General features: G+C 72.2%; 55 protein-coding genes and 7 tRNA genes (2 of these 62 only partly in view). 40 read left to right on the plus strand and 22 right to left on the minus strand.

Features of this window, described 5'->3' with window-relative positions; translation table 11 throughout:
- Positions 1–489, minus strand: the beginning of a protein-coding gene (locus ACGFZF_RS22135; RefSeq protein WP_393556533.1) for a serine/threonine-protein kinase. Its footprint begins 672 nt before the window's first position; the window shows 489 of its 1,161 coding nt (coding positions 1–489); the start codon lies at positions 487–489; the stop codon falls past the left edge of the window.
- Between the two features lie 195 nt (positions 490–684).
- On the opposite strand from ACGFZF_RS22135, the gene ACGFZF_RS22140 reads away from it, so the two are divergent.
- The 4 genes from ACGFZF_RS22140 (at position 685) to ACGFZF_RS22155 (ending at position 2,834) form a co-directional block, all read left to right on the plus strand.
- Positions 685–918, plus strand: a complete 234-nt coding sequence (locus ACGFZF_RS22140; protein WP_137990476.1) for a hypothetical protein — start codon at positions 685–687, stop codon at positions 916–918.
- Between the two features lie 189 nt (positions 919–1,107).
- A complete protein-coding gene (locus tag ACGFZF_RS22145) occupies positions 1,108–1,275 on the plus strand; it encodes a hypothetical protein (protein WP_187282609.1) in 168 nt (55 codons plus the stop codon).
- Positions 1,276–1,536: 261 nt separating this feature from the next.
- Positions 1,537–2,505, plus strand: a complete 969-nt coding sequence (locus tag ACGFZF_RS22150) for a phosphotransferase family protein (RefSeq protein WP_393556536.1) — start codon at positions 1,537–1,539, stop codon at positions 2,503–2,505.
- A gap of 41 nt (positions 2,506–2,546) precedes the next feature.
- The gene (locus ACGFZF_RS22155; protein WP_356600940.1) at positions 2,547–2,834 is read left to right on the plus strand and encodes a zf-TFIIB domain-containing protein; all 288 of its coding nucleotides are present in this window, start codon (positions 2,547–2,549) and stop codon (positions 2,832–2,834) included.
- A 54-nt stretch (positions 2,835–2,888) separates the two neighbouring features.
- Here ACGFZF_RS22155 and ACGFZF_RS22160 read toward each other — a convergent pair.
- From ACGFZF_RS22160 to ACGFZF_RS22180, 5 genes are all read right to left on the minus strand, one after another.
- Positions 2,889–2,963: transfer RNA gene (locus ACGFZF_RS22160), tRNA-Val, on the minus strand.
- Positions 2,964–3,003: 40 nt separating this feature from the next.
- Positions 3,004–3,075, minus strand: a tRNA-Val gene (locus ACGFZF_RS22165).
- A 34-nt stretch (positions 3,076–3,109) separates the two neighbouring features.
- Positions 3,110–3,181: transfer RNA gene (locus ACGFZF_RS22170), tRNA-Val, on the minus strand.
- A 1-nt stretch (position 3,182) separates the two neighbouring features.
- A tRNA-Cys gene (locus ACGFZF_RS22175) sits at positions 3,183–3,256 on the minus strand.
- Between the two features lie 39 nt (positions 3,257–3,295).
- Positions 3,296–3,368 (minus strand) — tRNA-Gly (locus ACGFZF_RS22180).
- A gap of 234 nt (positions 3,369–3,602) precedes the next feature.
- On the opposite strand from ACGFZF_RS22180, the gene ACGFZF_RS22185 reads away from it, so the two are divergent.
- From ACGFZF_RS22185 to ACGFZF_RS22195, 3 genes are read left to right on the plus strand one after another with little or no spacing between them, the layout of a single operon-like run.
- Positions 3,603–4,655: a chorismate-binding protein gene (locus tag ACGFZF_RS22185; protein ID WP_393556539.1), complete on the plus strand. Its 1,053-nt coding sequence runs from the start codon at positions 3,603–3,605 to the stop codon at positions 4,653–4,655.
- Positions 4,652–5,482, plus strand: a complete 831-nt coding sequence (locus ACGFZF_RS22190; RefSeq protein ID WP_393556541.1) for an aminotransferase class IV — start codon at positions 4,652–4,654, stop codon at positions 5,480–5,482. Before ACGFZF_RS22185 ends, ACGFZF_RS22190 begins: the two co-directional genes overlap by 4 nt.
- Positions 5,483–5,524: 42 nt before the next feature.
- Positions 5,525–6,364, plus strand: coding sequence for a GNAT family N-acetyltransferase (locus ACGFZF_RS22195; protein WP_393556543.1), 840 nt, complete (start codon positions 5,525–5,527; stop codon positions 6,362–6,364).
- An 85-nt stretch (positions 6,365–6,449) separates the two neighbouring features.
- Here ACGFZF_RS22195 and ACGFZF_RS22200 read toward each other — a convergent pair whose 3' ends face one another.
- Positions 6,450–6,965 (minus strand): DsbA family protein, encoded by a 516-nt coding sequence (locus tag ACGFZF_RS22200; RefSeq protein ID WP_393556545.1) that lies wholly within the window; start codon positions 6,963–6,965, stop codon positions 6,450–6,452.
- Positions 6,966–7,134: 169 nt separating this feature from the next.
- Here ACGFZF_RS22200 and ACGFZF_RS22205 point away from each other — a divergent pair, with 169 nt between their 5' ends.
- Positions 7,135–7,560, plus strand: coding sequence for a hypothetical protein (locus ACGFZF_RS22205; RefSeq protein ID WP_393556547.1), 426 nt, complete (start codon positions 7,135–7,137; stop codon positions 7,558–7,560).
- A 331-nt stretch (positions 7,561–7,891) separates the two neighbouring features.
- Here ACGFZF_RS22205 and ACGFZF_RS22210 read toward each other — a convergent pair whose 3' ends face one another.
- Positions 7,892–8,449, minus strand: a complete 558-nt coding sequence (locus tag ACGFZF_RS22210) for a CGNR zinc finger domain-containing protein (protein ID WP_393556549.1) — start codon at positions 8,447–8,449, stop codon at positions 7,892–7,894.
- 275 nt (positions 8,450–8,724) lie between these two features.
- Positions 8,725–9,138 (minus strand): SsgA family sporulation/cell division regulator, encoded by a 414-nt coding sequence (locus ACGFZF_RS22215; RefSeq protein ID WP_015032345.1) that lies wholly within the window; start codon positions 9,136–9,138, stop codon positions 8,725–8,727.
- A 189-nt stretch (positions 9,139–9,327) separates the two neighbouring features.
- On the opposite strand from ACGFZF_RS22215, the gene ACGFZF_RS22220 reads away from it, so the two are divergent.
- Positions 9,328–9,750, plus strand: coding sequence for a TIGR02611 family protein (locus tag ACGFZF_RS22220; RefSeq protein ID WP_356600934.1), 423 nt, complete (start codon positions 9,328–9,330; stop codon positions 9,748–9,750).
- Between the two features lie 55 nt (positions 9,751–9,805).
- A tRNA-Val gene (locus ACGFZF_RS22225) sits at positions 9,806–9,880 on the plus strand.
- A 92-nt stretch (positions 9,881–9,972) separates the two neighbouring features.
- Here the strand turns inward: ACGFZF_RS22225 and ACGFZF_RS22230 are convergent.
- The gene (locus ACGFZF_RS22230) at positions 9,973–12,528 is read right to left on the minus strand and encodes an SCO7613 C-terminal domain-containing membrane protein (RefSeq protein ID WP_393556551.1); all 2,556 of its coding nucleotides are present in this window, start codon (positions 12,526–12,528) and stop codon (positions 9,973–9,975) included.
- 92 nt (positions 12,529–12,620) lie between these two features.
- Here ACGFZF_RS22230 and ACGFZF_RS22235 point away from each other — a divergent pair, with 92 nt between their 5' ends.
- Both ACGFZF_RS22235 and ACGFZF_RS22240 read left to right on the plus strand, forming a co-directional pair.
- Complete coding sequence (locus ACGFZF_RS22235; RefSeq protein ID WP_393556553.1) at positions 12,621–13,067, plus strand: SRPBCC family protein; 447 nt, start codon at positions 12,621–12,623, stop codon at positions 13,065–13,067.
- Positions 13,068–13,106: 39 nt separating this feature from the next.
- A tRNA-Val gene (locus tag ACGFZF_RS22240) sits at positions 13,107–13,178 on the plus strand.
- 135 nt (positions 13,179–13,313) lie between these two features.
- Here ACGFZF_RS22240 and ACGFZF_RS22245 read toward each other — a convergent pair.
- The gene (locus ACGFZF_RS22245; RefSeq protein ID WP_356600931.1) at positions 13,314–14,039 is read right to left on the minus strand and encodes a 3'-5' exonuclease; all 726 of its coding nucleotides are present in this window, start codon (positions 14,037–14,039) and stop codon (positions 13,314–13,316) included.
- Between the two features lie 120 nt (positions 14,040–14,159).
- Here ACGFZF_RS22245 and ACGFZF_RS22250 point away from each other — a divergent pair, with 120 nt between their 5' ends.
- The 3 genes from ACGFZF_RS22250 to thrS all read left to right on the plus strand — a co-directional run bounded on the left by ACGFZF_RS22250 (position 14,160) and on the right by thrS (position 18,140).
- Positions 14,160–14,735: a DUF4365 domain-containing protein gene (locus tag ACGFZF_RS22250; protein WP_356601129.1), complete on the plus strand. Its 576-nt coding sequence runs from the start codon at positions 14,160–14,162 to the stop codon at positions 14,733–14,735.
- Positions 14,735–16,033, plus strand: a complete 1,299-nt coding sequence (locus ACGFZF_RS22255) for a hypothetical protein (protein ID WP_393556555.1) — start codon at positions 14,735–14,737, stop codon at positions 16,031–16,033. Before ACGFZF_RS22250 ends, ACGFZF_RS22255 begins: the two co-directional genes overlap by 1 nt.
- A 130-nt stretch (positions 16,034–16,163) precedes the next feature.
- Positions 16,164–18,140, plus strand: coding sequence for a threonine--tRNA ligase (thrS, locus tag ACGFZF_RS22260; protein WP_393556557.1), 1,977 nt, complete (start codon positions 16,164–16,166; stop codon positions 18,138–18,140).
- Between the two features lie 12 nt (positions 18,141–18,152).
- Here the strand turns inward: thrS and ACGFZF_RS22265 are convergent, their stop codons facing one another.
- A complete protein-coding gene (locus tag ACGFZF_RS22265) occupies positions 18,153–18,830 on the minus strand; it encodes a potassium channel family protein (RefSeq protein WP_393556559.1) in 678 nt (225 codons plus the stop codon).
- A 66-nt stretch (positions 18,831–18,896) separates the two neighbouring features.
- On the opposite strand from ACGFZF_RS22265, the gene ACGFZF_RS22270 reads away from it, so the two are divergent.
- The gene (locus ACGFZF_RS22270) at positions 18,897–19,490 is read left to right on the plus strand and encodes an HIT domain-containing protein (protein ID WP_356600927.1); all 594 of its coding nucleotides are present in this window, start codon (positions 18,897–18,899) and stop codon (positions 19,488–19,490) included.
- Here ACGFZF_RS22270 and ACGFZF_RS22275 read toward each other — a convergent pair.
- Both ACGFZF_RS22275 and ACGFZF_RS22280 read right to left on the minus strand, forming a co-directional pair.
- A complete protein-coding gene (locus ACGFZF_RS22275; RefSeq protein ID WP_393556561.1) occupies positions 19,478–21,136 on the minus strand; it encodes a hypothetical protein in 1,659 nt (552 codons plus the stop codon). The genes ACGFZF_RS22270 and ACGFZF_RS22275 overlap by 13 nt on opposite strands.
- A 182-nt stretch (positions 21,137–21,318) precedes the next feature.
- Positions 21,319–23,526, minus strand: coding sequence for an elongation factor G-like protein EF-G2 (locus ACGFZF_RS22280; protein WP_393556563.1), 2,208 nt, complete (start codon positions 23,524–23,526; stop codon positions 21,319–21,321).
- A gap of 218 nt (positions 23,527–23,744) precedes the next feature.
- Here ACGFZF_RS22280 and pgsA point away from each other — a divergent pair, with 218 nt between their 5' ends.
- The 16 genes from pgsA to ACGFZF_RS22360 all read left to right on the plus strand — a co-directional run bounded on the left by pgsA (position 23,745) and on the right by ACGFZF_RS22360 (position 39,659).
- Positions 23,745–24,461: a phosphatidylinositol phosphate synthase gene (gene pgsA, locus ACGFZF_RS22285; RefSeq protein ID WP_384871810.1), complete on the plus strand. Its 717-nt coding sequence runs from the start codon at positions 23,745–23,747 to the stop codon at positions 24,459–24,461.
- Positions 24,458–25,375 carry a phosphatidylinositol mannoside acyltransferase gene (locus ACGFZF_RS22290; RefSeq protein WP_393556565.1) on the plus strand — a complete coding sequence of 306 codons (918 nt, stop codon included), beginning with the start codon at positions 24,458–24,460 and terminating at the stop codon, positions 25,373–25,375. Before pgsA ends, ACGFZF_RS22290 begins: the two co-directional genes overlap by 4 nt.
- On the plus strand, positions 25,372–26,532 hold the full coding sequence (locus tag ACGFZF_RS22295) for a glycosyltransferase family 4 protein (RefSeq protein WP_393556567.1): 1,161 nt from the start codon (positions 25,372–25,374) through the stop codon (positions 26,530–26,532). Before ACGFZF_RS22290 ends, ACGFZF_RS22295 begins: the two co-directional genes overlap by 4 nt.
- 100 nt (positions 26,533–26,632) lie before the next feature.
- Positions 26,633–27,274 (plus strand): MBL fold metallo-hydrolase, encoded by a 642-nt coding sequence (locus ACGFZF_RS22300; protein ID WP_393556569.1) that lies wholly within the window; start codon positions 26,633–26,635, stop codon positions 27,272–27,274.
- A gap of 11 nt (positions 27,275–27,285) precedes the next feature.
- Positions 27,286–27,828: a hypothetical protein gene (locus ACGFZF_RS22305; RefSeq protein ID WP_393556570.1), complete on the plus strand. Its 543-nt coding sequence runs from the start codon at positions 27,286–27,288 to the stop codon at positions 27,826–27,828.
- A gap of 116 nt (positions 27,829–27,944) precedes the next feature.
- Positions 27,945–28,868: a pyridoxal 5'-phosphate synthase lyase subunit PdxS gene (gene pdxS, locus ACGFZF_RS22310; RefSeq protein WP_393556572.1), complete on the plus strand. Its 924-nt coding sequence runs from the start codon at positions 27,945–27,947 to the stop codon at positions 28,866–28,868.
- Positions 28,868–29,458, plus strand: a complete 591-nt coding sequence (gene pdxT, locus ACGFZF_RS22315; RefSeq protein ID WP_393556575.1) for a pyridoxal 5'-phosphate synthase glutaminase subunit PdxT — start codon at positions 28,868–28,870, stop codon at positions 29,456–29,458. Before pdxS ends, pdxT begins: the two co-directional genes overlap by 1 nt.
- 62 nt (positions 29,459–29,520) lie before the next feature.
- Positions 29,521–30,273 (plus strand): YebC/PmpR family DNA-binding transcriptional regulator, encoded by a 753-nt coding sequence (locus tag ACGFZF_RS22320; protein ID WP_356600918.1) that lies wholly within the window; start codon positions 29,521–29,523, stop codon positions 30,271–30,273.
- A gap of 169 nt (positions 30,274–30,442) precedes the next feature.
- On the plus strand, positions 30,443–30,979 hold the full coding sequence (ruvC, locus tag ACGFZF_RS22325) for a crossover junction endodeoxyribonuclease RuvC (RefSeq protein WP_147977123.1): 537 nt from the start codon (positions 30,443–30,445) through the stop codon (positions 30,977–30,979).
- Complete coding sequence (gene ruvA / locus ACGFZF_RS22330) at positions 30,976–31,608, plus strand: Holliday junction branch migration protein RuvA (RefSeq protein ID WP_393556578.1); 633 nt, start codon at positions 30,976–30,978, stop codon at positions 31,606–31,608. The genes ruvC and ruvA overlap by 4 nt, the downstream gene beginning before the upstream one ends.
- Before the next feature lie 109 nt (positions 31,609–31,717).
- On the plus strand, positions 31,718–32,797 hold the full coding sequence (gene ruvB / locus ACGFZF_RS22335; protein ID WP_393556580.1) for a Holliday junction branch migration DNA helicase RuvB: 1,080 nt from the start codon (positions 31,718–31,720) through the stop codon (positions 32,795–32,797).
- Between the two features lie 165 nt (positions 32,798–32,962).
- Positions 32,963–33,439, plus strand: coding sequence for a preprotein translocase subunit YajC (yajC, locus tag ACGFZF_RS22340; protein WP_393556582.1), 477 nt, complete (start codon positions 32,963–32,965; stop codon positions 33,437–33,439).
- Between the two features lie 146 nt (positions 33,440–33,585).
- The gene (gene secD, locus ACGFZF_RS22345) at positions 33,586–35,355 is read left to right on the plus strand and encodes a protein translocase subunit SecD (RefSeq protein ID WP_393556584.1); all 1,770 of its coding nucleotides are present in this window, start codon (positions 33,586–33,588) and stop codon (positions 35,353–35,355) included.
- Between the two features lies 1 nt (position 35,356).
- Positions 35,357–36,436, plus strand: a complete 1,080-nt coding sequence (gene secF, locus ACGFZF_RS22350; protein WP_393556586.1) for a protein translocase subunit SecF — start codon at positions 35,357–35,359, stop codon at positions 36,434–36,436.
- A complete protein-coding gene (locus tag ACGFZF_RS22355; protein WP_393556588.1) occupies positions 36,433–36,984 on the plus strand; it encodes an adenine phosphoribosyltransferase in 552 nt (183 codons plus the stop codon). The genes secF and ACGFZF_RS22355 overlap by 4 nt, the downstream gene beginning before the upstream one ends.
- Positions 36,985–37,193: 209 nt before the next feature.
- Positions 37,194–39,659, plus strand: a complete 2,466-nt coding sequence (locus ACGFZF_RS22360; RefSeq protein WP_356778161.1) for a bifunctional (p)ppGpp synthetase/guanosine-3',5'-bis(diphosphate) 3'-pyrophosphohydrolase — start codon at positions 37,194–37,196, stop codon at positions 39,657–39,659.
- Positions 39,660–39,762: 103 nt separating this feature from the next.
- Here the strand turns inward: ACGFZF_RS22360 and ACGFZF_RS22365 are convergent, their stop codons facing one another.
- Positions 39,763–40,992, minus strand: coding sequence for a DUF349 domain-containing protein (locus tag ACGFZF_RS22365; protein WP_393556591.1), 1,230 nt, complete (start codon positions 40,990–40,992; stop codon positions 39,763–39,765).
- A 187-nt stretch (positions 40,993–41,179) separates the two neighbouring features.
- A complete protein-coding gene (locus ACGFZF_RS22370; RefSeq protein WP_393556593.1) occupies positions 41,180–41,968 on the minus strand; it encodes a peptidylprolyl isomerase in 789 nt (262 codons plus the stop codon).
- Positions 41,969–42,122: 154 nt separating this feature from the next.
- Between ACGFZF_RS22370 and ACGFZF_RS22375 the strand changes: the two genes are divergently transcribed.
- Together ACGFZF_RS22375 and hisS are read left to right on the plus strand one after the other, a co-directional pair.
- On the plus strand, positions 42,123–42,830 hold the full coding sequence (locus ACGFZF_RS22375) for an MBL fold metallo-hydrolase (protein WP_356600907.1): 708 nt from the start codon (positions 42,123–42,125) through the stop codon (positions 42,828–42,830).
- 11 nt (positions 42,831–42,841) lie between these two features.
- Positions 42,842–44,104, plus strand: coding sequence for a histidine--tRNA ligase (hisS, locus tag ACGFZF_RS22380; protein WP_393556596.1), 1,263 nt, complete (start codon positions 42,842–42,844; stop codon positions 44,102–44,104).
- 125 nt (positions 44,105–44,229) lie between these two features.
- Here the strand turns inward: hisS and ACGFZF_RS22385 are convergent, their stop codons facing one another.
- Genes ACGFZF_RS22385 through ACGFZF_RS22400 form a run of 4 tightly spaced genes read right to left on the minus strand, consistent with a single transcriptional unit; the run spans position 44,230 to position 47,805 of the window.
- A complete protein-coding gene (locus tag ACGFZF_RS22385; protein ID WP_393556598.1) occupies positions 44,230–44,874 on the minus strand; it encodes a response regulator in 645 nt (214 codons plus the stop codon).
- The gene (locus tag ACGFZF_RS22390) at positions 44,871–46,076 is read right to left on the minus strand and encodes a sensor histidine kinase (protein WP_393556600.1); all 1,206 of its coding nucleotides are present in this window, start codon (positions 46,074–46,076) and stop codon (positions 44,871–44,873) included. Before ACGFZF_RS22390 ends, ACGFZF_RS22385 begins: the two co-directional genes overlap by 4 nt.
- Positions 46,073–46,942, minus strand: a complete 870-nt coding sequence (locus tag ACGFZF_RS22395) for an ABC transporter permease (protein ID WP_393556602.1) — start codon at positions 46,940–46,942, stop codon at positions 46,073–46,075. Before ACGFZF_RS22395 ends, ACGFZF_RS22390 begins: the two co-directional genes overlap by 4 nt.
- Positions 46,939–47,805, minus strand: coding sequence for an ABC transporter ATP-binding protein (locus ACGFZF_RS22400; RefSeq protein ID WP_393556604.1), 867 nt, complete (start codon positions 47,803–47,805; stop codon positions 46,939–46,941). Before ACGFZF_RS22400 ends, ACGFZF_RS22395 begins: the two co-directional genes overlap by 4 nt.
- Before the next feature lie 138 nt (positions 47,806–47,943).
- Here ACGFZF_RS22400 and ACGFZF_RS22405 point away from each other — a divergent pair, with 138 nt between their 5' ends.
- Both ACGFZF_RS22405 and ACGFZF_RS22410 read left to right on the plus strand, forming a co-directional pair.
- Positions 47,944–48,567 (plus strand): vitamin K epoxide reductase family protein, encoded by a 624-nt coding sequence (locus ACGFZF_RS22405; protein WP_393556606.1) that lies wholly within the window; start codon positions 47,944–47,946, stop codon positions 48,565–48,567.
- A 124-nt stretch (positions 48,568–48,691) separates the two neighbouring features.
- On the plus strand, positions 48,692–50,044 hold the full coding sequence (locus ACGFZF_RS22410; protein WP_356600893.1) for a replication-associated recombination protein A: 1,353 nt from the start codon (positions 48,692–48,694) through the stop codon (positions 50,042–50,044).
- A 93-nt stretch (positions 50,045–50,137) separates the two neighbouring features.
- Here ACGFZF_RS22410 and ACGFZF_RS22415 read toward each other — a convergent pair whose 3' ends face one another.
- On the minus strand, positions 50,138–50,842 hold the full coding sequence (locus ACGFZF_RS22415; RefSeq protein WP_393556608.1) for a DUF2470 domain-containing protein: 705 nt from the start codon (positions 50,840–50,842) through the stop codon (positions 50,138–50,140).
- 194 nt (positions 50,843–51,036) lie between these two features.
- Here ACGFZF_RS22415 and rpsD point away from each other — a divergent pair, with 194 nt between their 5' ends.
- Positions 51,037–51,651, plus strand: a complete 615-nt coding sequence (gene rpsD, locus ACGFZF_RS22420; protein WP_147977107.1) for a 30S ribosomal protein S4 — start codon at positions 51,037–51,039, stop codon at positions 51,649–51,651.
- A 34-nt stretch (positions 51,652–51,685) separates the two neighbouring features.
- Here rpsD and ACGFZF_RS22425 read toward each other — a convergent pair whose 3' ends face one another.
- Positions 51,686–53,839: an ATP-binding protein gene (locus tag ACGFZF_RS22425; RefSeq protein WP_393556611.1), complete on the minus strand. Its 2,154-nt coding sequence runs from the start codon at positions 53,837–53,839 to the stop codon at positions 51,686–51,688.
- Between the two features lie 170 nt (positions 53,840–54,009).
- Between ACGFZF_RS22425 and ACGFZF_RS22430 the strand changes: the two genes are divergently transcribed.
- The 3 genes in view from ACGFZF_RS22430 to alaS are tightly spaced (at most 6 nt apart) and all read left to right on the plus strand, a layout consistent with a single transcriptional unit that may run on beyond the window.
- Entirely contained in the window at positions 54,010–54,441 is a 432-nt protein-coding gene (locus ACGFZF_RS22430) for a DUF948 domain-containing protein (protein WP_393556613.1), read from the plus strand.
- Positions 54,442–54,447: 6 nt separating this feature from the next.
- Positions 54,448–54,798 (plus strand): DUF6167 family protein, encoded by a 351-nt coding sequence (locus tag ACGFZF_RS22435; RefSeq protein WP_393556615.1) that lies wholly within the window; start codon positions 54,448–54,450, stop codon positions 54,796–54,798.
- Positions 54,798–55,164, plus strand: the 5' portion of a protein-coding gene (alaS, locus tag ACGFZF_RS22440; RefSeq protein WP_393556617.1) for an alanine--tRNA ligase. 2,303 nt of this gene lie beyond the right edge of the window; 367 of the gene's 2,670 nt are visible here — the first part of the coding sequence; it begins with the start codon at positions 54,798–54,800; its stop codon lies off the right edge, out of view. The genes ACGFZF_RS22435 and alaS overlap by 1 nt, the downstream gene beginning before the upstream one ends.

Genomic DNA, 55,164 nt, shown 5'->3' on the forward strand with positions numbered 1-55,164 from the left:
GGTGGCCCAGGCGATGCCGAAGTCGATGATCCGGGGGCCCTTGGGGGAGAGCAGGATGTTCGACGGCTTGAGGTCCCGGTGGACGACCCCGGCCTCGTGGACGGCGACCAGACCCTCCGAGAGCGCCGCCCCGATCGAGGCGACGTCGGCGGCGCGCAGCGGGCCCTCCTCGGCGACGCGGTCGTGCAGCGAGGGGCCGGGCACGTACTGCGTGGCGAACCAGGGGCGGTCGGCGTCCAGATCGGCGGCGACCAGCCGGGCCGTGCAGCCGCCCCGGATGCGCCGGGCCGCGGACACCTCGCGGGCGAACCGCGAACGGAACTCCTGGTCCTCGGCCAGATCGGGCCGGATCACCTTCAGCGCCACCCGCTGCCCGCGCCGGTCGGACCCCAGGTAGACGACCCCCATCCCGCCCGCGCCGAGTCGCCGGTGGAGCCGGAACGACCCGACGATCCGCGGATCCTCGCGCCGGAGCCGCATCATCGCCATGTCCGTCCCCTCGTCCGTTCGACGAGGCACAGCTTACGTATTGGCGCCTCGGCGCGCTCATAGGCCGCGCCCTCGCGAACCCATCGATTGTCAGTGCTGAGGAGGACACTTGAGGAGTGGTCAGGACGCCGCCGTCGCCGGGCGTCGAGACCGCGGGATTTCCCAATGTCCGGTCACAGAAGGGGGATTGGATCGATGAAGGGTGATCGCGTGGAGATTGTCGTGGATGCGGGGGACACGACACGGACGTACGAAGTGGTGGCAAGCCGGGCGGGTCGCAGGGTGGAGACGGCGGTCCGTCGCGGGGTGGTGGAAGTGAGCGAAGTCACGCGTACCGGAGTGGTCGTCCGGACCGCCCGCTTCATGGCGAGCCGGGTGCTGGCTCTGGTCGAGCAGCCGGTACCCCTCCGGGAAGACCCTCAGTCATAGACCGGCGCCTCCACCCTGGGGAGTACGCCATGAGGGCGGGGGTCATCCTCCGGGAGGCCCGGAAGTCGGTACGCGGGCATGACGTCCGGGCCGCTCCCGCTCCCTAATGTTGAACTCAAGCGGCGGGGGCAGCACTCGTCCCCCGAGGTCACGCACCCGCCGCCCCAGGATTCGAACGGGAGAGGGCCCATGGCGTACACGGCATCGCGGATGAACACCCGTCCTTCGGGCCGCCGTCACCCCCTGGTGGCGACCGCCATGGTTCTCCCGCTCGCGGCCCTGCTCGTGGTCGTCTTCGGCGGCTGGGACGCGGTGGTCACTCAGGCGTCGTCCGTGGGCGTGATGCTGGGGCGCTGAGCGGCGCCCTGGATCCGGGTGAGCGGCCCGGGTCGGGGACATCCGGCCAACAACCCCGTGGGGACGGGGGTGCGGCGGACGACAGCGTGTGGCCGGTCAGCTGGGGAGCTGACCGGCCATCGCGCATTCCCGCCGCTGCTCCGTCCCGCCCCGCCCGCGTGGGCCCGCCGCCGTGCTACCGGGCATCCGCGAGCGGCCGCCCCGGCCGCCGCCGCCGGGAAGCCCGCCACCTCGCCGTCGTCGGCGGCGTACGCTCCCCGGGTGCTGCCCGACGACCTCGACCTGCTCCACGCGCTCGCCCGCGACGCCGCCCACACCGGCCGCGGCGGCTGCTCGTGTGTCACCGGCGTCCTCGCCGACCGGGACGACGGGACCGTCGTGCGGCACGGCGCCGTCGTCGTCAAGGCCCACGCGCCGGACACGGACCCCGCGGAGCACCGGGCCCGGATGGAGGTCGCCGCCCACCCGTACACGGACGGCATCCTGCTGCGCCCCCTCCCGCTCCCGGACCGGGCCGTCTCCGAGCGCATCCCGACCGCCTGGTCCTACGGAAGCCCCGTGGACCCCGCGGACCCGGACGCGGCCCCCTGGGAGGAGGCCGCCCGGCTCCTCGCCCGGCTGCATCTGACCCCGCCGCCCCCGCGCCTCCCGGCCATGCGCGCGCCCGTCAAGGCCGCCCTCGCCGTGGACCGCATGCGCCGCTCCGGCGCCCCCGCCCCGGCCGTCGACGCCGTCCTGCGAGCCTGGCGCACCGTGCCGGGGACGATCGCGGACACCGGCCACCTCTGCCACGGCGACTTCCATCTCGGCCAGCTGGTCCGGGACGGGGCCGCCGGCGCCGGACGCTGGCTCCTGATCGACGTCGACGACCTCGGCCGGGGCGACCCCGCGTGGGACCTGGCCCGCCCCGCCGCCTGGTACGCCGCGGGCATCCTGCCGCCGGACGTCTGGTCCCGCTTCCTGGACGCCTACCGCGCGGCCGGCGGCCCCGCGGTCACCCCGGCCGGCCCCGGCCCGCTGCCGGTCGCCGCACCGGCGGCCGGGGCAGACGACCCCTGGGTCCGGCTCGACGTCCCCGCACGCGCCCTGACGGTGCAGACCGCGGCGCTCGCGCTGGCCAAGTCCACCGCCGAGGGCCGCCCCCTCGACGAGGTGGAGGAGGTGATGATCGACACCTGCTCCCGAATCGGCTCCCTCCGAACCGAGTTGGCCCCGCCCGCGTCCGCATAGGGTGAAGGCACCTTTTCGAACGGCAGGGAGTTGAGCCGAGCATGCAGTGTCCCAAGTGCCATGCAGCGATGCACACGTACAACCGCAACGGCGTCCAGATCGAGCAGTGCAGCGGCTGCCGCGGGATATTCCTGGACTACGGCGAGCTGGAGGCCCTGACCCGTCTGGAGTCCCAGTGGGTGCAGCAGGCCCCGCCCGCCCCGGCCCCGCCGGCCTACCCGGCGCAGGGTGCCCCCGCCGCCCCCGCCTGGGGCGCGCCGCACCACGGCGGCCACCACGGTGGTCACTACCGCCAGCGCGGCTTCGGGCGCATGCTCTTCTCCTCCTGACCGGAGCGGGCACGAAGAAGCCCCCGGCCGCTCGAGGCGGCCGGGGGCTTCGTGTGGTGCGCGATACTGGGATTGAACCAGTGACCTCTTCCGTGTCAGGGAAGCGCTCTCCCGCTGAGCTAATCGCGCGGGTCGGTCCCAAACCATACAGGACCATGTGGTTGCTGCGTGCGCGATACTGGGATTGAACCAGTGACCTCTTCCGTGTCAGGGAAGCGCTCTCCCGCTGAGCTAATCGCGCGGGGATCCTTGCGGACCAGATCCTTACGGATCAGTGGACGATACTGGGATTGAACCAGTGACCTCTTCCGTGTCAGGGAAGCGCTCTCCCGCTGAGCTAATCGTCCTTGGAGGTGGAGACGGGATTTGAACCCGTGTAGACGGCTTTGCAGGCCGTTGCCTCGCCTCTCGGCCACTCCACCAGGAGTGAATACGGGGGTTCGGGAAGATCCCCCACATCGAGCGGACGACGAGATTCGAACTCGCGACCCTCACCTTGGCAAGGTGATGCTCTACCAACTGAGCCACGTCCGCTTGTCGTTTCCGTTCCGCTTGCGCGTCCCGGCGACGTGTTGAACTCTAGCGGATTCCTGGGCCAGCACAAAAACGCGTTTCCGCAGCGTGCTGACGTGCGTGCGGAGGTGAGGGCCCGGCCCGTCGCGCGGGAGCGTCCGCACGACGTTCACTCCCCGTGTCCTCGGGGTGGCTCGCCGCCGCCCCCGGCCGCGGCCCCGGCACCCTCTTCCGGGGCGTCCTAGACTCACATCCGTGCACTCCCTCGCTCCCATGGCCCGCTTCGGCGGCCTCGTCGCCACCGATCTGCGGGACGTCACCCGCGACCCCGAGGCCCTGGACTCGCGGGGCTTCTGGGCCGTCTCCGCCGACTTCGAAGGCCGTCTGACCTGCGCACGCTTCGGCGAGGTGCGCAAGGACCCCGTCCCCGCGCCCGTCCCCGGAGCCTGGCGCGGCCCCGCCGCCGGCGACTGGACCTCCTCGCTCGACCGGGCCGCGTACACCGAGGGGGTGCGCCGGATCCGGGCCCACATCGCGCGCGGGGAGGTCTACCAGGCGAACCTCTGCCGCGTCCTGTCCGCGCCCCTTCCGGACCCGGACCGAGCCGACGTCGACGCCCTGACGGCACTCCTGGCACGCGGCAACCCGGCCCCCTACGCGGGGACGATCCGGCTGCCCGCGCACGGCGTGGAGATCGCCACCGCCTCTCCCGAGCTCTATCTGCGCCGCGACCGCGAGGTCGTCACCTCGGGCCCCATCAAGGGGACCGGCCGCACCGCGGGGGACCTCCTGGAGAAGGACCACGCCGAGAACGTGATGATCGTGGACCTCGTGCGCAACGATCTGGGCCGGGTCTGCGCCACCGGATCGGTCTCCGTCCCCGAGCTCTGCGCCGTCGAGGCGCACCCCGGTCTGGTCCACCTCGTCTCCACCGTCCGCGGCGAGCTCGCGGAGGGGGCCGGCTGGCGCGGTCTCCTCGACGCCACCTTCCCGCCCGGCTCCGTCACCGGCGCTCCGAAGTCCAGTGCCCTGAGGATCATCGAGGCGCTGGAGACCGCCCCGCGCGGCCCGTACTGCGGAGGTGTCGGCTGGGTCGACGCCGACCGGCGCACGGGGGAGCTGGCCGTCGGCATACGCACCTTCTGGATCGACCGCGCCGAGGGGGTGCTCCGCTTCGGCACCGGTGCCGGCATCACGTGGGGCTCCGACCCCGAGCGCGAATGGGCGGAGACCGAGCTCAAGGCCGAGCGGCTCCTCGCGGTAGCGTCTGGCACGTACGAGGCGAGCGGAAAGGCCATCTCTCGATGAAACTCTGGGTCAACGGCGGACTGTACGACGTGGAGGAAGCCCGGGTGTCCGTCCTGGACCACGGGCTGACCGTCGGCGACGGGATCTTCGAAACGGTCAAGGCGGAGCGAGGCGAAACCTTTGCTCTCACCCTCCACCTGGAGCGCCTGACCCGTTCCGCCCGCGGCCTGGGCCTGCCCGACCCCGACCTCGACGAGGTACGGCGGGCGTGCGCCGCCGTCCTGGAGGCCAACCCCATCGAGCTCGGCCGGCTCCGCATCACGTACACCGGCGGCGTCTCCCCGCTGGGCTCCGAGCGCGGCGACGCCGGGGCCGGGCTCGTCGTGGCGCTGGGCGAGACCGGCCGCCGCCCCGACTCCACGGCCGTGATCACCGTGCCGTGGACCCGCAACGAGCGCGGCGCGCTCACCGGCCTGAAGACCACCTCGTACGCCGAGAACGTCGTGGCCCTGGCCAGGGCGCGCGAACAGGGCGCCTCGGAGGCGCTGTTCGCGAACACCGTCGGCCAGCTCTGCGAGGGAACCGGCTCCAACGTCTTCGTCGTGATCGACGGCCGGATCCACACCCCGCCGGTCTCCTCCGGCTGCCTGGCGGGGATCACCCGCGCGCTCGCCGTCGAGTGGACCGGCGCGCAGGAGACCGACCTGCCCCTCGACGTCCTGGAGAGCGCCGAGGAGATCTTCCTGACCTCGACGCTGCGGGACGTCCAGGCCGTCCACCGGGTCGACGGCCGCGAGCCGGCCGGTGCCCCGGGGCCCGTGACGGCCAAGGCGATGCGGGTCTTCGACGAGCGCGCCGCCGCCGACCGGGACCCGCGCCTCGCGTAAAAGCGGATGACGGACGGCCGCCGGGTGGGTACAACACCGGTGATGACCACCACCCTGCGGCCGGTCGAGCCGCTTCAGCAGACGCCCGACGGCGGCCGTTCGCGCACCTACGACGTCTGTGTGAACAGCCGTCGCGTCGGCTCCGTCCACCTCGCCACCGCGCCGGGCTTCGGCCCCGGCGCCGGAGAGATCACCGCCCTCGGCATCGACGAGCCGGACCGCCGCCGGGGCCGCGGCACGGTCGCGGCACTGGCCGCCGAGGAGATCCTCCGGGGCTGGGGCTGCGGCCAGGTCCATGTCTCCGTCCCCGCCGGAGCCGATGCGGCGCTGCGGATGACCACCGCCCTCGGCTACACCGAACGCAGCCGGAACATGGTCAAGGAACTGCCGGCCGAGCCCCCGGCGCTGCCGGAGGGCGTCGGTATCCGCCCCCTGGCCGAGGCCGAGTACGCGGCCTGGGAGGCGCGGGCCAAGGAGGGCTACGCGCAGAGCTGGATCGACCGGGGCGTGCCGGAGGACCAGGCGCGGGCCAAGGCCGAGGACAGCCACCGGACCCATCTCCCGCAGGGTCTCGCCACCCCCGGCGTCCGGATCAGCGTCGTGGTGCGGGACGGGCAGGTCGTGGGTCACCTCTGGACCGGCCGGATCGCCCTCGAACCCGGGACCATGGGGGCGTACGTCTACGACATCGAGGTCGACGCGGCCCAGCGGGGCCGGGGCTACGGGCGCGCCCTCATGCTGCTCGCCGAACGGGTCGCGATCGAGGCCGGGGACAGCCTGCTCGGCCTGCACGTCTTCGCGGGCAACACCCCGGCCCTCCGGCTCTACGAGTCGCTCGGCTACCGCACGACCCACGTCAACGGCTTCAAGCGGCTGGTCTAGGTCCTGTCCGGGCGATCTCCGATCAGGCCGGGAGCGCCCGGCAGGATCGGCAGGACATCCCGGGTTCCGGGGCCCGGTGCCGGGTTCAGCCGGCGAGCAGGCGGTCCGCGATCTCCTCGATGCGGGCGCGGAGCCCCTCCTGGCTCTTGCCGCCGTCCAGGCGCTCGCCGTCGATCACGTAGGTCGGGGTGCCGGTGACCTTGATCGCCTTGCCCTCGGCCTGGTCGGCGTCGACCACCAGGAGGTGCCGGCCGTCGATCAGTGCGGTGTCGAACTCCTCGGCGTCCAGGCCGAGTTCTCCGGCCAGCTCGACCAGCACCGGCTCCCCGCGCCCGTCCAGCTCCGCGGTCCTGGCCAGCAGCGCCTCCGCGTACGGCCAGCCCTGGCCCTGCTCGGCCGCCTCCTCGGCGGCCTGGGCGGCGGCGTACGCGTGCTTGTGCTTCTCCAGCGGGAAGTGCCGCAGCCGTACGTCGATCCGGTCGCCGTACTTCTCGCGCAGCGCGCGGACGTCGTCGAGCGCCTGGAAGCAGTCCGGGCACTGGAGGTCGAACCAGGCCTCCAGGACGACGGGGGAGGCGGAGGCGGTGGTGGAGTCACTCATGGGAGCAGTCTCCCAGCCGCGCGCCGCCCGGCCCAACCGGGACCCCGGGAGGAGATCGCCCCTCGGCCGACCCGGAGATCTCCCTGAGGTCGGCCCCGCGCCATGGCCCCGGACGGCCTGCCCGGTGCAGGATGGAAGGGACGTATCGCCCCTGCGCCAGGAGGATCGCATGCTTGCCGAGACCATTTGTTCCGCGGTGGCCGCGGCGGGCCTGGGCATCGCCGCGATCACGGCGTACCGCAGGCGGTTCCGGACCGCGGCCCGGATCGCCGCCTACTCGCTGGTACCGCTCGGCCTGGTCATGACCGGTGCCGTGGAGTGGGCCTTCGACACCGCCTTCAGCCCGATGGCCTGGGCCGGGTTCGGTGTGCTGGGCGCGGCCTGGCTGCTCTTCCTGTCGACCCGCGCCGTCGACCGCCGCCGTGGTGGCCGGAAGGCCGCGGACCAGGGCGGCCGTCCGGACCCCGTCGCGCCCGCCGCGTCCGCGCCCTCCCTGGGGCAGGGGCAGCGCGGTGCCGCCCCGAAGCCCAAGACCGCCGCCCCCGCAGAGGACTTCAGTGACATCGAGGCGATTCTGAAGAAGCACGGAATCTGACGCCGCGCGGTCGGCGCGGCGGCGGAGTATCCACGGAATGGGATGAACTCCCGCGTTCGTGGGGCGTGTTGCGGAGGGCTGTGACGCTCACCTGCGTCATCATCCCCCCGAGATGCCGGATACCTCGCGGGAACGAGTCCCCGCCCCCATGAAGGAGCCGCGCGGCTGTCTGTTCGCGCTCTCCCAGCCGCCGTTGATGATCTTCCTCGCGGTGATCGGCTGCCTTCTTCTGATGGCCGCCGTACACGACCTCTTCCTGCTGTGAGGCGGGCACCCGCGACCGCGTCGGCGCCCCTGGCGCGGCGCGGCCCCGACCGGCACCGGCGGCCGATCAGCCCGCGGCCTCCTTGCGGCGCGCCCGGTAGGCGGCCACGTGCAGCCGGTTGCCGCAGGTGCGGCTGTCGCAGTAGCGGCGCGAACGGTTGCGCGACAGGTCGACGAAGGCGCGGCCGCAGTCCGGCGCCTCGCAGCGCCGCAGCCGCTCCTGCTCCCCGGCCACCACGATGAAGGCCAGGGCCATGCCGCAGTCGGCTCCGAGGTGGTCGGCGACCGAGGCGCCCGGCGCGAAGTAGTGCACGTGCCAGTCGTAGCCGTCGTGGTCCGTGAGCTGCGGGGTGGTGCCCGCGGCGGCGACCAGCTGGTTGATCAGCGTCGCCGCGATCCGGGCGTCCGGCGCTCCGAAGACGGCGGTGAACCTGCCCCGTACGTCCCGCACGGCGCGCAGGTCGCGCTCGTCGAGCACGCCCACGTCGCTGATGTCGTGGGCGCGCACGAAGGTCCGCAGCGCATCGAGGTCCGCGAGTTCGTCGTCACGGTCGCCCTGCGGCGCGGTGTTCATCAGATCGACGACGGTGTCGAGGGCGATCCGGGTGTCGTGGGGGATCAGCACGATTCGCTCCCTGGCAGGCCGCGGGCGGGCGCCCGCGGAATTGCGCTGACTCTAGCGGCTCCGCCGCCGCCTGCCCGGAGCGGTCCGGAACCGGACGGGCTCGGCGCGGGGGCGTGGCCCGGACCGGCCCCGGCCCGCGCACGGCCCGGAAAACGGGCAACGGCGCCCCCGGCCGCGCCGGCTGCGCGGTGAGGACGCCGATGTCTGCCGTATGTGGTTGTCCGCGCGGCGCCGTCTCCCCGAGTCGGACGGCGCCGTGCGGCTCTCGGCCTGGCTCAGCTGTCGGCCAGGATGTGGGAGAGCTCCGTGTCGAGGTCGAAGTGACGGTGCTCGGTGCCCGGTGGCACGGCGGCGTCGGTCCGCTTCAGGAACGACTCCAGGGCCCTCGCCGGGGCCTCGAGCAGGGCTTCGCCCTCGGGAGAACTCAACGCGATGCAGACGACGCCCTGACCGTGGCTGCGCGACGGCCAGACTCTGACGTCGCCGGTGCCGGTGGGCCGATGCAGCCCCTCGGCGAGAAGGTCGCGGGCGAAGACCCACTCGACCGTCTCCTCGGCTCCGGTGTGGAAGGTGGCGTGCACGGCATAGGGATCGGCCGTGTCATACCGCAGGCCCGCGGGTACAGGCAGTGAGGACTCGCTCGACACAACGAGGCGCAGGTGCAGCTCGCAGCTGACCGTGGTGTTCATAAGCGCCAGGGCCTTTCGCTCAGTGTGCGCTCGGGGATTCGCACGTCGGCGAAATCGACATGCCACCTACGGTGCCGTTGTAAACCCCTCTGTCTGTTTTGTGATCGTTCAGGTAGCTCGTATGGGGGTGCGTGACCTCGGGTAATACCCCCATTCCGGTGACCGTCCGGAATCCGGTAAGTTGGGGTCATGAATGCGGAGAGTGACGAGCGGTCCGGGGAGCCCACGGCCGACGGTGAGGCCGAGCTCGGCTCCCGGGCCCCGGCCTTCATCAAGGCCCGACGGAGCCTGCACCTGAGCTGGCAGGTCGGCGTCTTCATCGTGGGGCTCGCGGTCGTCGGCGGCGGCATCGTGATGCTGCCCCTGCCCGGCCCCGGCTGGCTGGTCATCTTCGGCGGCATGGCGATCTGGGCGACCGAGTTCGTCTGGGCCCAGCTCGTGCTGCGGTGGACGAAGCGAAAGGTCACCGAGGCCGCCCAGCGCGCCCTCGACCCGAAGGTCCGCCGGCGCAACATCATCCTCACCACGATCGGCCTGGTGATCATCGCCGTGCTCGTCGGGATCTACCTCTGGAAGTACGGCTTCGTCATGCCGTGGAAGATCGACCGGTGACCCGGACACTGGTCCGGGGGACCCGCTGACATGGGGTAATGTTTGCGGTGCGCCCGGGCGATTAGCTCAGTGGGAGAGCGCTTCGTTCACACCGAAGAGGTCACTGGTTCGAACCCAGTATCGCCCACCACCCGGACCGAAGGCCCGGAGACGGAATCACGTCTCCGGGCCTTCGGCGTTCCCCGGCCGCGGTGTCCCGCGGCCGGGGAGTGACCGGTTCGGCTACCGCATGCGGCCCAGGCGCTCCCGAAGCCGGCGGGCGTCCCGCAGCCGCTGCTCGTACGTGGCCCCGACCCCCAGGAGCAGCAGGCCGGCCAGCGCCGGCGGCAGCCAGCGGGGCAGAGCCCCCACGGCCTGCACCACGTACGGGGCCAGCTCGTGCAGCCCGTCGAGGGCCAGGACCGTGCCGCCGAGCACCAGCAGTGCCTGGAGCCGGAAGCGGGCTCCGAGCAGGGTCACCGCCAGCGAGGCCACCCCGAGGATCAGCGGACGCGCCCAGTCGGGATCCGTCCAGGCGGCGAAGAGGCTCGGTACCAGCGTGACCGCCAGGCCCGGGGCGTACGCCGCCCAGGAGGACGCCTCCGGGTCGCGTCGCCGCCGGAGCACGCCGACCGCCAGGGCGGGGACGGTGACCGGAAGCGTGTACGCCTCCGGGGTCGTCACGTCCCACACCGCGAGGCGCACCCAGGTGGCGAGCAGGAACAGCGCCGCCGCCGCCCACGAGGCCGCCGGGCGCCGCTCGGGCCGGACCGCCGTCGCCGCCGCGATCACCCCGGCGAGCGCGAGCACGAGGGCGAGCACCGCCGGCCGGGAGACCGCGAGGCCGACCGCGAGCAGCCCCGCGACGGCGCCGGTCAGCTCCACCGGCAGCGCCACCGGATGCCGCCGGAGCCGCGCGCCGACGGCGGCGGTGACAGCCGGGACCACGAGCAGCGCCAGGGCCGCCAGGTGGGCCGGCAGCTCCGCGGCGGCGGTTCCCGCCATCACGAGCCCGGTCGCCGTGACGACCGCCGCGCAGGCGGCCACGGTCCGCCGGCCGCCCTCGGCCAGGAACCCGGTGACCGCGAAGAGCGCGGTCAGGAGCCCCAGCGCGGCGAAGGTCGCGGCGCGGGTGTCCAGCGCCGCCGCCGTCGCGCTCAGCGCGGACGCGAGACCGCAGGCGAACGCGGACCACGCGAGGACCTCGCGCGGCGGGGCCGGCGCGGTGGCCGTCGGAACGGGGCGGGGCCCCCAGCCCGGCCGGGACGCCTCCGGGCCGCCGTCCGCGCCGGCACCGCCGGCACCGGCCGTGCCCGGGGAGCGGGAAGGACCGGCCGCCGTGCCGGGGGTGTCCGCCGCGGCGGCACCGTCCACGGGGGGCCCGCCCGCCGACGGCCCCGCGGTGCCCGGCCCCCGGACCGGTGCGCGGAGCCCCCGGGTCGTCGGGTCCGGGCGGACCGCGACGAGCAGGGCCGCCGCGGTGGTCACGAGCTGGAGCGTCAGCGTCGCGCCGTAGGGGAGCCCCGGTGAGACGGGCAGCGAGGTCAGCAGGGCCCACGCCAGGAAGAGGGCGCCGCAGCGGGCCCACAGCCGCGGCACCGCCGCCAGGGCGGCCGTGCCCACGAGCAGGACCAGCGGGGCCGTCGCCGGGTACGAGGCGAGCACCGGCTCGGCGTGCGCGCCCGACCACACCTCCGTCGACCGCGCCGCCGGTGACAGCAGCCCCGCCACCACCGGGGGCAGCGCCCAGGCCACGCCCAGCGCGAGGACACCCGCCCCCGCGCCCGCCAGACCCCGCCGCACCGCGCGGGGCGCCGCCGACCGCAGCACCGCCGCCAGGGCGACCGCGCACAGCACGTACCCCGGCACCGTCCAGCCCTCGGGGGCGACCGCGCGCAGCACGCCGCCGGCCGCGGCGATCACCGCCAGTCCGGCCACCACGGCCGCCGCCTCCGCGAGCGGGGCCACCCGCCACGCCACGTACAGCGCCACCGCCGCGCCGGCGAGCAGCAGCGCGCCCGCCGGGATCGGCGACGTCAGCGACAGCCGGCCGCCCGTCAGCAGCGCCCAGCCGCCCAGGGCCAGGCCTCCGGCGCCCGCCGTGATCCGCACCGCCGCCGAGGTCGCCCGCAGTGCCACCGCCACATCCGCCGCGGCCGTCGCCAGCGCAGCCCAGGCCAGCGCCGACGGGCCGCCGTCCGCCGCCACCACACCCAGCAGCAGGGGGAGTTGGGTCGTCGCCACCGCCACTGGCAGGGGACCCCGCAGCCGTCCCCGGCCGTACGCCGCCCACGCCCCCGCGAGCACGGCCGACGCCACCGCCGCGTAGCCCACGGCGTCCGTGTCCGCCAGCGCCACCCGGTGCAGCGCGTACGCGTCGAGCACCATCAGCGCCATGCCCAGTGCCGCCACCGCCTCCGCCGTGGAGGCCAGGCCGCGGCGCAGCAGCGCCACCGGCGCGGCCAGCGCCGCCGAGGTCACCACGACGAGCACGGCCGCACGGCCGCCGATCCCCATCGAGCCCCAGCTCACCAGGGTGAAGGCGACCGCCGCGATCGTCAGCAGGGCGCCGCCCAGCGTCAGCAGGACGTTCTGCGCACTGCGCGGCGTCGAGTCCGCGAGCGGGCGGGAAGGGGCGGGCGGGCCGGCCGGTTGCGCGGCGGCCCGCGCCGCGGGTGCGGCGAGGACCTGCAGCAGCCAGGCCCGGCGGGCCAGCAACTGGGACCGTCGGGTGTCGAGTTGGACCAGCTCGCGGTCGACGAGCACCAGCTCGTCCGCGGGTGGCAGGGCGTTCTCCATATGCGGAGTGTGTCCCCGGACACACCGCGAGGCATGCGCGCGGATACTCATCTCCGGCCCTGAGTACCCCCACATGGGGGCACACTGGGGGCATGGACTGGTGCCGCTACCGCTTCCGCAGCGTCTGGCAGTTGGCCGCTCCGCCCGACGCCGTCTACGCCGTGCTCGAGGACGCCGGTGGCTACCCGCGATGGTGGCCCCAGGTCCGCGAGGTCGTGCCCGTCGACGAGGTCACCGGCACCGCCCGGTTCCGCTCCGTCCTCCCGTACGACCTCGTCGTCACCCTCGCGGCCCGGCGCCGTGAACCCGCGGCCCGCGTCCTGGAGGTCGACCTGGGCGGCGACCTGGAGGGCTGGGTGCGCTGGACCCTGACCGGCCACGGGGCCGGCACGCGGGCCGTCTACGAGCAGGAGGTCGAGGTCCGCAACCCGCTGATGCGCCGGTTCGCCGTCCCGGGGAGGCCGCTCTTCCTGGCCAACCACGCCCTGATGATGCGCGGCGGACGGCGCGGTCTCGCGGCACGGCTTCGCGCGGTTTGAACGAAACCCGCCGGGACCTGTATGGTTCAACCCGTTCCCGGGCGATTAGCTCAGCGGGAGAGCACTTCGTTCACACCGAAGGGGTCACTGGTTCGATCCCAGTATCGCCCACCGGGAGAGGCCGGTCCGTCAGAAGACGGACCGGCCTTCCGCATGCCGGGGCCCTGTCGCGGGATCCCGCGACAGGCGGGCGCCCCGGGGAGCGTCTCGTCGATCCTGCCGGGCCGGACGATCGACACGGCACCCCTACGCCGCCGTCCGCAGCTCCGGACGGAGCGGCCAGGCGGGATCCACCGCCTCCGGCGTCCCGTTGCGCGCGAACCACGCCTGCAGCCCGCGCGCCTGCGCCGCGTGCCACACGGCCTGCAGGGTGTGCAGCTCGGCCGGCGACAGACGTTCCAGCCGGGACGCGAAACGCCGCGCCACCGCCCGTACGACGTCCAGTGCGGCGGTCGCGTCCGCCGCCGCGTCGTGCGCGCCGTCCAGCTCCACCCCGTACTGCTCGCACAGATCCGTCAGCGTCCGGCGGCCCTTGCGGTACCGGTCCAGATGCTTGTCGAGCACCCGCGGATCCAGCACGCACAGCGGGGCGTTCCGGAGGTACCCGCCCAGCGAGGAGGCGCGGTGGCGGCGCAGCTCGCGGTCCAGGATCGTCAGATCGAAGGGCGCGTTCATCACCACCAGCGGCCGCCCCGCCGCGCACTGCTCGGCCAGAGCCCGCGCCAGCTCCTCCATCACCGGAGCCGGCCAGCGTCCGTTCCGCTGCAGATGATCGTCCGTCAGCCCGTGTACGGCGGTGGCGCCTTCGGGCACGGGCACGCCCGGATTGACGAGCCAGCGCGTCACCCGCGGGCGCCCGCCCGCCGTGTCCTGGACGACGAGGGCGGCCGAGACGATCCGGTCCTCCTCGACGTCGACTCCTGTGGTTTCCGTGTCGAATGAGGCCAGGGGCCCCTCGTACCAGTGCGTCATCCCCGAACTCCTCGCACCTGTGCGGCAGATGGCGATCCCTCTGCCCGAATCGGTGATACCCGGGCTGTTTGCGCCGTACGCGGGCCGGTGACAACACACATGACGGGGAAGGAAATCGACATGGCGCTCGCCCAGCCCGAATCGGGAGGGCTGCCGACCCAGCGGACAGCACCGCTCCGTGGCTCGCTCGCCACCACCGCCTGTATGGAGACGCTTCAGGTGGGGTACCTGCACGCGGTCGCGGCGGCGGCGGGCTGCTCGCTGTCGCAGCCGTTTCCGGACAACGGCATCGACTGGCACGTGAGCCACGGCGCTGCCGACCACACCGTGGACGACGAAGTGACCATCAAGGTGCAGCTCAAGTGCACCTACCAGCTACCGCCGAGAGTGCCCGGACCCGCGTCCGCGACGTTCTCGTTCACCCTCGACAACGAGCACCTGGTGAAGCTCGCGCGGACCCCGGTCTCGGTACACAAGATCCTGGTCGTGATGCTCGTGCCGCGCTCCCGGGAGGACTGGCTGCGTGCCGGGCACGACGGGCTCGACCTGCGGCACTGCTGCTACTGGATCAACCTGGCCGGCCATCCGGTCACGGGACGGCGCAGGACCACCGTGCGCATCCCGACGGCACGGATCTTCGACGACCGGGCGCTGTGCGAGATCATGGCCCGGGTCGGCGTGGGAGGGAGACCTTGATGCACCGGCCGATCGACGAGCCGGAGGGCGGGGCGGGCCACGGCCCGGCGTCCCCGTCCTTCCGGCCCCACCCCACCTTCGCCGAACTCCCGGGCTCCTGGAGCGCCGGGGCGGCCCGCCCCACCGGCCCCTGGAGCGACGCCGGCGGTCCGCCCGACCCCGGGCGCGTCGACCCGCTCGTCCTCGGCGCGCTGCTGGCACGCCACGGATGGCGGCGGCGCGGCGGGGCCCCGGGCCGCTACAGCCGCTGGACGCCGCCGGGGCCGGCCACCGCCACCGGCAGCCTGCTCGTGCCCGAGAGCCGCGCCTTCCCCGACTGCGAGGACCTCCTCGGGGAGGCCCTCACCGCGCTCGCCCGCAGCGCCGCGCCCTCGGCCCGCGAGGTGCTGGTCGGGCTGACCGTGCCCAGCGACGAGATCCGCTGGTGGCGCGACGTGCCGCCGGGACCCTCGGGCACCGTCCCCTGGGCCGTGCAGGAACAGTTCCGGTCGGCCGCCCGCCAGCTCCTCCTCGCGGGCGCGCTCGCCGTGCGCGGCCGGGCCGGCTACTACGGGGCCCGGCACCGCCGGCAGGCCCAGGCGTCCCTCGGCGCGGTCGTCGTCGGCGCCGCCCCCGACGGCCGGGGCCTGACCGCGTTCGTCCCCGTGGAGACCGGCCGGTCGATCGCCGTACGGCTCTACCACGCGCTCTACGCGGCCCGGGAGGCCGCGGACTACCAGCGGGCCACCGGAGGCACGGAGGCCTTCGACGCCGCGGTGACGGCCGGCGTGAGCCGGGAGCTGACCGAGGCCCTCGTCGCGCTCGTCCGCGGCAGCGAAGGGGCCCGGATCGCCTTGGAATGGGCGCCCGCCGCGGGGACCCCCGCGGGGTGCGCGGCACGGCCCGAGCCCGTCGAGTTCTCGGCCGGCGACCTGCCCGCCCTGCGCGAGGCCGGCGCCCGCTATCTGACCGACGAGCCGTCCGTCCCGGTACGGATCACCGGAGCGGTCGTCCGGATGCGCCGGTCCGGCCCGCGCGGCGAGGGCACCGTACGGCTGCGGGTGCTCGCCGGGGCCGAGGTGCCGCACGTCCGGGTGAGCCTGGACGAGGAGTCGTACCGCACGGCCGGCCACGCCCATCTGGTGGGTCTGCCGATCCGGGTCGTGGGCCGGCTGGAGAGCCGGGGCGGCTTCCGGCGGCTCACCGACGCCTCCGCGGTCGTCCCGGTGCAGGTGGACGAGGCCGAGCGGGACCGGCTGATGAAGTCGCTGCACGAGAACCTCGACTACTTCGAGGAGGCGTGCGGGCCGGGGGACTGACCACGGGGACGTTTCGCGGGCGGCCCCCCGGGCTCGGTACGATCGACGGCGACGCGGCACCTCGTCTCTGCCGCGCACCGTCGACGCCGGCACTTCGTATCTGCCCGCGCCCCAATGGAGAAGAGCACCAGTGTCTGAAGTCCGTGTGACCGTCCAGTCCGCCTCAGGAGCCGAGGATCGGGCGGTGAGCGCGGGCACCACCGCCGGCGCGCTGTTCGCCGACGACCGGTCCGTCATCGCCGCCCGGGTCGGCGGTGAGCTGAAGGACCTCACCTACGTCGTCGCCGACGGCGAGGTCGTCGAGCCCGTCGAGATCTCCTCCCCGGTCGGTCTCGACATCCTGCGCCACTCCACCGCGCACGTGATGGCCCAGGCCGTGCAGGAGCTCTTCCCCGAGGCCAAGCTGGGCATCGGCCCGCCGGTCCGGGACGGTTTCTACTACGACTTCGACGTCGAGAAGCCGTTCACCCCCGAGGACCTCAAGGCCATCGAGAAGAAGATGCAGGAGATCCAGAAGCGGGGCCAGCGCTTCTCCCGCCGTGTGGTGACCGACGAGGCCGCCCGCGAGGAGCTCGCCGACGAGCCCTACAAGCTGGAACTGATCGGCATCAAGGGCTCCGCCTCCAGCGACGACGGCGCGGACGTCGAGGTGGGCGGCGCCGAGCTGACCATCTACGACAACCTGGACGCCAAGACCGGCGACCTGTGCTGGAAGGACCTCTGCCGCGGTCCGCACCTTCCCACCACCCGGAACATCCCGGCGTTCAAGCTGATGCGCAACGCCGCCGCCTACTGGCGCGGCAGCGAGAAGAACCCGATGCTCCAGCGCATCTACGGCACCGCGTGGCCGTCGAAGGAGGAGCTGAAGGCCCACCTCGACTTCCTCGCCGAGGCCGAGAAGCGCGACCACCGCAAGCTCGGCAACGAGCTCGACCTCTTCTCCGTGCCGGACGAGATCGGCTCCGGCCTCGCGGTCTTCCACCCCAAGGGCGGCATCATCCGCCGGACCATGGAGGACTACTCGCGCCGCCGGCACGAGGAGGAGGGCTACGAGTTCGTCTACTCCCCGCACGCCACCAAGGGCGCCCTCTTCGAGAAGAGCGGCCACCTGGACTGGTACGCGGAGGGCATGTACCCCCCCATGCAGCTCGACGGTGGTACCGACTACTACCTCAAGCCCATGAACTGCCCGATGCACAACCTGATCTTCGACGCGCGCGGCCGGTCCTACCGTGAACTGCCGCTGCGCCTGTTCGAGTTCGGCACCGTGTACCGGTACGAGAAGTCCGGCGTCGTGCACGGCCTGACCCGGGCCCGCGGCTTCACCCAGGACGACGCGCACATCTACTGCACCCGTGAGCAGATGGCCGAGGAGCTCGACCGCACCCTCACCTTCGTCCTGAACCTGCTGCGCGACTACGGTCTGACCGACTTCTACCTGGAGCTGTCCACCAAGGACCCGGAGAAGTTCGTCGGCTCGGACGAGGTCTGGGAGGAGGCCACCGCGGTCCTCCAGCAGGTCGCCGAGAAGCAGGGCCTCCCGCTGACCCCCGACCCGGGTGGCGCGGCCTTCTACGGCCCGAAGATCTCGGTGCAGGCGCGGGACGCCATCGGCCGTACCTGGCAGATGTCGACCGTGCAGCTCGACTTCAACCTGCCGGAGCGCTTCGACCTGGAGTACACCGGCCCGGACGGCACCAAGCAGCGCCCGGTCATGATCCACCGCGCCCTGTTCGGTTCCATCGAGCGCTTCTTCGCCGTGCTCCTGGAGCACTACGCGGGCGCCATGCCGCCGTGGCTGGCCCCGGTCCAGGCGGTCGGCATCCCGATCGGCGACGCGCACGTCGAGTACCTGCAGGAGTTCGCCGCCGAGGCGAAGAAGAAGGGCCTGCGGGTCGAGGTGGACGCCTCCTCCGACCGCATGCAGAAGAAGATCCGCAACCAGCAGAAGCAGAAGGTCCCGTTCATGATCATCGTCGGTGACGAGGACATGGCCGCGGGCACGGTCTCCTTCCGCTACCGCGACGGCTCGCAGGAGAACGGCATCGCCCGCGACGAGGCGCTCGCGAAGCTGGCCGACGTGGTGGAGCGCCGCGTCCAGGTCTGACGCCCCCTAGGCTCAGCGGGCCCCCGGGTTCTCACCCGGGGGCCCTTCCTCGTCCTCCCGCCGGAACGTCTGGATCAGCCAGGACGAGAACGAACCGGTCACCGCTCCGAGCAGCGCCAGGCCGCAGGCCATCAGCCCGACCGCGGTGACCCGGCCCATCGGGGTCACCGGGGTCACGTCGCCGTACCCGACCGTCGAGAGCGTCGAGCACGCCCACCAGACCGAGTCGCCGAAGGTGACGATCGTGGCGCCCGGGGCGTCGCGCTCGAAGCGGTACACGGTGAGCGAGCCCGCGAAGCCCAGCAGGATCGACGTGAGACCGGCGTACGCCATGACGCGGGCGTAGAGCGTGAGCCGGGGCTTGTCCTGGCGGCGCTGGATGGTGTCGTAGGCCTTGACCACCCGCAGCGGGCGCAGCAGGGGCAGGATCAGGACCACGGTGTCCAGCAGGTGGGTGCGGACGAAGCGCAGCGGCCGCCGGCCGCTCAGCCACAGGCGGACGACGTAGTCCACGGCGAAGAGGACCCAGGCGGCGAGGATGAGCGCCAGGCAGAGGTCCCGCCAGCCCTGGGGGAGGCCGTGTCCCAGGATCAGGGTCGCGTACCCGGCGAGGAAGAGCGCGGACGCGACGGCGAGCGGCACCTCCATCCGTTCGTCCCAGCGGTCCATCCCCGGCGGCTTCTCGTCCATCGGATCAGCATCGCCGGAGCGATGAGATCCGCGCCCCGGCGACACGATCCGAACGGGCTAAGCAATATGCTGCACAGCATGACGATTGAGCCGGAGCAGCAGATCGGAGTGGGGACGCAGGACGCGTTCCAGCGCCTGTGGACGCCTCACCGGATGGCGTACATCCAGGGCGAGAACAAGCCCACCGGGCCGGGGGCCGAGGACGGCTGTCCGTTCTGCTCGATTCCGTCGATGTCGGACGAGGACGGTCTGGTGATCGCGCGCGGTGAGCGCGTGTACGCCGTACTGAACCTCTACCCGTACAACGGCGGGCACCTGATGGTGGTGCCCTACCGTCACGTCGCCGACTACACGGAGCTGGACGAGACGGAGACGGCCGAGCTCGGCGCGTTCACCAAGCGCGCCATGATCGCGCTGCGGGCCGCCTCCGGAGCGCACGGCTTCAACATCGGCATGAACCAGGGAACGGTCGCGGGCGCCGGCATCGCCGCCCACCTGCACCAGCACGTCGTGCCCCGCTGGGGCGGCGACACCAACTTCATGCCCGTCGTCGGTCACACCAAGGTGCTGCCGCAGCTGCTGGCCGACACCCGCAAGATGCTCGCCGACGCCTGGCCGGCGTCGGAGGGCACCGGCCGGGCGGCCGCTCAGGCGTCGTAGACGTCCGCCTTCTTGGGGCCCGGCTCCTGGACGGAGCCGCTCAGGATCAGCGAGCGGTTGGTGAAGCGCTCCGTGTCCACGCCGTGCTCGTCGAGCACCTTGATGGTGGCGGCGTGGACCGCGCGCATCACCGGGGTGGCCGCGCGGATCGCGTCGTCCGCCATGAAGCGGTGACGCCAGGGCTGCGCCGCCCAGGCGTGCCGCAGACCGAAGGGCTCGGGCAGGCTGAGCTTGCCGCCGAGGAAGTCCAGGACCGGCGGGAACCACGTGAGCGGCGCGCGCAGCGCCTTGCGGACGACCTCGTCGTCCTCCAGGAGCGGCAGGGTGATCTCCCGCGTCTCCCAGAAGCGCACGGTCTTGGAGACCTCCCTGGTCTTCGCCTTCGGCTTCGTGGTGAAGAGCGAGTGCACCGGACCCAGGGCGTGACCGGTGACCTCGACCCGCAGCGTGTGCAGCAGCGAGGTGACCGTGATCATCATGGTGAGGACGAGCTGGCCGTCCCAGAGGGTGAACTGGACGCCCAGGTAGTGGCGGTTGCCGCTGCCGAACTGCTGGTCGTTGCAGATGCGCTGTATCTCGTGCGGCTTCACCTGGAAGGCGACGATGTTCTCGCCCTCCGGGCGGGCGACCTCGTCGGCGCCCTCGCCGACGGGGGAGACGATCCAGTGCTTGACCGTCGGCTTCGGGAAGCCGGTCTTCAGCGAGCCGCGCTCGATCAGCTTGAGCTGGTCGTGGATCTGCCGGACGACGTCCCAGGCACGGAAGTCGTGGATCTCCCGGCCCTCCTTCGGGACGAGCTCCTCGGCCATGGTCCAGCTGCCCCAGCGGGTGCCCATGCCGAGTATGCCCTTGGGGCCGGCGTAGAAGACGACGTTGGACTGCTGCTCGGCGCTGAGCTTCTCCAGGGACTGCCGCAGCTCCTCGGCGGCCGTCTGGCCCGGGTCCTGCGGGACCGCCTCGGGGATCTTGGCGCCGATGCCGCCGCCGCTGAGCAGGGAGTCCCAGCGGGTGCGCAGGTCGCGGGCGGTGGACTCGCAGACGCGCTTGGCCAGCAGCCAGCCCACCACCGGGGCGACGATCATGGCGCGGAGGTAGACCGACAGGAAGCCGCCGAACGGCAGCTTGAGCAGGACGAGCACGGCGAGGAGGCCCACACCGACGAGGAGTGCCGTGCCCAGCAGGCTCGTGCGCCTGTTGTCGGTGCCGGCGAGGACGCGGCGCAGCTTGATGACGGCGAGCCACAGGAGCAGGCCGGGCAGGAAGAGCAGGCCGAAGACCAGCGTGATCAGGGTGAGCCGGACGTCGCGCTGCTTGCGGATCCGGGTGGCGGCCAGGCAGTGCTCCACCACGGGCTGCGGCTCGGTGCCGAAGGACTGGATCAGCGCCTTGCGGGCGCCGCCGAGCATCCGCACCTGCACGGCCCGGGAGAAGGCCTCACCGAGGTCGGGCTTGAAGAGCGAGAACCACTTGCCCTCCTTGACGCTCGACCGGTGCCAGTCGTTGTTCGCCTTGAGGATCTCCTCGACCGGGCTGTCGCGGTACGCGGCGGAGGCCAGGGCATGGGTCGCCGCCGTCTGTCCGTCCGAGCCCTGGAGGGGGATCTGCGCCCCGGGTCCAAAACTGCCGATGCTCACTGCCGCCCCCATCGCCGCCTGCCCGCGGGGTCACCGGGTGTCCCTCTGCGGGCTGTTCCCCACGATCGCGCCCCGCACACCTTCCGAACTGGGCACCACAGCGTAACCGGGTACAGGTGGATGCGTCACGGTACGACCGAATGCCGCCCCGGTGAACCGGAGTCGAGGGGCGGCATTCGCTGTCGGTCCGTCAACTACGAGCCTTTTTCGGCCTTTTCGCGGATCCGGTCCGCCAGCTGCGGCGGCATGGCCTCGTGCCGGGCGTAGGCGCGGTCGAACCGACCGGTCCCGTGCGACACGGACCGCAGGTCGACCGCGTACCGGCCGATCTCGATCTCGGGCACCTCCGCGCGGACCACCGTGCGTCCCGGCCCGGCCTGCTCGGTGCCGACGACCCGGCCCCGCCGGCCGGACAGGTCGCTCATCACCGGCCCCACGTACTCGTCCGGCACCAGCACCTGCACCTCGGCCACCGGTTCGAGGAGCTGGATGCTCGCCTCGGCCGCCGCCTCGCGCAGGGCCAGCGCGCCCGCCGTCTGGAAGGCCGCGTCGGAGGAGTCGACCGAGTGGGCCTTGCCGTCGCGCAGCGTGACCCGCACGTCGACGAGCGGGTACCCGGCGGCGACCCCGCGCGCCGCCTGCGCCCGTACGCCCTTCTCGACGGACTGGATGAACTGGCGCGGCACGGCACCGCCCACCACCTTGTCGACGAACTCGATGCCGCTGCCCGCCGGGAGCGGTTCGACGTCGATCTCGCAGATGGCGTACTGGCCGTGGCCGCCGGACTGCTTGACGTGCCGGCCGCGCCCGGCCGACGCGCCGCCGAAGGTCTCGCGGAGCGCCACCTTGTGCGGCACGGCGTCGACCTGGACGCCGTAGCGGTTGCGCAGCCGTTCCAGGGCGACCTCCCGGTGGGCCTCGCCCAGGCACCACAGGACGACCTGGTGGGTGTCCGGGTTCTGTTCGAGACGCATGGTCGGGTCCTCGGCGACCAGCCGGGCCAGGCCCTGCGACAGCTTGTCCTCGTCCGCCTTGCTGTGCGCCTCGATGGCGAGCGGCAGCAGCGGGTCGGGCATCGGCCACGGCTCCATGAGCAGCGGATCGTCCTTGGCGGAGATCGTGTCCCCGGTCTCCGCGTGACCGAGCTTGCCGACACAGGCGAGGTCGCCGGCGATGCAGTGGCCGAGCGAGCGCTGCTGCTTGCCGAAGGGGGAGGTCAGCGCGCCGACCCGTTCGTCGACGTCGTGGTCCTCGTGGCCCCGGTCGGTGAGGCCGTGCCCGGACACGTGGACGGTCTCGTCCGGGCGCAGGGTGCCGGAGAAGACCCTGACCAGCGAGATCCGGCCGACGTAGGGGTCCGAGGCGGTCTTGACGACCTCGGCCACGAGCGGGCCGTCCGGGTCGCAGGTGAGCGGGGGACGGGGCGTGCCGTCCGGGGTGGTGACGGCGGGGGCCGGGCGTTCCAGGGGCGTGGGGAAGCCGCCGGTGATCAGTTCCAGGAGTTCCACGGTGCCCAGGCCCTGCTTCCCGCCGTCGGCGGCCGGGGCCGCGGCCAGGACGGGATGGAAGGTTCCCCGGGCGACGGCCTTCTCCAGATCGTCGACGAGCGTCTTGACGTCGATCTGCTCGCCGCCGAGATAGCGGTCCATCAGGGACTCGTCCTCGCTCTCGGCGATGATCCCCTCGATGAGCCGGGCGCGGGCCTCCGCGATGAGCGGGCGCTGCGTCTCGTCCGGGGGGTTCTCCAGCCGGGTGCCCGTGGAGTAGTCGAAGATCCGCTCCGAGAGCAGCCCCACGAGGCCGGTGGTGTGCGTGTGCCCGTCGGGCGCCTCGGGGCCGTGCACGGGCAGATAGAGGGGGAGCACGGCGTCGGGGTCGTCGCCCCCGAAGATCCGGCCGCAGACGGCCGTGAGCTCGGCGAAGTCGGTCCGGGCGGTGTCCAGGTGGGTCACCACGATCGCGCGGGGCATGCCGACGGCCGCGCACTCCTCCCAGACCATGCGGGTCGCGCCGGCGACGGCGTCCGCCTCCTGCGCGGCCGAGACGACGAAGAGGGCCGCGTCCGCGGCGCGCAGACCGGCCCTCAGCTCCCCGACGAAGTCGGCGTATCCGGGTGTGTCGAGGAGATTGATCTTGCATCCGCCCCATTCGACCGGGACGAGGGAGAGCTGTACGGAACGTTGCTGGCGGTGCTCGATCTCGTCGTAGTCGGAGAGCGTCCCGCCGTCCTCGACGCGGCCGGCCCGGTTGACCGCTCCCGCGGTCAGCGCGAGTGCCTCGACGAGCGTCGTCTTGCCCGATCCGCTGTGGCCGACCAGTACCACGTTCCGTACGTCCGAGGGCCGGTCGGCCGTCGGGGCCCTGCCGGCGGCTCCGGGGTGGGTGTTCGCCTTGTCGCCCATGATGTTCCTCCCGATCGCTTGCACGGTGAGGTGGGGGGCGCGGGCGCGGGGGAGTGGCGGCGGCGTGTCGCGGAGGGCTCCGGCGATGCCCGCGGTGGTCCTTCGAGCTTTGCACCGTCGTCACGGTGCGTCCATACGTCGTACGTGCGAGGGCGTCCGGCGGGGTCGCGACGCGGCGGGGCGGGTGCCGACGGTGTGGCGGGGTGGTCCTGGCTACGATGGGTGAGCCGGTGGTCATAGGGGCCGCGCGGCCACCGAACCTCGGGAAGGCCATGCTGAACAAGTACGCGCGTGCATTCTTCACGCGTGTCCTCACACCGTTCGCCGCGTTTCTGCTCCGCCGGGGCGTCAGCCCCGACGCGGTCACGCTCGTGGGCACGGCCGGAGTGATGGCGGGGGCACTGGTCTTCTTCCCCAGGGGCGAGTTCTTCTGGGGCACGATCGTCATCACCCTCTTCGTCTTCTCCGACCTCGTCGACGGCAACATGGCCCGGCAGGCCGGGATCTCCAGCCGCTGGGGCGCGTTCCTCGACTCGACGCTCGACCGGGTCGCCGACGGCGCCATCTTCGGCGGCTTCGCGCTCTGGTATGCGGGAACGGGTGACGACAACATCCTGTGCGCGGTCTCCATCTTCTGTCTGGCCAGCGGTCAGGTCGTCTCGTACACGAAGGCGCGTGGCGAATCGATTGGCCTGCCCGTCGCGGTCAACGGCCTCGTCGAGCGGGCCGAGCGGCTCGTGATCTCGCTGGTGGCGGCCGGACTCGCCGGACTGCACGCGTTCGGCGTGCCCGGGATCCAGATCCTGCTGCCGATCGCCCTGTGGATCGTGGCGGTGGGCTCCGCGGTGACGCTGGGGCAGCGAGTGGTGACGGTACGGCGTGAGGCCGCGGAGGCCGACGCGGCCGCCGCCCGGGGGAGCGAGGCGACGTCATGAGCGGGATCAGGGACCGGTTGACCGACGGCCTGTACGGGCTGGGCTGGGCGACCGTCAAGAAACTGCCGGAGCCGGTCGCGGCCGGCCTCGGGCGGCGGATCGCCGACATCGCCTGGAAGCGGCGCGGCAAGAGCGTGCTGCGTCTGGAGTCCAACCTCGCGCGCGTGGTGCCGGACGCCACGCCCGAGCGGCTGGCCGAGCTGTCCCAGGCCGGCATGCGCTCGTACATGCGCTACTGGATGGAGTCCTTCCGGCTGCCCACCTGGAGCAAGGAGCGCGTCGAGGACGGCTTCGACATCAAGGGCGTCCACTACCTCGAGGAGGGCCTCGCCTCCGGCCGGGGCGTCATCCTCGCGCTGCCGCACCTGGCCAACTGGGACCTGGCGGGCGTGTGGGTGACCCGCTCGCTCGGCGTGCCCTTCACCACCGTCGCCGAGCGCCTCAAGCCGGAGACGCTCTACGACCGGTTCGTCGCCTACCGCGAGTCCCTGGGCATGGAGGTCCTGCCGCACACCGGGGGCTCCGCCTTCGGCACCCTGGCGCGGCGGCTGCGGGCCGGCGGTCTGATCTGCCTGGTCGCCGACCGCGACCTGTCGGCGAACGGCACGGAGGTCACCTTCTTCGGCGACACGGCGCGCATGCCGGCGGGACCGGCGATGCTCGCCCAGCAGACCGGCGCGCTGCTGCTGCCCGTGACGCTCTGGTACGACGACTCCCCGGTCATGAAGGGCCGGATCCACGCGCCCGTCGACGTCCCCGAGGCGGGGACGCGGGACGAGAGGACGTCCGTGATGACACAGTCGCTGGCCGACGTCTTCGCCGCCGGCATCGCCGACCACCCGGAGGACTGGCACATGCTGCAACGACTGTGGCTCGCGGACCTGGAGCCGCGCGGGGAGGACGGACCGGCGTGAGGATCGGCATCGTCTGCCCCTACTCCTGGGACGTGCCGGGCGGCGTCCAGTTCCACATCCGCGACCTGGCCGAGCACCTGATCCGGCTGGGGCACGAGGTCTCCGTCCTCGCTCCCGCCGACGACGAGACGCCGCTCCCGCCGTACGTCGTCTCGGCCGGCCGTGCCGTGCCGGTGCCGTACAACGGCTCCGTGGCGCGGCTCAACTTCGGCTTCCTGTCGGCCGCCCGGGTACGGCGCTGGCTGCACGACGGCACCTTCGACGTCATCCACATCCACGAACCGGCCTCCCCCTCGCTCGGCCTGCTGAGCTGCTGGGCGGCGCAGGGGCCGATCGTGGCCACCTTCCACACCTCGAACCCGCGCTCCCGGGCGATGATCGCCGCGTACCCGATCCTCCAGCCGGCGCTGGAGAAGATCAGCGCGCGGATCGCGGTCAGCGAGTACGCGCGGCGCACGCTCGTCGAGCACCTGGGCGGCGACGCCGTCGTCATCCCCAACGGCGTCGACGTCGACTTCTTCGCGCGGGCCGAACCGAAGAAGGAGTGGCAGGGCGGGACGCTCGGCTTCATCGGGCGCATCGACGAGCCCCGCAAGGGCCTGCCGGTGCTGATGCGCGCCCTTCCGAAGATCTTCAGGGAGCGGCCGGAGTCCCGGCTCCTCATCGCCGGCCGGGGTGACGAGGAGGAGGCCGTCGCCTCGCTCCCGCCCGAGATGCGGGACCGGGTCGAGTTCCTCGGGATGGTCAGCGACGAGGACAAGGCACGGCTGCTGCGCAGCGTCGACGTGTACGTGGCGCCCAACACGGGCGGCGAGAGCTTCGGAATCATCCTGGTCGAGGCGATGTCGGCGGGCGCACCCGTCCTCGCCTCCGACCTCGACGCGTTCGCCCAGGTGCTGGACCAGGGCGCGGCGGGCGAGCTGTTCGCCAACGAGGACGCCGACGCGCTGGCCCGCGCGGCGATCCGGCTGCTCGGCGACGAGGAGCGGCGCACGGAGCTGCGGACGCGGGGCAGCGCGCACGTCCGGCGGTTCGACTGGTCGACGGTGGGCGCGGACATCCTGGCGGTGTACGAGACGGTCACGGACGGCGCGGCCTCGGTGGCCGCGGACGAGCGCACCGGCCTGCGGGCGCGGTTCGGCCTGGCCCGCGACTGAGCCGGGCCGCGTCCGGCGGCGGCCGGGCGCCCCGGGGCCCCGCGAGGGACCGGCCCCGGGGCGTCTGGTTCGCGTGCCCCGGGCCTGGCAGGCTCGGGGCATGACCACGACGACCGTGCGGCTCCTCGACCTCGGCCACCTCACCCGGCCCGCGCACGAGTGGGGCGGCGACCACGGGCGCGTCGAGCCCGTGCTGGCCTATCTCGTGCGCCATGCCCGAGGGGTCCTTCTCTTCGACACCGGGATCGGGGCCGGGTCCCCGGAGACGGATGCGCACTACCGTCCCGTCCGCAGGCCGCTGCCCGTGCGCCCCGGCGACGTCGACCTGGTCGTCAACTGCCACCTGCACTTCGACCACATCGGAGGCAACCCCGCCCTCGCCGGCACGCCCGTCCTCGTCCAGCGCAAGGAGCTCGCGACCGCCCGGGCCGGCGGCCACACCATCGACGCGCTGCTGGACGGTGTGCAGCACGAGGAGATCGACGGCGAGCACGAGATCGCGCCCGGCGTCCGGATCGTGCCCACCCCCGGCCACACCGAGGGCCACCAGTCGCTCTTCGTCGACCAGGGCGACCGGGTGACCGTGCTCGCCGGCCAGGCGTACGACTTCGCCCACGAGTTCGGCGTCCCCCACCACCCCTGGCTCGACCGCCTCGCCGAGCTCGCCGACGGCCGGCCCGCTTCCGTCCTGTTCGCGCACGACCGTGCCCGCCGCGAAGGCGTGCTGCCACCGCCCCGGTAGCCTGTGCGCCCGTGACCGAAACCCTGATCTGGACCGTCGTCGCGCTCATCGCGATCGGCATGTACCTCAGCTGGACCGCAGGACGGCTCGACCGGCTGCACTCCCGCATCGACGCCGCCCGCGCCGCACTCGACGCCCAGCTGCTGCGACGGGCCTCGGTCGCCCAGGAACTGGCCACCTCCGGCGTGCTCGACCCCGCCGCCTCGATCGTGCTGTACGAGGCCGCGCACGCGGCCCGCCAGTCCGAGGAGGACCACCGCGAGGTGGCCGAGAGCGAGCTGAGCCAGGCGCTGCGAGCCGTCTTCGGGGAGCCCGAGCAGGTCGACGCCGTACGGCGGGCGCCCGGCGGCGAGGAGGCCGCCGGGGAACTGGCGGCGGCCGTCCGCCGCGTCCCCATGGCCCGCAGGTTCCACAACGACGCCGTGCGCGCCGCCCGGGCGCTGCGCCGCCACCGCAAGGTGCGCTGGTTCCGGCTCGCGGGACACGCGCCGTTCCCCCTGGCCTTCGAAATGGACGACGAACCGCCTGTCGCCCTTGCCGATCGTCCCGCCTGAGGCGCCCGGCCTGGGAAAACGATCCACCGGCTGAATATTGGCCCTTGCTGTGGCCTGGTGGTGCCCTGTTTCCTCTCTCTTGTCTCAACACCGCTTTCACGAGTGAGGTCGCAGTCGTGTCCACCACGCTTCCCAACACCCCCCAGTCCGCAGAGTCCTCGGCGATTGGCACCTCGCGCGTCAAGCGCGGCATGGCCGAGCAGCTCAAGGGCGGCGTGATCATGGACGTGGTCAACGCCGAGCAGGCGAAGATCGCCGAGGACGCCGGCGCCGTGGCCGTCATGGCCCTGGAGCGCGTCCCCGCCGACATCCGCAAGGACGGCGGCGTCGCCCGTATGTCCGACCCGAACATGATCGAAGAGATCATCGGCGCGGTGTCCATCCCGGTCATGGCCAAGTCCCGCATCGGCCACTTCGTCGAGGCCCAGGTCCTGCAGTCCCTCGGTGTCGACTACATCGACGAGTCCGAGGTCCTGACCCCGGCCGACGAGGTCAACCACTCCGACAAGTGGGCCTTCACGACCCCCTTCGTCTGTGGCGCCACCAACCTGGGCGAGGCCCTGCGCCGCATCGCCGAGGGCGCGGCCATGATCCGCTCCAAGGGCGAGGCCGGCACCGGCAACGTCGTCGAGGCCGTCCGCCACCTGCGCCAGATCAAGAACGAGATCGCCAAGCTGCGCGGCTTCGACAACAACGAGCTGTACGCCGCCGCCAAGGAGCTGCGCGCCCCGTACGAGCTCGTCAAGGAGGTCGCCGAGCTCGGCAAGCTGCCGGTCGTGCTGTTCTCCGCCGGTGGTGTCGCCACCCCCGCCGACGCCGCGCTGATGCGCCAGCTCGGTGCCGAGGGCGTCTTCGTCGGCTCCGGCATCTTCAAGTCGGGCGACCCGGCCAAGCGCGCCGCCGCCATCGTGAAGGCCACCACCTTCTACGACGACCCGAAGATCATCGCGGACGCCTCCCGCAACCTGGGCGAGGCCATGGTCGGCATCAACTGCGACACCCTCCCCGAGACCGAGCGCTACGCCAACCGGGGCTGGTGATGACCACTCCCGTGATCGGGGTCCTGGCACTCCAGGGCGACGTGCGGGAGCACCTGATCGCCCTGGCCGCGGCCGACGCCGTGGCCAGGCCGGTCCGGCGCCCCGAGGAGCTGGCCGAGGTCGACGGTCTCGTCCTGCCGGGCGGCGAGTCCACCACCATCTCCAAGCTGGCCGCGCTGTTCGGCCTCATGGGGCCGCTGCGTGAGCGCATCGCCGCCGGCATGCCGGTCTACGGCACCTGCGCGGGGCTGATCATGCTCGCCGACAAGATCCTCGACCCGCGCTCGGGTCAGGAGACCTTCGGCGGCATCGACATGATCGTCCGCCGCAACGCCTTCGGACGGCAGAACGAATCCTTCGAGGCCGGCGTCACCGTCGCCGGGATCGAGGACGGACCCGTCGAGGGCGTGTTCATCCGCGCCCCCTGGGTGGAGTCCGTCGGCGCCACCGTGGAGGTGCTCGCCGAGCACGGCGGCCACATCGTCGCCGTACGACAGGGCAACGCCCTGGCGACCTCGTTCCACCCCGAACTCACCGGCGATCACCGCATGCACGCACTTTTCGTCGACATGGTGCGCGCGGCGGGGTGACTCGGCCCCGGTAGGATCTCTGGGGTTCGTTCAGTAATGGGTTACGCGAAGGAGACAGGCAGATGTCCGGCCACTCTAAATGGGCTACGACGAAGCACAAGAAGGCCGTGATCGACGCCAAGCGCGGCAAGCTCTTCGCGAAGCTGATCAAGAACATCGAGGTCGCCGCGCGGACCGGCGGTGCCGACATCGACGGCAACCCCACCCTCTTCGACGCCATCCAGAAGGCGAAGAAGAGCTCCGTCCCCAACAAGAACATCGACTCCGCGGTCAAGCGCGGCGGTGGTCTCGAGGCGGGCGGCGTCGACTACGAGACGATCATGTACGAGGGCTACGGCCCGAACGGTGTCGCGGTCCTCATCGAGTGCCTCACCGACAACCGCAACCGCGCCGCCTCCGACGTCCGCGTCGCCATGACCCGCAACGGCGGCTCCATGGCCGACCCGGGCTCGGTCTCGTACCTGTTCAACCGCAAGGGCGTCATCGTGCTGCCCAAGGGTGAGCTGACCGAGGACGACGTCCTCGGCGCGGTGCTCGACGCGGGCGCCGAGGAGGTCAACGACCTGGGCGAGAGCTTCGAGGTCATCAGCGAGGCCACGGACATGGTCGCGGTCCGCACCGCCCTCCAGGAGGCCGGGATCGACTACGACTCCGCCGACTCCAACTTCGTCCCGACCATGCAGGTCGAGCTCGACGAAGAGGGCGCGCGCAAGATCTTCAAGCTGATCGACGCGCTGGAGGACAGCGACGACGTGCAGAACGTCTTCGCCAACTTCGACGTCAGCGACGAGGTCATGGAGAAGGTCGACGCCTGATCCGGGCATCGACACCGGATCCGGGCCTCGCCGCCCGATCCGGAGGCCGGCCACCACGGGCCGACGGGGACACACCCCCGTCGGCCCGTCGCCGTTCGTGCGGCATTGTCGGTGCGAGCCGATAGCCTGCACGAACAGATCAGCGAAGACGGGTCCAGGGAGGGGCAGCGTGCGCGTTCTCGGGGTGGACCCCGGCCTGACCCGGTGCGGTGTCGGCGTCGTCGAGGGCGTCGCCGGCCGGCCCCTGGCCATGCTCGGCGTCGGCGTGGTGCGGACCGCGGCGGACGCGGACATCGGCGTCCGGCTGGTGGGCATCGAGCGTGGCATCGAGGAGTGGCTCGACCGCTTCTCGCCCGAACTGGTGGCCGTGGAGCGGGTGTTCAGCCAGCACAACGTCCGTACGGTCATGGGCACGGCCCAGGCCAGCGCCGTCGCGATGCTCTGTGCCTCGCGGCGCGGCATCCCGGTCGCCCTGCACACCCCCAGCGAGGTCAAGGCCGCCGTCACCGGCAGCGGACGTGCCGACAAGGCCCAGGTCGGCGCCATGGTGACGCGCATCCTGCGGCTCTCGGCCCCGCCCAAGCCGGCCGACGCCGCCGACGCGCTCGCCCTGGCCATCTGTCACATCTGGCGGGCCCCCGCCCAGAACCGCCTGCAGCAGGCGGTCGCCCAGCACGCCTCCGCACTGAAAGGCCGCACCCGATGATCGCCTTTGTGAGCGGCCCGGTGGCCGCCCTCGCCCCCAGCACCGCCGTGATCGAGGTCGGCGGTGTGGGGATGGCCGTGCAGTGCACGCCGAACACCATCGCCGGGCTGAGGATCGGTCAGGAGGCGCGCCTCGCCACCTCGCTGGTCGTCCGCGAGGACTCCCTCACCCTCTACGGCTTCGCGGACGACGACGAGCGGCAGGTCTTCGAACTCCTCCAGACCGCCAGTGGCGTCGGCCCCCGCCTCGCCCAGGCCATGCTCGGCGTGCACAGCCCGGACGCCCTGCGTCTCGCCGTCGCCACCGGCGACGAGAAGGCGCTGACCACCGTCCCCGGTATCGGCAAGAAGGGCGCCCAGAAGCTGCTGCTGGAGCTCAAGGACAAGCTCGGCGCCCCGCTGGGCAGCAGCGGCCTGGTCGGCACCCAGCGGGCCGCCGCCGCCGGGCCGCCGCCGTGGACCGAGCAGCTGACCGCCGCGCTGATCGGGCTCGGGTACGCCTCCCGCGAGGCGGAGGAGGCGGTGACGGCCGTGACCCCGCAGGCCGAGGCCGCCCTCGCCGAGTCCGGGTCGGCCCCCGTCCCGCAGCTGCTGCGCGCTGCCCTGCAGACGCTCAACCGCGCCCGATAGCCGCGACGGCCCGCGCCACCCGCCGACCGGGCGGAACGCGGGGCGGGCGGCGCCGCCCGCCCCCACGACCGCCGAGAGACCACCGCACCACACCGAGAAGGCAGACACCGTGAACTGGGACGACGAGACGGCACCGGCAGCCGAGGACCGGATCGTCGGCGCCTCGGCCGAAGGCGACGACCAGGCCGTCGAGGCGGCTCTGCGCCCCAAGGACCTCAGCGAGTTCGTCGGCCAGGAGAAGGTCCGCCAGCAGCTCGACCTGGTCCTCAGGGCCGCCCGCCAGCGCGGCGCCACCGCCGACCACGTCCTGCTCTCCGGTGCCCCCGGCCTCGGCAAGACCACCCTGTCGATGATCATCGCGGCCGAGATGAACGCCCCGATCCGGATCACCTCCGGCCCCGCCATCCAGCACGCCGGCGACCTCGCCGCGATCCTCTCCTCCCTCCAGGAGGGCGAGATCCTCTTCCTGGACGAGATCCACCGCATGTCCCGGCCCGCCGAGGAGATGCTCTACATGGCGATGGAGGACTTCCGGGTCGACGTGATCGTCGGAAAGGGTCCCGGCGCCACCGCCATCCCCCTGGAGCTCCCGCCCTTCACGCTGGTCGGCGCCACCACCCGGGCCGGCCTCCTGCCGCCCCCGCTGCGCGACCGCTTCGGCTTCACCGGCCACATGGAGTTCTACGAGCCGGCCGAGCTCGAACGGGTCGTCCACCGCTCCGCCGGACTGCTCGACGTCGAGATCGACACGGCCGGCGCCGCCGAGATCGCCGGCCGGTCCCGGGGAACGCCCCGTATCGCCAACCGGCTCCTGCGCCGCGTCCGGGACTACGCCCAGGTCAAGGCGGACGGCGTGATCACCCGCGAGATCGCCGCCGCCGCCCTCGGTGTGTACGAGGTCGACGCCCGCGGACTCGACCGGCTCGACCGCGCCGTCCTGCAGGCGCTCCTCAAGCTCTTCGGTGGCGGACCGGTCGGTCTGTCCACCCTCGCGGTCGCGGTCGGGGAGGAGCGCGAGACGGTCGAGGAGGTCGCCGAACCCTTCCTCGTACGCGAGGGACTACTGGCGCGTACGCCCCGTGGCCGGGTCGCCACTCCCGCGGCATGGGCGCATCTCGGACTCGTTCCGCCGCAGGCCGGGGGCACGGGAGCGGCGGGAAGCGGACAACAGGGGCTCTTCGGGGCGTGACGGCGCGCATACTCGCCGGGGCAGGAACCACGGTGCGATCCTGGACGTTGTTCCATCGATGCGGACTCGCCTAGACTCCGCCGATGCCGCCCTTTCCGGTCGGCGCGCCCACCCCCGAAGATCAGGCCGCGGTTTCTCCGCGACCGTGCGAAGGAAACCCGTCCCGTGAGCATCGTGACCCTCCTCCCCTTCATCGTCCTCATCGGGGCCATGTTCCTGATGACCCGCTCTGCGAAGAAGAAGCAGCAGCAGGCGGCGCAGATGCGCAATGAGATGCAGCCCGGCACCGGCGTACGGACGATCGGGGGGATGTACGCCACCGTCAAGGAGATCGGCGACGAGACCGTCCTCCTCGAGATCGCGCCGGGCACGCACGCGGTCTACGCCAAGAACGCGATCGGCGCAGTGCTCGAGGACGCGGAGTACAACCGCATCGTCCACGGCGACGACGACACCGTCGTGCCGGACGACGCCTCCTCGCTGACCGAGGCCGACGAGGCGGCCGAGGCCGCCGGCACGGACGAGACCGCCAAGGCCGACCTGACCAAGAAGGTGGACGCGGCCGAGGCCGACACCGAGGTCAAGGCCGACACCGAGGTCAAGAAGGACGGCAAGGCCGACGGCGAGACCGACGCGAAGTAGTCGCGGCCGGGGATCGCGGTGAACGCCCACCGGCGTCCGCGATCCCCGGGACGGTTCCACGTCTGCGGGGGCAGGTCCCCACACATACTCAGTGGCCGCACCGCGCACACCCGGCGCGGTCCGGTTGGACAGGGAGAAACGACAAGGTGGCAGCACCGAAGAAGGGCCGAAGGCCGGCGGGGGGACAGGGCAGGCCGGGGCGTGCCCTGGCACTGATCCTGATCGCCATGGTCGCGCTCACCGGCGGGATGTTCTGGTCGGGTCACACCACGCCGCGTCTGGGCATCGACCTCGCGGGTGGTACCTCGATCACGCTCAAGGCGAAGGCGGACCCCGGCAAGGAAAGCGCCGTCAACGAGACCAACATGAACACCGCGGTCGGCATCATCGAGCGCCGTGTCAACGGTCTGGGCGTCTCCGAGGCCGAGGTCCAGACCCAGGGCCTCGAGAACATCATCGTCAACATCCCCAAGGGTGTCGACGAGAAGCAGGCCCGTGAGCAGGTCGGTACCACCGCCCAGCTGTACTTCCGGCCCGTCCTGACGTACGCGCCGTCCGAGCAGCCGGCGCCGAACGCGAGCTCCTCCGCGTCCCCGAAGCCCACGGCTTCCGGTGCGACCGCGGACAAGGGCAAGGACGACGGCAAGAAGGACGAGAAGTCCGCCACTCCCTCGTCGAGCGCCTCCACCCAGGGCCGCGCGGTCTCCGAGGCCCTCAAGGCCCCGAGCCCCACGCCGACGCCGAGCGGGTCCGCCTCGTCGAAGCCGAAGACCTCCGCGAGCCCCGAGGCCACGCCCTCGGTGGACCCCGCGACCGCGGCGCTCCAGAAGAAGTTCGAGACCCTGAACTGCCTCGACCCCAAGCAGCGCGCTGCCGCGGGTGAGGGCGTCCTGCCGACCGACACCACGGTCGCCTGCGGCAAGAACAGCGCCGGCCAGTGGGAGAAGTACATCCTCGGCCCGGCCGAGGTGGACGGCAAGGACGTCGACGACGCCAAGGGCGTCTTCGACCAGCAGCGCGGCATGTGGATCGTCAACATGGACTTCACGAGCAGCGGCTCGAAGAAGTTCCAGAAGATCACCGGCAAGCTCTCGCAGCAGCAGGAGCCGCAGAACCAGTTCGCGATCGTCCTGGACGGCGAGGTCGTCTCGGCGCCCTCGGTGCGCCAGACGCTGAGCGCCAGCGCCGAGATCTCCGGCAGCTTCACCCAGAAGTCCGCCCAGGACCTGGGCAACATCCTGTCGTACGGCGCCCTGCCGCTGTCCTTCGACACCCAGAGCGTCACGACCGTGACCGCCGCCCTCGGTGGCGAGCAGCTCGAGGCGGGTCTGATCGCCGGTGCGATCGGTCTGGCCCTGGTCGTCCTGTACCTGGTGGTCTACTACCGCGGCCTGTCGCTGATCGCCCTGCTCAGCCTCCTGGTCTCGGCGATCCTGACCTACGTGATCATGGCCCTGCTCGGCCCGGCCATCGGCTTCGCGCTGAACCTGCCGGCCGTCTGCGGCGCCATCGTGGCCATCGGTATCACCGCGGACTCGTTCATCGTCTACTTCGAACGCATCCGCGACGAGATCCGCGAGGGCCGCACGCTCCGCCCGGCCGTCGAGCGCGCCTGGCCGCGTGCCCGTCGCACGATCCTGGTCTCCGACTTCGTGTCGTTCCTCGCCGCCGCCGTGCTCTTCGTGGTCACCGTCGGCAAGGTCCAGGGCTTCGCGTTCACGCTCGGCCTGACCACCCTGCTCGACGTGGTCGTGGTGTTCCTCTTCACCAAGCCGGTCATGACGCTCCTGGCGCGGACCAAGTTCTTCGGCAACGGCCACGCGTGGTCCGGCCTGGACCCGAAGCGGCTCGGCGCCAAGCCGCCGCTGCGTCGCGCCCGCCGTGCCTCCGCCCCCATCGACCCGAAGGAGGCGTGAGATGTCGAAGCTCGGAAATCTCGGCGCCCGGCTCCACCGTGGTGAGGTCGGCTACGACTTCATCGGGAACCGCAAGATCTGGTACGGCCTGTCGATCCTGATCACCATCACGGCCATCCTCGGCCTGACGGTGCGCGGCCTGAACATGGGCATCGAGTTCCAGGGCGGCGCGGTCTTCACCACCCCGAAGACGTCCGTGTCGGTCTCCCAGGCCCAGGAGTACGCGGAAGAGGCCGCCGGCCACGACGCGATCGTCCAGGGACTCGGCAACGGCGGCCTGCGCATCCAGGTCGGCGGCCTGGACACCGCGAAGTCCGACCAGGTCCGCACGGAGCTGGCCAAGGACCTCGGCGTCACCGAGGACAAGATCGCCGCGGAGCTGGTCGGTCCCAGCTGGGGCGAGCAGATCGCCGCCAAGGCGTGGACGGGCCTCGCGGTCTTCATGATCCTCGTGGTGATCTACCTCGCCATCGCCTTCGAGTGGCGGATGGCGGTCGCGGCGCTCATCGCGCTGATCCACGACATCACCATCACCGTCGGCATCTACTCGCTCGTCGGGTTCGAGGTCACGGTCGGTACGGTGATCGGTCTGCTGACCATCCTCGGATACTCGCTCTACGACACGGTGGTCGTCTTCGACTCCCTCAAGGAGGGGACGAAGGGGATCACCAAGCAGACCCGCTGGACGTACAGCGAGATCGCGAACCGCTCGATCAACGGCACCCTGGTCCGTTCGATCAACACGACGGTCGTGGCCCTGCTGCCGGTCGCCGGCCTGCTGTTCATCGGTGGCGGCGTCCTGGGCGCCGGCATGCTGAACGACATCTCGCTGTCGCTGTTCGTCGGCCTCGCGGCCGGTGCCTACTCCTCGATCTTCATCGCCACCCCGCTCGTCGCCGACCTCAAGGAGCGCGAGCCGGCCATGAAGGCCCTCAGGAAGCGCGTGCTCGCCAAGCGCGCGAACGCGGCGGCCAAGGGCGAGCCCCTGGACGTCGACGAGCGCGACGACTTCGAGGACGAGGCCGCGGTCGTGGGCCAGCGCGCCCGTCGCGGCGGCCGTGCCCCGGAGCACCGCGGATGACCGCCGACATCCAGGACACCGCAGGACTGCTGCTCAGCCGGATCCGTGACGTCCCCGACTACCCGAAGCCCGGTGTGCTGTTCAAGGACATCACGCCGCTGCTCGCGGACCCGGAGGCGTTCGCGCTCCTGACCGACACCCTCGCCACGCTGTGCGCCACGCACGGCGCGACGAAGATCGTCGGCCTGGAGGCACGCGGCTTCATCCTCGCCGCGCCGGTCGCCGTCCGCGCGGGCCTGGGCTTCGTCCCGGTCCGCAAGGCCGGCAAGCTGCCCGGCGCGACGCTGAAGCAGGCGTACGAGCTGGAGTACGGCACCGCCGAGATCGAGGTGCACGCCGAGGACCTGGCGGCGGGCGACCGCGTCATGGTCATCGACGACGTCCTCGCCACCGGCGGCACGGCCGAGGCGTCCATCGAGCTCATCCGGCGGGCCGGCGCCGAGGTCGCGGGTGTCGCGGTCCTCATGGAGCTCGGCTTCCTGCCCGGCCGGGCCCGGCTGGAACCGGCCCTGCGCGGCGCCCCGCTCGAGGCGCTGATCACGGTCTGACACCGTGCGGCGGCGACGCCGTACGGAACGGGGCGCCCCGGGGATCTCCCGGGGCGCCCCGGTCGTTCGCCGGGTATGCCCCGGTACGCGGCCCTTCCCGTACGTGGCGGGCGTCTCACGCACCGCGCGCGTGAGCACTGCGGCTCCCGGGTCGATACCATGGGCTTTCCGGGCCTGACCGGGGACCCGGTACCGCACGAGGAGCGCTCTTGCCAGACGAGGCCCAGCCACTCTCCGCCGCGAAGCCCGAGCAGCAGGCCGAGAAGCCCGCGGCGGGACCCGCCACGCCCCAGGACAAGCCCGCGGAGAACAGGCCCGCCCCCGTGGCCTCCGCGCCGGCCCCCGCGCCCAAGCCCGCGCCGGCCCCGCCGACCCGTTCCGGCGGCTCCTCCAACCGCGTGCGCGCGCGCCTCGCCCGGCTGGGCGTCCAGCGGTCCTCCCCGTACAACCCGGTCCTCGAACCGCTGCTCCGGATCGTCCGCTCCAACGACCCGAAGATCGAGACGGCCACCCTGCGCCAGGTCGAGCGGGCCTACCAGGTCGCCGAGCGCTGGCACCGCGGCCAGAAGCGCAAGAGCGGCGACCCGTACATCACGCACCCGCTCGCCGTCACCACCATCCTGGCCGAGCTGGGCATGGACCCGGCGACGCTGATGGCCGGGCTGCTGCACGACACCGTCGAGGACACCGAGTACGGCCTCGACACCCTGCGCCGTGACTTCGGCGACCAGGTCGCCCTGCTCGTCGACGGCGTCACCAAGCTGGACAAGGTCAAGTTCGGCGAGGCCGCCCAGGCCGAGACCGTGCGCAAGATGGTCGTCGCCATGGCCAAGGACCCGCGCGTCCTGGTCATCAAGCTCGCCGACCGCCTGCACAACATGCGCACCATGCGGTACCTCAAGCGGGAGAAGCAGGAGAAGAAGGCCCGCGAGACCCTCGAGATCTACGCGCCCCTGGCCCACCGCCTGGGCATGAACACCATCAAGTGGGAGCTGGAGGACCTCGCCTTCGCGATCCTCTACCCCAAGATGTACGACGAGATCGTCCGGCTCGTCGCCGAGCGCGCGCCCAAGCGTGACGAGTACCTCGCCATAGTGACCGACGAGGTCCAGTCCGACCTGCGCGCCGCCCGCATCAAGGCCACCGTCACGGGCCGGCCCAAGCACTACTACAGCGTCTACCAGAAGATGATCGTCCGCGGCCGCGACTTCGCGGAGATCTACGACCTGGTCGGCATCCGCGTCCTCGTGGACACGGTCCGCGACTGCTACGCGGCCCTCGGCACCGTCCACGCGCGATGGAACCCGGTCCCCGGCCGGTTCAAGGACTACATCGCGATGCCGAAGTTCAACATGTACCAGTCGCTGCACACGACGGTCATCGGCCCCAACGGCAAGCCCGTCGAGCTGCAGATCCGCACCTTCGACATGCACCGCCGGGCCGAGTACGGCATCGCGGCGCACTGGAAGTACAAGCAGGAGGCCGTCGCCGGTGCCTCCAAGGTGCGCGCCGACGTGCCGAAGAAGACCGGCAAGGACGACCACCTCAACGACATGGCGTGGCTGCGCCAGCTGCTCGACTGGCAGAAGGAGACCGAGGACCCCGGCGAGTTCCTGGAGTCCCTGCGCTTCGACCTCTCGCGCAACGAGGTCTTCGTCTTCACCCCCAAGGGCGACGTCATAGCGCTGCCCGCCGGGGCGACCCCCGTCGACTTCTCGTACGCCGTCCACACCGAGGTCGGTCACCGCACCATAGGAGCCCGGGTCAACGGGCGGCTCGTGCCGCTCGAGTCGACCCTCGACAACGGCGACCTGGTCGAGGTCTTCACCTCCAAGGCGGCCGGCGCCGGACCCTCCCGCGACTGGCTCGGCTTCGTCAAGTCCCCCCGGGCCCGCAACAAGATCCGCGCGTGGTTCTCCAAGGAGCGCCGCGAGGAGGCCATCGAGCAGGGCAAGGACGCCATCGCGCGGGCCATGCGCAAGCAGAACCTGCCGATCCAGCGGATCCTCACCGGCGACTCGCTGGTCACCCTGGCCCACGAGATGCGCTACAGCGACATCTCCTCGCTCTACGCGGCGATCGGCGAGGGCCACGTCACGGCCCAGTCCATCGTCCAGAAGCTCGTCCAGGCCCTCGGCGGCGAGGAGGCCGCGAACGAGGACATCGCCGAGTCCGCACCGCCCTCGCGCAGCCGTGCCAAGCGCCGTTCCAGCGCCGACCCCGGCGTGGTCGTCAAGGGTGTCGAGGACGTCTGGGTCAAGCTGGCCCGCTGCTGCACCCCCGTGCCAGGAGACCCGATCATCGGATTCGTCACCCGCGGCAGCGGCGTATCGGTTCACCGCAGCGACTGCGTGAACGTCGACTCGCTCTCCCGCGAGCCGGAACGGATCCTCGAGGTCGAGTGGGCACCGACCCAGTCGTCGGTCTTCCTGGTCGCCATCCAGGTCGAGGCCCTGGACCGCTCCCGGCTCCTCTCGGACGTCACCCGCGTCCTGTCGGACCAGCACGTCAACATCCTGTCGGCGGCCGTCCAGACCTCCCGCGACCGCGTCGCCACCTCGCGCTTCACCTTCGAGATGGGCGACCCGAAGCACCTCGGGCACGTCCTGAAGGCGGTGCGCGGAGTGGAGGGCGTGTACGACGTCTACCGGGTCACCTCGGCCCGCAGGCCCTGACCCGGACCCGCACGACCCCGGCCCCGGCGACGGGCCACGGAAAGGGGCCCCGGTACCTCGCGGAGGTACCGGGGCCCCTTTCCGTGGAGCGGGCGGCGGAGGATCAGCCGCCGAACTCCTGCAGACCCTTCAGCGCCTGGTCGAGGAGCGCCTGGCGGCCCTCCAGCTCACGCGCCAGCTTGTCGGCCTTGGCGTCGTTGCCCGCCGCGCGGGCCGTGTCGATCTGCTTCTGCAGCTTGTCCACGGCGTCCTGCAGCTGGCCCGTCAGACCCGCGGCACGCGCGCGTGCCTCCGGGTTCGTCCGGCGCCACTCCGACTCCTCGGCCTCCTGGAGCGCGCGCTCCACCGCGTGCATCCGGCCCTCGACCTTCGGGCGGGCGTCGCGCGGCACGTGGCCGATGGCCTCCCAGCGCTCGTTGAGGGAGCGGAAGGCCGCCCGGGCCGCCTTCAGATCGGTCACCGGCACCAGCTTCTCGGCCTCGACCGCGAGTTCCTCCTTCAGCTTGAGGTTCTCGGTCTGCTCCGCGTCCCGCTCGGCGAAGACCTCGCCGCGTGCGGCGAAGAAGACGTCCTGGGCGCCGCGGAAGCGGTTCCACAGGTCGTCCTCGTGCTCGCGCTGCGCACGGCCCGCGGCCTTCCACTCCGTCATCAGCTCGCGGTAGCGGGCGGCCGTCCCACCCCAGTCGGTGGAGTTCGACAGCGACTCGGCCTCGGCGACCAGCCGCTCCTTGGCCTTGCGGGCGTCCTCGCGCTGCGCGTCCAGCGAGGCGAAGTGCGCCTTGCGCCGCTTGGAGAACGCCGAGCGGGCGTGCGAGAAGCGGTGCCACAGCTCGTCGTCGGACTTCCGGTCGAGCCGGGGCAGGCCCTTCCAGGTGTCCACGAGGGCGCGCAGACGCTCGCCGGCGGACCGCCACTGCTCGCTCTGCGCGAGCTCCTCGGCCTCCTTGACCAGCTCCTCCTTGGCGGCACGCGCCTCGTCGGTCTGCTTGGCCTTCTGGACCTTGCGCTCCTCGCGGCGCGACTCCACCGTCTCCACCAGCTTGTCGAGCCGGGTGGTGAGCGCGGCGAGGTCACCCACGACGTGGTGCTCGTCGACCTGGTGCCGGATGTGGTCGATCGCGGCGGTCGCGTCCTTGGCCGAGAGGTCGGTGGTCTTCACCCGCTTCTCGAGGAGGCCGATCTCGACAACCAAGCCCTCGTACTTGCGCTCGAAGTAGGCCAGAGCCTCCTCGGGACTGCCGGCCTGCCACGATCCGACGATCTTCTCGCCGTCGGCGGTACGCACGTACACGGTGCCCGTCTCGTCGACGCGGCCCCACGGGTCGCTGCTCACAGCGCCTCCTCCACATGATGCCGACGAGGGGGTTGTGCCCCCTGGGCATCGTCCACAGTTTCCTGACGGGCCTCGCCCGTCTTCCACAGCGCGAGACCCGGCCCGCACTGCACAACGCCAATCTAGGCGAACGGCCGCCCGGCTGTCCGCTCTCAGCGCGACCGAAATTGAACGGTCGCGCTGCGCGTCACTTCTTGACGACGGTGGCCTTCTCGACGGTGACGGCCTTCTTGGGCGCGCCGTCCTTGGCGCCGCCCTCCACGCCGCCCGCGGCCACGTCCTTCACGACCGCGAGGCCGACCGCGTCGATCGTGCCGAAGGGGGTGTAGCTCGGCGGCAGCTTGGTGTCCTTGTAGACGAGGAAGAACTGGCTGCCGCCGGTGCCGGGCTGGCCGGTGTTGGCCATCGCCACCGTGCCGGCCGGGTAGGTCACCGCGCCGTCGGCGCCCGCCTTGCCCAGCGCGCCCAGGTTCTCGTCCGGGATGGTGTAGCCCGGGCCGCCGGTGCCGTCGCCCTTCGGGTCACCGCACTGCAGGACGAAGATGCCCTCCGTGGTGAGCCGGTGGCACTTCGTCCCGTCGAAGTACTTCTTGTCCGCCAGGTGCTTGAACGAGTTCACCGTCCGCGGGGTCTTCGCCGCGTCCATGGCGAAGGAGATCTCGCCCAGGTTCGTCTTCAGGGCCATCGTGTACGTGGCCTTCTGATCGATGGACAGCTTGGGCTCGGGCGCCTTCGACTCGGTCTCCGTGGGCTCCGGGGTGTTGCTCGGCGCCGCGTTGTCCGCGCCCTTGTCCTTGTCGTCCGTCAGGGCCACCGAGGCGTACACCGCGCCGCCCGCGGCGATGACCACGGCCAGCGCGGCCGCGATGACGGTGTTGCGGCGCCGTGCCTTCTGGTGCGCCTCCTGCCGCCGCTGCTGCTGCCGCTGGTACTTCTCCCTGGCGAGCTGCCGCCGCCGCTGATCGCTGCTGACCACCGGGTCTGCTCCTTGTCGCTCGTATGTTCCTGCCCGGGCCGGGTGTGCCCGTACCGTATACGGGTTGGCTGTGGAATACGCAGCGCCGGTAGGCTCTGAGCTGTCGCCTTTCGACAAGGCGGCCTTCCCGTCGGACGACACACTGAGGACGATCGTGCTTATTGCCGGGTTCCCCGCCGGGGCCTGGGGGACCAACTGCTATCTGGTCGCCCCCGCCGCAGGCGAGGAGTGCGTGATCATCGACCCGGGCCACCAGGCCGCCCAGGGAGTCGAGGAGACGCTCAGGAAGCATCGGCTCAAGCCCGTCGCCGTCGTGCTCACCCACGGCCACATCGACCATGTCGCCTCGGTCGTCCCGGTGTGCGGAGCCCATGACGTGCCCGCGTGGATCCATCCCGCCGACCGCTACATGATGAGCGACCCGGAGAAGGCCCTCGGCCGCTCCATCGGGATGCCGCTCATGGGTGAGCTGACCGTGGGCGAGCCGGACGACGTGCACGAGCTCACCGACGGCGCGAAGCTGGACCTGGCCGGTCTGGAGTTCTCCGTCGCGCACGCGCCCGGTCATACCAAGGGGTCGGTGACCTTCCGGATGCCCGAGAGCACGGAGATCCCCTCCGTGTTCTTCTCCGGGGATCTGCTGTTCGCCGGCTCCATCGGACGCACCGACCTGCCCGGCGGTGACATGGACGAGATGCTCGAATCGCTGGCCCGCGTGTGCCTGCCGCTCGACAACTCGACCGTGGTGCTGTCGGGACACGGTCCCCAGACGACCATCGGCCAGGAGCGCGCCACGAACCCCTATCTGCGGGACGTGGCCGCCGGCCTCGGGAGCGCGAAGGCTCCCCGACGAGGAATGTGACGAAGATCCACGTGAGCACCTTCAAGGCCCCCAAGGGCACGTACGACCTGACCCCGCCCCGCTCCGCCACCTTCCTGGCGGTGCGCGAGGCGATCTCGGCCCCGCTGCGGAACTCCGGGTACGGCTACGTCGAGACCCCCGGCTTCGAGGACGTGAAGCTGTTCTCCCGCGGTGTCGGCGAGTCCACCGACATCGTGACCAAGGAGATGTACACCCTCACGACCAAGGGCGGCGACGAGCTCGCCCTGCGGCCGGAGGGCACCGCGTCCGTCCTGCGCGCCGCGCTCCAGGGCAACCTGCACAAGCTCGGCAACCTGCCGGTCAAGCTCTGGTACTCCGGCTCGTACTACCGCTACGAGCGGGCCCAGGCGGGCCGCTACCGCCACTTCTCGCAGGTCGGCGCCGAGGCGATCGGCGCCGAGGACCCGGCCCTGGACGCCGAGCTGATCATCCTGGCCGACCAGGCCTACCGTTCGCTGGGCCTGCGGAACTTCCGCATCCTGCTGAACTCCCTGGGCGACAAGGAGTGCCGCCCGGTGTACCGCGAGGCCCTCCAGTCCTTCCTGCGCGGCCTCGACCTCGACGAGGAGACGCTGCGCCGCGCCGAGATCAACCCGCTGCGCGTGCTCGACGACAAGCGCGAGTCCGTGCAGAAGCAGCTGGTGGGCGCGCCGCTGCTGCGCGACTACCTGTGCGACGCCTGCAAGGCGTACCACGAGGAGGTGCGCGGACTGGTCGGCGCCGCGGGCGTCGTCTTCGAGGACGACGAGAAGCTGGTCCGCGGTCTCGACTACTACACGCGCACGACCTTCGAGTTCGTCCACGACGGTCTGGGCTCCCAGTCCGCGGTCGGCGGCGGCGGGCGCTACGACGGCCTCTCCGAGATGATCGGCGGCCCCGCGCTCCCGTCGGTCGGCTGGGCCCTCGGCGTGGACCGCACGGTCCTCGCGCTGGAGGCGGAGGGCGTCGAGCTCGACCTCCCCGCGGCCACCAGCGTCTACGCGGTGGCGATCGGCGACGAGGCGCGCCGGGTGCTCTTCGGCAAGATCACGGAGCTGCGCAGGGCCGGCGTGGCGGCGGACTTCTCCTTCGGCGGCAAGGGCCTGAAGGGTGCGATGAAGGACGCCAATCGCTCCGGCGCCCGCTACACGGTCGTCGCCGGCGAGCGCGACCTCGCCGACGGTGTCGTCCAGCTCAAGGACATGGAGTCCGGCGAGCAGAGCGCGGTCGCCCTCGACGAACTGGTCGAGGCGGTCCGGGCGAAGCTGGCCTGACCACGGCGTAGGCCCGAGGGGCTCCGGACCGCGACCGCGGCCCGGAGCCCCTCGGGCGTCCCGGCGGGGAGTGGCCCTGCCCCCGTCCCGCTCCGCTCCCGGGGGCGGGTTTCCTGCCGTCCGGCTCAGCCGTCGAGCAGCCCGTGCCGCAACGCGCTCGTCACCGCCGCCGTGCGGTCGTCCACCCCGAGCTTGCCGAAGGTCCGCAGGAGATGGGTCTTCACCGTCGACTCCCCGATGTGCAGCCGGCGCCCGATCTCGGCGTTCGTGCAGCCCTCCGCGACCAGCCGGAGCACCGCCCGCTCGCGTTCCGACAGCCGCGGGCGCTCCGGTCTGGCCCGGAGCTGGTCGACCAGACGGGCCGCCACCGACGGGGCCAGGACGGTCTCGCCGCGGGCCGCCGCCCTGATCGCGTCGGCGAGCTCGCCCCGGGCCAGGTCCTTCAGCAGGTACCCCGCCGCCCCCGCCTCGACGGCCCGCAGGATGTCCCCGTCCGTCTCGTAGGTGGTCAGCACGATCACCCGGCACGGCAGTCCCGCCGCCGTGATCCGCCGGATCGAGTCGACACCCCCGCCCCCCGGCATCCGCAGGTCCATCAGCACGATGTCGGGCCTGAGCTCGGCGCACAGCGCCTCCGCGACGGGCCCGCTGGACGCCTCGCCGACCACGTCGAGGCCGGGTTCGGCGGCGAGCATGCCGCGCAGCCCCTCCCGCACGACGGGATGGTCGTCGGCGAGCAGGACCCGGATGGGGGAGAGGGGTGTGGTCATGCGGAACTCCAGGCAGGGACGGGCAGTTCGACGGTGACGATGGTGCCCTGGCCCGGACCGCTGCGTACGGCCGCGGCCCCGCCGACCTCCGTCGCGCGCGCCCGCAGTCCGCTCAGCCCGTATCCCCCGTGCGGTGCCGCGGGATCGAACCCGCGCCCCTCGTCGCGTACGGAGAGGAGCAGCGACCGCTCGGCGTAGTGCAGGGACACGGAGACGGCGGCCGAAGGCCCGGCGTGCTTGCGGGCGTTGGACAGTGCCTCCTGGCAGGAGCGCAGGGCGACCACTTCGAGGGCGGCCGGCAGGGCGCGTTCGGTTCCGGTGACGGTCAGGGCCGCGGCCGCCTCGTGACGGCCGGTCAGGCGGCGCAGGGCCTCGGCGAGCGAGCCGCCCGCGAGGTCCGCCGGGGCGCCGTCCGCGACCAGGGCGCGCGCCTCGGCGAGGTTCTGCCGGGCGGTGTCCGCCATCAGGTCGAGGTGGCGCCGGGCCCCCTCGGGGTCCCGGTCCAGCTCCGACTGCACGGCCTGCACCAGCATCAGCAGGCTGGTGAATCCCTGGGCGAGGGTGTCGTGGATCTCCCGGGACAGCCGTGCCCGCTCCGCCAGAGCGCCGTGCTCCGCCGACAGCCGGGCGACCTCCTCCCGGCTCGCGTCCAGCTCCGCGATGAGCCGGCCCCGCTCCTCGCTCTGGTCCACGACCCGGATGATCCAGGTGCCGAGCACGACCGAGAAGCAGCAGGTGACGGCGGCGAAGACGGAGTTGAGGAAGACGTCGGCCGCCGCGGGCCGCCACACCAGCGCCCAGCCGGCCACCGGCACCAGATTGACGACGGTCACCGCGAGCCGGGCGGAGCCGACCCGCAGCAGCATGAAGCACTGTGGCACCAGCAGGAAGGCGGCCAGCCGGGTCTCCCCGACCAGGACCGCCGCCGTCAGGTACACCGCGAGCGCCCCCGCGAGGTACCGCCGCACGGCGGCGGTGTCGTCCTGCCGGCCGGACACCATGAGCGGCCGGCCCGCCAGCAGGTACCAGGGCACCAGCAGGCAGAAGACGCCGGCGGCCGCCAGCCGGACGTGCCACGCCGGGTGCTCCGCGCCGAGCGCGAAGGCCAGCGTGCCCACCCAGACGACGGCGAAGTACACGTCCCAGTTCCAGAACGTCCGGTCGTGGACGTCCGAGTCCCGGGCACCGGCGGGCTCGCTCATGCGTCGTCGCGGTTCTTCCAGCGGAATGTCAGCAGGCACAGCAGCAATCCTCCGACGCACCACGCGCCCAGGACCAGGGCGATGCGGCCGAATTCCCAGCTGCCCGCCGGTTCCAGCACCGCCGCCGCGTCCGGCAGGAACACCCCGCGCAGCCCCTGCACCATCCACTTCAGCGGGAAGACCGAGCCGACGGTCAGCATCCAGTCCGGCAGCGCGTCCACGAGGATGTACACCCCCGAGATGAACTGCAGGACCAGGAAGGGCAGGACGACCACCGAGGTGGCGCTCCTCGCCGACCGGGGCACGCTGCTGATCGCGATGCCCAGCAGCGAACAGCCCGTCAGGCCGAGCAGGAAGATCCAGGCGAAGGTCAGCCAGCCCGTCAGGTCGCCCGGCAGGTCGACGTCGTACAACGTGGTGCCGAAGGCGAGCAGCACCGCCGTCTCCAGCAGGCAGGTGACGAGGACCAGCCACACCTTGCCGAGGAAGTACGCGGCCGGGGGCATCGGCGTGCCGCGCAGACGGCGCAGCTGCTTCTCGTCCCGCTCGACCGCGATCGAGATCCCCAGCGACTGGAAGCTGGTCGACATGATGCCGGCGGCGATCATCGACGCCACGTAGTGCTGGGCGGCCGTCGTGCCCGTGCCCTCCATCTCGTCGCCGAAGATCGACGCGAAGAGGAAGAGGAAGACGATCGGGAAGGCGAAGGTGAAGACCACCTGCTCGCGCATCCGGAAGAACTGCTTCAGCTCCAGCGCGCCCCGGCTCAGCCCGAGGGACCAGGCGAGCGCCCAGGTGCCGCGCTCCGTGCGTCCCCGCGCGGCGGCCTTCGCCGCGGCGCCCTGCTTCGTCGTCGTGGCGGTCATCGGGCCACCTCCTGTCCGGTCAGGCGCAGATAGACGTCCTCGAGCGTGGGCCGGCCGATCGCCAGCCCGGGGATCTCGCCGTCGAAGCGCGCCATGAGCGCGGCGACGGTGCGGGTGGGCGTGACCGTGTCCTCGCTCCGCGGCGAGCCGTCGGCCTCGGTCCAGGAGACCGTCGCGCCGGAGCCGTGCTCGTCGCGCAGCCGGTCGGGCGGTCCCTCGGCCACCACCCGGCCGGCCGAGACCACCGCGAGCCGGTCCGCGAGCGCCTCCGCCTCCTCCAGGTAGTGCGTGGTGAGCAGGATCGTGGTGCCCTCGGCCGCCAGCCGCCGGATCAGCTCCCAGAACTGCCGGCGGGCCGCCGGGTCGAATCCGGTCGTCGGCTCGTCGAGCAGCAGCAGCTCCGGTCCGCCGATCACCCCGAGCGCCACGTCCAGCCGGCGCCGCTGGCCGCCTGACAGCGCCTTGATCCGGCTGTCCGCCTTCTCCGCCAGGCCGACCAGGGCGATCGTCTCCTCCGGGTCCCGGGGCGAGGGGTAGTAGCGCGCGAAGTGCCCGACCGTCTCCCGCACCGTCAGCTCGGCCGGCGCCGACTCGTCCTGCCAGACGATGCCGACCCGCGCGCGCCACGACCCGTTCCCCTCGGCCGGATCGGCGCCGAGCACCGACACCTCGCCCGCGTCGCGGGACCGGTGTCCCTGGAGGATCTCGACCGTGGTGCTCTTGCCCGCCCCGTTGGGGCCCAGGATGCCGAAGACCTCGCCGTGGCGGATGCCCAGGTCGAGACCGTCCACCGCGGTGACGTCGCCGTACCGCTTGCGAAGCCCCCGTACCCGTACCGCGAATTCCGTGTCCGTGTCCGTCATGGGTCGAGCGTCCTGCGGAATGCGGGATTCCCTGCCCGTCCACCGGTCCCTCTTATGTCCACCGAACGGTGGACAGCGGCACCCGTGCGGCAGAATGACCGTGCCCAGAGGCAGGCAGCGAGCGACGGAACGGCGGATATGACGAACGCAGCGGTTGACCAGGTGTCCGGGGAGCGCGACGGCCGCACGATCGGGGCGAGCCGGGCCTTCGCCTGGCTGCTGGTGATCACCGGCGCCGCCGGGCTGCTCGCCGCATGGGTCATCACGATCGACAAGTTCAAGCTGCTGGAGGACCCGAACTTCACGCCGGGCTGCAGCCTGAACCCGGTCGTCTCCTGCGGCAACATCATGAAGAGCGACCAGGCGTCGGTGTTCGGCTTCCCGAACCCCATGCTCGGCCTCGTCACCTACGCCATGGTCGTCGCGATCGGCGTCGCGCTCCTCGCCGGCGCCCGCTACCGCCGCTGGTACTGGCTCGGCCTGAACGCCGGCACGCTGTTCGGCGTCGGGTTCTGCACCTGGCTGATGCAGCAGTCGCTGTACGAGATCAACTCGCTGTGCCTGTGGTGCTGCCTGGCCTGGGTCGCCACCATCGTCATGTTCTGGTACGTCACCTCGCAGAACGTCCGCTCGGGGGTCATCCCGGCTCCCCGGGGCCTGCGGACCTTCTTCGACGAGTTCACCTGGGTGCTGCCGGTGCTGCACGTCGGGATCATCGGCATGCTGATCCTGACCCGCTGGTGGGACTTCTGGACCAGCTGAGGCCGGACCGGCCCCGCCGGGCGGTCCGGGTCCGGGTCCGGCCCGGCGACCCGCGCCCAGGACGCCCCTCGCGGGCCGGTCCGCCGGGCGGGGTTGTCGGTGCCCTGACTTAGGCTTCATCACTGTGGAGCCCGACCTCTTTACCGCAGCCGCCGAAGAACGCCAGGAGAAGGACCCGTCCAGCAGCCCCCTGGCCGTCCGGATGCGCCCGCGCACCCTGGACGAGGTCCTCGGCCAGCAGCATCTGCTGAAGCCGGGATCACCGCTCCGCCGCCTGGTCGGCGAAGGCGGCGGCGGACCGGCCGGCGCCTCGTCGGTGATCCTCTGGGGGCCGCCCGGCATCGGCAAGACGACCCTCGCGTACGTGGTCTCCAAGGCCACCAACAAGCGTTTCGTGGAGCTCTCCGCGATCACCGCAGGCGTCAAGGAGGTCCGCGCCGTCATCGACGGGGCGCGGCGGGCGGCCGGCGGCTACGGCAAGGAGACCGTCCTCTTCCTGGACGAGATCCACCGCTTCTCCAAGGCCCAGCAGGACTCGCTGCTCCCGGCGGTGGAGAACCGCTGGGTGACGCTCATCGCGGCGACCACGGAGAACCCCTACTTCTCGATCATCTCCCCGCTGCTCTCGCGCTCCCTGCTCCTCACCCTGGAGTCGCTCACCGACGACGACCTGCGCGACCTGCTGCGGCGGGCCCTGACGGACGAGCGCGGGCTCGGCGGGGCGGTCACCCTGCCCGAGGACGCCGAGGCGCACCTGCTGCGGATCGCCGGAGGGGACGCCCGGCGGGCGCTGACCGCCCTGGAGGCGGCCGCGGGCTCGGCCCTCGCCAAGAGCGAGCAGGAGATCACCCTCCAGACGGTCGAGGAGACCGTCGACCGCGCCGCGGTGACGTACGACCGGGACGGCGACCAGCACTACGACGTGGCCAGCGCGCTGATCAAGTCGATCCGCGGCTCGGACGTGGACGCGGCACTGCACTACCTGGCCCGGATGATCGAGGCGGGGGAGGACCCCCGGTTCATCGCCCGGCGCCTGATGATCTCGGCCAGCGAGGACATCGGCCTCGCCGACCCGACGGCCCTGCCGACGGCCGTCGCCGCGGCCCAGGCCGTCGCGCTGATCGGCTTTCCGGAGGCCGCGCTCACGCTGAGCCACGCCACCATCGCCCTCGCCCTGGCCCCCAAGTCGAACGCGGCGACCACCGCGATCTTCGCGGCCCGGGCGGACGTACGGAACGGCCTGGCCGGTCCGGTCCCGGCGCACCTGCGGGACGGCCACTACAAGGGCGCGGCCAAGCTCGGCCACGCGCAGGGGTACGTGTACCCGCACGACGTGCCGGGCGGCATCGCCGCTCAGCAGTACGCCCCGGACGCGGTCCACGGCAGGCGGTACTACGAGCCGACGCGCTACGGCGCGGAGGCGCGATACGCGGACGTCGTGGAGAAGGTCCGCGAGCGCCTGAAGGGCGACGGCTAGGGGCTTCGTCCGGATCGGGGCCGGGGTCGGGCGGGGCGTCGCCTCCGCCGAGGAGCGGGCGCCGCGGGGATGCGGGCCGGCGACCCCTGACGGTCAGGAGCGGCCGGACCGGGCCGCGTCGAAGAGGCGGTGCATCTCGCGGCGCAGGCCGGAGACGTCCCGTACCGGCTCGGGGAAGTCGAAGCGCGCGTCGAAGCACTGCCGGGGTCCGGAGGAGAAGCGGACCCGGAGGCCGAACCGGTCCAGGGCCAGCGGTGCCACGTCGCGCGTCGGGGCCATCGCGGCCGAGCGCGCGCCGAGCAGGCCGCTCAGCGCGCGCACCTGCTCGCCGTGTGCCGCGTGCAGGTGCTGGAGGAGCTCGGTCTCGTGGGCGTGCAGCGGGTCGGGAGCCGCCGCGGCGAACGCCTCCGCGTCGACCGGGGAGGCGCCCCACAGGTCGTCCACGCTCGCCTCGCCCACCTCGAGGCGCAGCATCATGCTGCCGGGCTCGGCGACCCCGGGCAGGCAGGTCAGCCAGCCGGAGACCCAGGCCCGCCCCCGGATACGGTGGGGGACGGAGACCGGCGCCACGTCCGTGAGCTCCAGCACGACGGCCAGCTCGTCGTCCTGGGCGTGGGTCGCGGCCCGCACCGGCGGTGCGTCGGCCGGGAACAGCAGGAGGATCTCGCCGTCCGGGCCGATCGCCCGGGCCTGGGGGGTCAGCTGCTCGGGGCGGGCGGCCGAGGCCCCCGGGACGAGCAGCACCGCGGAGCATGTACTCTGTACGAGAGTTCGTGTGCGCTCGGCTGCTGACGGCATCCGTGCGATTTCAAGCCCGCTGGGACGCGGCTGACCATGAGCTGATCGGACCTCCGTCACATCGATGCCATCCAAGGATGAAGCATCGTTCTTTGTGCTGCTGTCTGTGATGCGCGTGGTGTTCCCAGGGCGAGACATGCGATCTCCTTGAGTAAGGTGAGCCTAACCTAACCTACAACGGAGGTCTGGAGAACGTGCCTAACCAGTCGCGTCCCAAGGTCAAGAAGTCGCGTGCGCTCGGTATTGCGCTGACGCCGAAGGCTGTCAAGTACTTCGAAGCCCGCCCGTACCCGCCGGGCGAGCACGGCCGTGGCCGCAAGCAGAACTCGGACTACAAGGTCCGTCTGCTCGAGAAGCAGCGCCTGCGTGCGCAGTACGACATCAGCGAGCGCCAGATGGCGCGCGCCTACGACCGCGCCAAGAAGGCCGAGGGCAAGACGGGCGAGGCGCTGGTCGTCGAGCTCGAGCGTCGCCTCGACGCCCTGGTCCTGCGTTCGGGCATCGCCCGCACCATCTACCAGGCCCGCCAGATGGTCGTGCACGGTCACATCCAGGTCAACGGTGGCAAGGTCGACAAGCCGTCGTTCCGCGTCCGTCCCGACGACGTCGTGATGGTCCGCGAGCGCTCGCGCGAGAAGCCGCTGTTCCAGGTCTCCCGCGAGGGTGGCTTCGCCGCCGACGGTGAGACCCCGCGCTACCTGCAGGTCAACCTGAAGGCCCTGGCCTTCCGCCTCGACCGCGACCCGAACCGCAAGGAAATCCCGGTCATCTGCGACGAGCAGCTGGTCGTCGAGTACTACGCCCGTTGATCCAGGCGTAGGAGCTCCGCGCACCTCGCGGTCTTCAGCCCGCCGCTTCCCCGCCCTTTCCGGTGGGGGAGCCGGCGGGCTTCCGCGTGTCCGGGACCGTCGTACGGAAGGGGCGCGGATACGCGGGCCCCCTCGCGCCCGTGGCCGGATCCCGTCGCAGCAGTGCCCGCTCCACCGCGACGTGCAGCGGGAGGCCCATCCCCTCGCGCAGGGACGCCGCGTAGCGCTCCACCCCGAGCCGCCGGCCCGCCTCGCGCTCGCACAGCGCGCGCGGCCCGCCGAAGGACACCGAACCGAACAGCCGCAGACCCACCGCGTCCCACATCGGGATCGTGGCCCCCTGCAGGACCGCGGCCTCCGCCGCGTCCCCCTCGCTCGCCGTCACCAGGGCCAGCAGCTCGATCGCGAGGACCAGCCCCACCAGGTCGTGGAAGGCGTGGTCGATGGTGATGCACTCGGACAGCAGCCGGCGCGCCTCGCCGTGGTCGTCCCTGGTCCACGCCGCGTAGGCCAGCACATAGAGCGCGTACGCCCGGGTCCAGCGCTCGCCGCGCTCCTCGCAGATCTCCCGGACCTCCTCGCACAGCGCCACCGCGCTCTCCAGATCCCCCTGGAACACCCGGGCCATCGCCAGCTCGACCTGGCCCATCAGCACGTTGCTGTTCAGCTCGCCCAGTTCCCGGTACGCCGCCAGCGCCTCGCCGATCAGCCGCTCCGCCCGGGGCATGTCGTCCGAGAGCAGCGCCAGGCAGCCCATCCGGTGCGTGGCGTACGCCTGCGCCAGCCGGTTCCCGGTGGCCCGCGCCCGCTCGCCGCACTCGTGGAGCGCCGCCACCGCCGCCGTGCCGTCCCCCTGCAGGATCGCCACGTAGCCGAGCACCCACAGGGCCTTCAGCCGGGCGTCCTCGTGCTCCGAGCCGAACGCCAGCGCGCGGTCGAGCCAGTGCCGGCCCTCCGAGAGCCGCCCGCAGCCCGCCCAGTAGAACCACAGCGTGCCCGCCAGATGCTGCGCCAGATGCGCCTCGTCCGGCTGCTCCAGACACAGCTCCAGGGCCGCCCGGAGGTTGGGCAGCGCGACCTCGGTGCAGGCCGCGACCTCGGCCTGCCGCGGGCTGAACCACTCCAGCTCGCACCAGGTCGCCAGCCCCATGTACCAGTCGCGGTGCCGGCGGCGCATCCGCTCGCCGTCCTCCAGCTCCGCCAGCCACTGCGCCCCGTACGCGGCGATCGTGCCCAGCATCCGGTAGCGCGGCCCCGCGGGCGTGTCCACCCGCGACACCAGCGACTGCGCGAGCAGCTCGCCCAGCACCTCCAGGACCCGCTCGGCCGGGAGATCGGGGCCGCCGCAGACGTACTCCACCGCGTCCAGGTCGAAGGGCCCGGCGAACACCGAGAGCCGCGCCCAGAGCAGCCGCTCCTCGGGCGTGCACAGCTCGTGGCTCCAGCCGATCGCCGTGCGCAGCGTCTGGTGGCGGGGCAGGGCGCCGCGGGTGCCGGCCGTGAGCAGCCGGAAGCGGTCGTCGAGCCGGTGCAGCATCTGCTCGACCGTGAGCAGCGGCATCCGGGCGGCCGCGAGCTCCAGGGCCAGCGGGATCCCGTCGAGCCGCCGGCACAACTCCCGTACGGCGGCGGAGTCCCCGTCCGTCGCGGCCGGCGGGGCCGATCCCGTCGCCGCGACCCGTTCGGCGAACAGGGCGACCGCGTCCTCGTCGCCCATCGGCGGCAGGGTGAAGACCGCCTCCCCGTCCAGCCGCAGCGGACGGCGTCCCACCGCCAGCACGGTCAGCCCGGGGCAGGCGGTCAGCAGGTCCCGGAGCAGCGGGGCGCACGCCTCGACGAGGTGCTCGAAGCCGTCCACGACCAGCAGCAGCCGGCGGTCGGACAGGTCCTCCACGAGCAGTTCGCGCGGCGCGCGCAGCGTGTGGTCCGTCAGGCCCAGTGCCTCGACCAGGGCGTGGGCCACCAGGCCCGGATCCCGCAGCGCCGACAGCGCGGCCACCCGCACCCCGTCGGCGTGCCGCCCTTCCGTCCCGGCGGCCACGGAGAACGCCAGCCGCGTCTTGCCGACGCCGCCCACGCCCACCACGGTGACCAGGCGGAATTCACCGAGCAGCCGGGCCAGTTCGCCCCGCTCGCCCGACCGTCCGACGAACCGGTTCAGCTCCGCGGGGAGGTTGCTCCTTCGCATGGGACACGGAGCGTACCCAGCCGCACGCGCTCCGTACAATCGGATCGCGCGATCCCCCTCCCACGAGCGGCGATGCCCGCCGTAATGCGGTACGGCGCAAGACCACGGGCGCGATAGGGTCGGAGGACGACTTTTGGCAAGGGCCCGACGACAGCAGAGAGTGGTGCGGAGTGACCGGTGGAGAGGTTGCCGGGATCCTGGTGGCCGTGTTCTGGGCGATTCTCGTCTCCTTCCTCGCCGTGGTGCTGGTGAGGCTGGCGCAGACGCTCAAGGCGACCACCAGACTGGTGGCTGACGTGACCGAACAGGCGGTGCCGCTGCTCGGCGACGCCTCCGCGACCGTGCGGTCGGCGCAGACGCAGCTCGACCGGGTCGACGCGATCACCTCGGACGTCCAGGAAGTCACCTCGAACGCCTCGGCACTCTCGACCACGGTCGCCTCCACCTTCGGCGGTCCGCTCGTGAAGGTCGCCGCGTTCGGCTACGGCGTGCGCAAGGCGCTCGGCCGGAACCGGGACGGGGCGCCCCAGGCGCCCTCGCCACGTGCCGTCGTCGTCGGTCGCACGGTGCCGCCGGCGCGGCGCCGGAAGCAGAAGGGCTGAGCCTCGATGTTCCGCCGTACGTTCTGGTTCTCCGCCGGCGCAGCCGCCGGCGTGTGGGCCACCACCAAGGTCAACCGGAAGCTCCGGCAGCTGACGCCCGAGAGCCTCGCCGCGCAGGCGGCGAACAAGGCGGTCGAGGCGGGCCACCGTCTCAAGGACTTCGCCCTCGACGTCAGGGCGGGCATGGCCCAGCGCGAGGCCGAACTCGAGGAGGTGCTGGGCATCGAGGCACAGCCCGGGCGGGAACTCCCCGCGCAGCGCCGTCTCCTCGCCCTCGACGAGCCGCCGCAGCGTTCCCCGCAGAACCCCACGCACATCCCACGCACGATCCCGTACAACCGGAATGAGGACCACTGATGGAGTCGGCTGAAATCCGCCGCCGCTGGCTGAGCTTCTTCGAGGAGCGCGGTCACACCGTCGTCCCTTCGGCGTCGCTCATCGCGGACGACCCGACTCTGCTGCTCGTCCCCGCGGGAATGGTGCCGTTCAAGCCGTACTTCCTCGGCGAGGTCAAGCCGCCGTTCTCGCGCGCCTCCAGCGTGCAGAAGTGCGTCCGGACGCCGGACATCGAAGAGGTCGGCAAGACCACCCGCCACGGCACGTTCTTCCAGATGTGCGGCAACTTCTCCTTCGGCGACTACTTCAAGGAAGGCGCCATCAAGCTGGCCTGGGAGCTGCTGACCACCTCGGTGGAGCACGGCGGCTACGGGCTGGACCCGGAGC

This window comes from Streptomyces sp. NPDC048338 (assembly GCF_043201055.1).
Taxonomy (GTDB): Bacteria; Actinomycetota; Actinomycetes; order Streptomycetales; family Streptomycetaceae; genus Streptomyces.

Bases quoted from the DNA above. Each gene is read 5' to 3' on its own strand.
- ACGFZF_RS22140 (WP_137990476.1), top strand. From the start codon at position 685: ATGAAGGGTGATCGCGTGGAGATTGTCGTGGATGCGGGGGACACGACA.
- ACGFZF_RS22145 (WP_187282609.1), top strand. From the start codon at position 1,108: ATGGCGTACACGGCATCGCGGATGAACACCCGTCCTTCGGGCCGCCGT.
- ACGFZF_RS22155 (WP_356600940.1), top strand. From the start codon at position 2,547: ATGCAGTGTCCCAAGTGCCATGCAGCGATGCACACGTACAACCGCAAC.
- ACGFZF_RS22190 (WP_393556541.1), top strand. From the start codon at position 4,652: ATGAAACTCTGGGTCAACGGCGGACTGTACGACGTGGAGGAAGCCCGG.
- ACGFZF_RS22195 (WP_393556543.1), top strand. From the start codon at position 5,525: ATGACCACCACCCTGCGGCCGGTCGAGCCGCTTCAGCAGACGCCCGAC.
- ACGFZF_RS22200 (WP_393556545.1), bottom strand. From the start codon at position 6,965: ATGAGTGACTCCACCACCGCCTCCGCCTCCCCCGTCGTCCTGGAGGCC.
- ACGFZF_RS22205 (WP_393556547.1), top strand. From the start codon at position 7,135: ATGCTTGCCGAGACCATTTGTTCCGCGGTGGCCGCGGCGGGCCTGGGC.
- ACGFZF_RS22215 (WP_015032345.1), bottom strand. From the start codon at position 9,138: ATGAACACCACGGTCAGCTGCGAGCTGCACCTGCGCCTCGTTGTGTCG.
- ACGFZF_RS22220 (WP_356600934.1), top strand. From the start codon at position 9,328: ATGAATGCGGAGAGTGACGAGCGGTCCGGGGAGCCCACGGCCGACGGT.
- ACGFZF_RS22230 (WP_393556551.1), bottom strand. From the start codon at position 12,528: ATGGAGAACGCCCTGCCACCCGCGGACGAGCTGGTGCTCGTCGACCGC.
- ACGFZF_RS22235 (WP_393556553.1), top strand. From the start codon at position 12,621: ATGGACTGGTGCCGCTACCGCTTCCGCAGCGTCTGGCAGTTGGCCGCT.
- ACGFZF_RS22245 (WP_356600931.1), bottom strand. From the start codon at position 14,039: ATGACGCACTGGTACGAGGGGCCCCTGGCCTCATTCGACACGGAAACC.
- ACGFZF_RS22250 (WP_356601129.1), top strand. From the start codon at position 14,160: ATGGCGCTCGCCCAGCCCGAATCGGGAGGGCTGCCGACCCAGCGGACA.
- ACGFZF_RS22255 (WP_393556555.1), top strand. From the start codon at position 14,735: ATGCACCGGCCGATCGACGAGCCGGAGGGCGGGGCGGGCCACGGCCCG.
- ACGFZF_RS22265 (WP_393556559.1), bottom strand. From the start codon at position 18,830: ATGGACGAGAAGCCGCCGGGGATGGACCGCTGGGACGAACGGATGGAG.
- ACGFZF_RS22270 (WP_356600927.1), top strand. From the start codon at position 18,897: ATGCTGCACAGCATGACGATTGAGCCGGAGCAGCAGATCGGAGTGGGG.
- ACGFZF_RS22275 (WP_393556561.1), bottom strand. From the start codon at position 21,136: ATGGGGGCGGCAGTGAGCATCGGCAGTTTTGGACCCGGGGCGCAGATC.
- ACGFZF_RS22280 (WP_393556563.1), bottom strand. From the start codon at position 23,526: ATGGGCGACAAGGCGAACACCCACCCCGGAGCCGCCGGCAGGGCCCCG.
- pgsA (WP_384871810.1), top strand. From the start codon at position 23,745: ATGGGTGAGCCGGTGGTCATAGGGGCCGCGCGGCCACCGAACCTCGGG.
- ACGFZF_RS22290 (WP_393556565.1), top strand. From the start codon at position 24,458: ATGAGCGGGATCAGGGACCGGTTGACCGACGGCCTGTACGGGCTGGGC.
- ACGFZF_RS22300 (WP_393556569.1), top strand. From the start codon at position 26,633: ATGACCACGACGACCGTGCGGCTCCTCGACCTCGGCCACCTCACCCGG.
- pdxT (WP_393556575.1), top strand. From the start codon at position 28,868: ATGACCACTCCCGTGATCGGGGTCCTGGCACTCCAGGGCGACGTGCGG.
- ACGFZF_RS22320 (WP_356600918.1), top strand. From the start codon at position 29,521: ATGTCCGGCCACTCTAAATGGGCTACGACGAAGCACAAGAAGGCCGTG.
- ruvA (WP_393556578.1), top strand. From the start codon at position 30,976: ATGATCGCCTTTGTGAGCGGCCCGGTGGCCGCCCTCGCCCCCAGCACC.
- secF (WP_393556586.1), top strand. From the start codon at position 35,357: ATGTCGAAGCTCGGAAATCTCGGCGCCCGGCTCCACCGTGGTGAGGTC.
- ACGFZF_RS22355 (WP_393556588.1), top strand. From the start codon at position 36,433: ATGACCGCCGACATCCAGGACACCGCAGGACTGCTGCTCAGCCGGATC.
- ACGFZF_RS22385 (WP_393556598.1), bottom strand. From the start codon at position 44,874: ATGACCACACCCCTCTCCCCCATCCGGGTCCTGCTCGCCGACGACCAT.
- ACGFZF_RS22390 (WP_393556600.1), bottom strand. From the start codon at position 46,076: ATGAGCGAGCCCGCCGGTGCCCGGGACTCGGACGTCCACGACCGGACG.
- ACGFZF_RS22395 (WP_393556602.1), bottom strand. From the start codon at position 46,942: ATGACCGCCACGACGACGAAGCAGGGCGCCGCGGCGAAGGCCGCCGCG.
- ACGFZF_RS22400 (WP_393556604.1), bottom strand. From the start codon at position 47,805: ATGACGGACACGGACACGGAATTCGCGGTACGGGTACGGGGGCTTCGC.
- ACGFZF_RS22405 (WP_393556606.1), top strand. From the start codon at position 47,944: ATGACGAACGCAGCGGTTGACCAGGTGTCCGGGGAGCGCGACGGCCGC.
- ACGFZF_RS22415 (WP_393556608.1), bottom strand. From the start codon at position 50,842: ATGCCGTCAGCAGCCGAGCGCACACGAACTCTCGTACAGAGTACATGC.
- ACGFZF_RS22425 (WP_393556611.1), bottom strand. From the start codon at position 53,839: ATGCGAAGGAGCAACCTCCCCGCGGAGCTGAACCGGTTCGTCGGACGG.
- ACGFZF_RS22435 (WP_393556615.1), top strand. From the start codon at position 54,448: ATGTTCCGCCGTACGTTCTGGTTCTCCGCCGGCGCAGCCGCCGGCGTG.